Annotated in this window: 51 protein-coding genes and 2 pseudogenes (2 of these 53 running past the window's edge); 40 read left to right on the top strand and 13 right to left on the bottom strand. The window is 56.5% G+C overall.

Features of this window, described 5'->3' with window-relative positions; genetic code table 11:
• The 3 genes from ED661_RS00665 to tuf (ED661_RS00655) form a co-directional block, all read left to right on the top strand.
• Window positions 1–1,678 carry the 3' portion of a DNA topoisomerase IV subunit A gene (locus ED661_RS00665; RefSeq protein WP_122072035.1) on the top strand. It extends 668 nt beyond the left edge of the window, so the window shows 1,678 of its 2,346 coding nt (coding positions 669–2,346); its start codon lies beyond the left edge, outside the window; the stop codon is at window positions 1,676–1,678.
• A 140-nt stretch (window positions 1,679–1,818) separates the two neighbouring features.
• On the top strand, window positions 1,819–2,427 hold the full coding sequence (locus ED661_RS00660) for a hypothetical protein (RefSeq protein WP_254054729.1): 609 nt from the start codon (window positions 1,819–1,821) through the stop codon (window positions 2,425–2,427).
• A gap of 143 nt (window positions 2,428–2,570) precedes the next feature.
• Complete coding sequence (gene tuf, locus ED661_RS00655) at window positions 2,571–3,746, top strand: elongation factor Tu (RefSeq protein WP_122072034.1); 1,176 nt, start codon at window positions 2,571–2,573, stop codon at window positions 3,744–3,746.
• 477 nt (window positions 3,747–4,223) lie between these two features.
• On the opposite strand, the pseudogene ED661_RS00650 reads toward tuf (ED661_RS00655), so the two are convergent.
• Together ED661_RS00650 and ED661_RS00645 are read right to left on the bottom strand one after the other, a co-directional pair.
• A pseudogene (locus ED661_RS00650) lies at window positions 4,224–4,917 on the bottom strand (IS3 family transposase).
• A gap of 315 nt (window positions 4,918–5,232) precedes the next feature.
• Window positions 5,233–6,615: a DUF3179 domain-containing (seleno)protein gene (locus ED661_RS00645; RefSeq protein ID WP_122072033.1), complete on the bottom strand. Its 1,383-nt coding sequence runs from the start codon at window positions 6,613–6,615 to the stop codon at window positions 5,233–5,235.
• A 388-nt stretch (window positions 6,616–7,003) separates the two neighbouring features.
• On the opposite strand from ED661_RS00645, the gene ED661_RS00640 reads away from it, so the two are divergent.
• On the top strand, window positions 7,004–8,161 hold the full coding sequence (locus ED661_RS00640) for a cyclopropane-fatty-acyl-phospholipid synthase family protein (RefSeq protein WP_122072032.1): 1,158 nt from the start codon (window positions 7,004–7,006) through the stop codon (window positions 8,159–8,161).
• A gap of 180 nt (window positions 8,162–8,341) precedes the next feature.
• Here the strand turns inward: ED661_RS00640 and ED661_RS00635 are convergent, their stop codons facing one another.
• Entirely contained in the window at window positions 8,342–9,415 is a 1,074-nt protein-coding gene (locus ED661_RS00635) for an AraC family transcriptional regulator (RefSeq protein ID WP_216822426.1), read from the bottom strand.
• Window positions 9,416–9,484: 69 nt separating this feature from the next.
• Between ED661_RS00635 and ED661_RS00630 the strand changes: the two genes are divergently transcribed.
• The 3 genes from ED661_RS00630 to ED661_RS00620 are packed head-to-tail and all read left to right on the top strand — an operon-like array spanning window position 9,485 to window position 12,276.
• Complete coding sequence (locus ED661_RS00630) at window positions 9,485–9,946, top strand: cupin domain-containing protein (RefSeq protein ID WP_122072030.1); 462 nt, start codon at window positions 9,485–9,487, stop codon at window positions 9,944–9,946.
• Between the two features lie 11 nt (window positions 9,947–9,957).
• Complete coding sequence (locus ED661_RS00625; RefSeq protein ID WP_122072029.1) at window positions 9,958–11,445, top strand: NAD(P)/FAD-dependent oxidoreductase; 1,488 nt, start codon at window positions 9,958–9,960, stop codon at window positions 11,443–11,445.
• A 27-nt stretch (window positions 11,446–11,472) separates the two neighbouring features.
• Window positions 11,473–12,276 (top strand): alpha/beta hydrolase, encoded by an 804-nt coding sequence (locus tag ED661_RS00620; protein ID WP_122072028.1) that lies wholly within the window; start codon window positions 11,473–11,475, stop codon window positions 12,274–12,276.
• Window positions 12,277–12,323: 47 nt separating this feature from the next.
• Here the strand turns inward: ED661_RS00620 and ED661_RS00615 are convergent, their stop codons facing one another.
• From ED661_RS00615 to phnD, 5 genes are all read right to left on the bottom strand, one after another.
• A complete protein-coding gene (locus tag ED661_RS00615) occupies window positions 12,324–13,226 on the bottom strand; it encodes an HAD-IIA family hydrolase (protein ID WP_122072027.1) in 903 nt (300 codons plus the stop codon).
• 58 nt (window positions 13,227–13,284) lie between these two features.
• Window positions 13,285–14,097: a phosphonate ABC transporter, permease protein PhnE gene (gene phnE / locus ED661_RS00610; protein ID WP_122072026.1), complete on the bottom strand. Its 813-nt coding sequence runs from the start codon at window positions 14,095–14,097 to the stop codon at window positions 13,285–13,287.
• Window positions 14,094–14,888, bottom strand: a complete 795-nt coding sequence (gene phnE / locus ED661_RS00605) for a phosphonate ABC transporter, permease protein PhnE (RefSeq protein WP_122072025.1) — start codon at window positions 14,886–14,888, stop codon at window positions 14,094–14,096. The genes phnE (ED661_RS00610) and phnE (ED661_RS00605) overlap by 4 nt, the downstream gene beginning before the upstream one ends.
• Complete coding sequence (gene phnC, locus ED661_RS00600) at window positions 14,885–15,658, bottom strand: phosphonate ABC transporter ATP-binding protein (protein WP_122072024.1); 774 nt, start codon at window positions 15,656–15,658, stop codon at window positions 14,885–14,887. The genes phnE (ED661_RS00605) and phnC overlap by 4 nt, the downstream gene beginning before the upstream one ends.
• Before the next feature lie 133 nt (window positions 15,659–15,791).
• Window positions 15,792–16,772, bottom strand: coding sequence for a phosphate/phosphite/phosphonate ABC transporter substrate-binding protein (gene phnD, locus ED661_RS00595; RefSeq protein WP_122072023.1), 981 nt, complete (start codon window positions 16,770–16,772; stop codon window positions 15,792–15,794).
• A gap of 271 nt (window positions 16,773–17,043) precedes the next feature.
• Here phnD and ED661_RS00590 point away from each other — a divergent pair, with 271 nt between their 5' ends.
• Both ED661_RS00590 and ED661_RS00585 read left to right on the top strand, forming a co-directional pair.
• The gene (locus ED661_RS00590) at window positions 17,044–17,772 is read left to right on the top strand and encodes a response regulator (protein WP_122072022.1); all 729 of its coding nucleotides are present in this window, start codon (window positions 17,044–17,046) and stop codon (window positions 17,770–17,772) included.
• Complete coding sequence (locus ED661_RS00585) at window positions 17,772–20,264, top strand: ATP-binding protein (protein WP_122072021.1); 2,493 nt, start codon at window positions 17,772–17,774, stop codon at window positions 20,262–20,264. The genes ED661_RS00590 and ED661_RS00585 overlap by 1 nt, the downstream gene beginning before the upstream one ends.
• Before the next feature lie 45 nt (window positions 20,265–20,309).
• Here ED661_RS00585 and ED661_RS00580 read toward each other — a convergent pair whose 3' ends face one another.
• Both ED661_RS00580 and ED661_RS00575 read right to left on the bottom strand, forming a co-directional pair.
• Entirely contained in the window at window positions 20,310–21,509 is a 1,200-nt protein-coding gene (locus tag ED661_RS00580; RefSeq protein WP_122072020.1) for a YbfB/YjiJ family MFS transporter, read from the bottom strand.
• A 255-nt stretch (window positions 21,510–21,764) separates the two neighbouring features.
• Window positions 21,765–23,990 (bottom strand): glycosyltransferase family 41 protein, encoded by a 2,226-nt coding sequence (locus tag ED661_RS00575; RefSeq protein ID WP_122072019.1) that lies wholly within the window; start codon window positions 23,988–23,990, stop codon window positions 21,765–21,767.
• A 253-nt stretch (window positions 23,991–24,243) separates the two neighbouring features.
• Between ED661_RS00575 and ED661_RS00570 the strand changes: the two genes are divergently transcribed.
• The 13 genes from ED661_RS00570 (at window position 24,244) to ED661_RS00510 (ending at window position 41,621) form a co-directional block, all read left to right on the top strand.
• Window positions 24,244–25,323: a GSCFA domain-containing protein gene (locus ED661_RS00570; protein ID WP_122072018.1), complete on the top strand. Its 1,080-nt coding sequence runs from the start codon at window positions 24,244–24,246 to the stop codon at window positions 25,321–25,323.
• A complete protein-coding gene (locus ED661_RS00565; protein ID WP_254054728.1) occupies window positions 25,310–26,107 on the top strand; it encodes a hypothetical protein in 798 nt (265 codons plus the stop codon). Before ED661_RS00570 ends, ED661_RS00565 begins: the two co-directional genes overlap by 14 nt.
• Before the next feature lie 66 nt (window positions 26,108–26,173).
• Entirely contained in the window at window positions 26,174–26,368 is a 195-nt protein-coding gene (gene secE, locus ED661_RS00560) for a preprotein translocase subunit SecE (protein WP_122072017.1), read from the top strand.
• A gap of 282 nt (window positions 26,369–26,650) precedes the next feature.
• Complete coding sequence (gene nusG / locus ED661_RS00555; protein ID WP_054463460.1) at window positions 26,651–27,184, top strand: transcription termination/antitermination protein NusG; 534 nt, start codon at window positions 26,651–26,653, stop codon at window positions 27,182–27,184.
• Between the two features lie 350 nt (window positions 27,185–27,534).
• Entirely contained in the window at window positions 27,535–28,347 is an 813-nt protein-coding gene (locus ED661_RS00550; protein WP_122072016.1) for a class I SAM-dependent methyltransferase, read from the top strand.
• 227 nt (window positions 28,348–28,574) lie between these two features.
• Window positions 28,575–29,000 carry a 50S ribosomal protein L11 gene (rplK, locus tag ED661_RS00545; RefSeq protein ID WP_122072015.1) on the top strand — a complete coding sequence of 142 codons (426 nt, stop codon included), beginning with the start codon at window positions 28,575–28,577 and terminating at the stop codon, window positions 28,998–29,000.
• Between the two features lies 1 nt (window position 29,001).
• The gene (rplA, locus tag ED661_RS00540; RefSeq protein ID WP_122072014.1) at window positions 29,002–29,700 is read left to right on the top strand and encodes a 50S ribosomal protein L1; all 699 of its coding nucleotides are present in this window, start codon (window positions 29,002–29,004) and stop codon (window positions 29,698–29,700) included.
• Between the two features lie 415 nt (window positions 29,701–30,115).
• Entirely contained in the window at window positions 30,116–30,634 is a 519-nt protein-coding gene (rplJ, locus tag ED661_RS00535; protein ID WP_122072013.1) for a 50S ribosomal protein L10, read from the top strand.
• Between the two features lie 81 nt (window positions 30,635–30,715).
• The gene (gene rplL / locus ED661_RS00530) at window positions 30,716–31,087 is read left to right on the top strand and encodes a 50S ribosomal protein L7/L12 (protein WP_122072011.1); all 372 of its coding nucleotides are present in this window, start codon (window positions 30,716–30,718) and stop codon (window positions 31,085–31,087) included.
• 266 nt (window positions 31,088–31,353) lie between these two features.
• On the top strand, window positions 31,354–35,490 hold the full coding sequence (gene rpoB / locus ED661_RS00525; protein ID WP_122072010.1) for a DNA-directed RNA polymerase subunit beta: 4,137 nt from the start codon (window positions 31,354–31,356) through the stop codon (window positions 35,488–35,490).
• Window positions 35,491–35,544: 54 nt separating this feature from the next.
• Window positions 35,545–39,786 (top strand): DNA-directed RNA polymerase subunit beta', encoded by a 4,242-nt coding sequence (gene rpoC / locus ED661_RS00520; RefSeq protein WP_122072008.1) that lies wholly within the window; start codon window positions 35,545–35,547, stop codon window positions 39,784–39,786.
• Between the two features lie 156 nt (window positions 39,787–39,942).
• Window positions 39,943–40,749, top strand: coding sequence for a glycosyltransferase (locus ED661_RS00515; RefSeq protein WP_122072007.1), 807 nt, complete (start codon window positions 39,943–39,945; stop codon window positions 40,747–40,749).
• Window positions 40,750–40,754: 5 nt separating this feature from the next.
• The gene (locus ED661_RS00510) at window positions 40,755–41,621 is read left to right on the top strand and encodes a DMT family transporter (protein WP_122072005.1); all 867 of its coding nucleotides are present in this window, start codon (window positions 40,755–40,757) and stop codon (window positions 41,619–41,621) included.
• On the opposite strand, the gene ED661_RS00505 is transcribed toward ED661_RS00510, so the two are convergent.
• The gene (locus ED661_RS00505; RefSeq protein ID WP_122072004.1) at window positions 41,618–42,427 is read right to left on the bottom strand and encodes a putative rhamnosyl transferase; all 810 of its coding nucleotides are present in this window, start codon (window positions 42,425–42,427) and stop codon (window positions 41,618–41,620) included. The two genes, ED661_RS00510 and ED661_RS00505, sit on opposite strands and share 4 nt — an antisense overlap.
• 364 nt (window positions 42,428–42,791) lie before the next feature.
• Here ED661_RS00505 and rpsL point away from each other — a divergent pair, with 364 nt between their 5' ends.
• From rpsL to ED661_RS00465, 8 genes are all read left to right on the top strand, one after another.
• Window positions 42,792–43,163, top strand: coding sequence for a 30S ribosomal protein S12 (gene rpsL / locus ED661_RS00500; protein ID WP_009810698.1), 372 nt, complete (start codon window positions 42,792–42,794; stop codon window positions 43,161–43,163).
• Window positions 43,164–43,178: 15 nt separating this feature from the next.
• Window positions 43,179–43,649, top strand: a complete 471-nt coding sequence (gene rpsG / locus ED661_RS00495; protein ID WP_027257337.1) for a 30S ribosomal protein S7 — start codon at window positions 43,179–43,181, stop codon at window positions 43,647–43,649.
• 21 nt (window positions 43,650–43,670) lie between these two features.
• Window positions 43,671–45,788, top strand: a complete 2,118-nt coding sequence (gene fusA, locus ED661_RS00490; protein WP_122072002.1) for an elongation factor G — start codon at window positions 43,671–43,673, stop codon at window positions 45,786–45,788.
• A 63-nt stretch (window positions 45,789–45,851) separates the two neighbouring features.
• Window positions 45,852–47,027, top strand: a complete 1,176-nt coding sequence (gene tuf, locus ED661_RS00485) for an elongation factor Tu (RefSeq protein WP_122072001.1) — start codon at window positions 45,852–45,854, stop codon at window positions 47,025–47,027.
• Between the two features lie 512 nt (window positions 47,028–47,539).
• Window positions 47,540–47,854 (top strand): 30S ribosomal protein S10, encoded by a 315-nt coding sequence (gene rpsJ / locus ED661_RS00480; protein WP_008207555.1) that lies wholly within the window; start codon window positions 47,540–47,542, stop codon window positions 47,852–47,854.
• Between the two features lie 18 nt (window positions 47,855–47,872).
• Window positions 47,873–48,583, top strand: a complete 711-nt coding sequence (gene rplC, locus ED661_RS00475) for a 50S ribosomal protein L3 (protein WP_122072000.1) — start codon at window positions 47,873–47,875, stop codon at window positions 48,581–48,583.
• The gene (gene rplD, locus ED661_RS00470) at window positions 48,580–49,197 is read left to right on the top strand and encodes a 50S ribosomal protein L4 (protein ID WP_009810815.1); all 618 of its coding nucleotides are present in this window, start codon (window positions 48,580–48,582) and stop codon (window positions 49,195–49,197) included. Before rplC ends, rplD begins: the two co-directional genes overlap by 4 nt.
• The gene (locus tag ED661_RS00465) at window positions 49,194–49,490 is read left to right on the top strand and encodes a 50S ribosomal protein L23 (RefSeq protein ID WP_009810816.1); all 297 of its coding nucleotides are present in this window, start codon (window positions 49,194–49,196) and stop codon (window positions 49,488–49,490) included. The genes rplD and ED661_RS00465 overlap by 4 nt, the downstream gene beginning before the upstream one ends.
• Window positions 49,491–49,686: 196 nt before the next feature.
• On the opposite strand, the gene ED661_RS00460 is transcribed toward ED661_RS00465, so the two are convergent.
• Window positions 49,687–50,373: a hypothetical protein gene (locus ED661_RS00460; RefSeq protein ID WP_122071998.1), complete on the bottom strand. Its 687-nt coding sequence runs from the start codon at window positions 50,371–50,373 to the stop codon at window positions 49,687–49,689.
• 393 nt (window positions 50,374–50,766) lie between these two features.
• On the opposite strand from ED661_RS00460, the gene rplB reads away from it, so the two are divergent.
• From rplB to ED661_RS00420, 8 genes and pseudogenes are all read left to right on the top strand, one after another.
• Complete coding sequence (rplB, locus tag ED661_RS00455) at window positions 50,767–51,609, top strand: 50S ribosomal protein L2 (RefSeq protein ID WP_122071996.1); 843 nt, start codon at window positions 50,767–50,769, stop codon at window positions 51,607–51,609.
• Window positions 51,610–51,612: 3 nt separating this feature from the next.
• On the top strand, window positions 51,613–51,891 hold the full coding sequence (gene rpsS, locus ED661_RS00450; RefSeq protein ID WP_122071995.1) for a 30S ribosomal protein S19: 279 nt from the start codon (window positions 51,613–51,615) through the stop codon (window positions 51,889–51,891).
• Between the two features lie 3 nt (window positions 51,892–51,894).
• A complete protein-coding gene (rplV, locus tag ED661_RS00445) occupies window positions 51,895–52,275 on the top strand; it encodes a 50S ribosomal protein L22 (protein ID WP_122071994.1) in 381 nt (126 codons plus the stop codon).
• Window positions 52,275–52,985 carry a 30S ribosomal protein S3 gene (rpsC, locus tag ED661_RS00440; protein WP_122071992.1) on the top strand — a complete coding sequence of 237 codons (711 nt, stop codon included), beginning with the start codon at window positions 52,275–52,277 and terminating at the stop codon, window positions 52,983–52,985. The genes rplV and rpsC overlap by 1 nt, the downstream gene beginning before the upstream one ends.
• Before the next feature lie 11 nt (window positions 52,986–52,996).
• A complete protein-coding gene (gene rplP / locus ED661_RS00435) occupies window positions 52,997–53,410 on the top strand; it encodes a 50S ribosomal protein L16 (protein ID WP_008207541.1) in 414 nt (137 codons plus the stop codon).
• A gap of 105 nt (window positions 53,411–53,515) precedes the next feature.
• A pseudogene (locus ED661_RS00430) lies at window positions 53,516–54,462 on the top strand (IS1595 family transposase).
• A 131-nt stretch (window positions 54,463–54,593) separates the two neighbouring features.
• Window positions 54,594–55,058 carry a hypothetical protein gene (locus tag ED661_RS00425; RefSeq protein WP_122071991.1) on the top strand — a complete coding sequence of 155 codons (465 nt, stop codon included), beginning with the start codon at window positions 54,594–54,596 and terminating at the stop codon, window positions 55,056–55,058.
• A gap of 135 nt (window positions 55,059–55,193) precedes the next feature.
• Window positions 55,194–55,529 carry a hypothetical protein gene (locus ED661_RS00420; RefSeq protein WP_122071989.1) on the top strand — a complete coding sequence of 112 codons (336 nt, stop codon included), beginning with the start codon at window positions 55,194–55,196 and terminating at the stop codon, window positions 55,527–55,529.
• Here the strand turns inward: ED661_RS00420 and ED661_RS00415 are convergent.
• Window positions 55,526–55,993 (bottom strand): DM13 domain-containing protein, encoded by a 468-nt coding sequence (locus tag ED661_RS00415; RefSeq protein WP_122071988.1) that lies wholly within the window; start codon window positions 55,991–55,993, stop codon window positions 55,526–55,528. The genes ED661_RS00420 and ED661_RS00415 overlap by 4 nt on opposite strands.
• Window positions 55,994–56,102: 109 nt before the next feature.
• On the opposite strand from ED661_RS00415, the gene ED661_RS00410 reads away from it, so the two are divergent.
• Window positions 56,103–56,723 carry a 2OG-Fe(II) oxygenase family protein gene (locus tag ED661_RS00410; RefSeq protein WP_122071986.1) on the top strand — a complete coding sequence of 207 codons (621 nt, stop codon included), beginning with the start codon at window positions 56,103–56,105 and terminating at the stop codon, window positions 56,721–56,723.
• Between the two features lie 56 nt (window positions 56,724–56,779).
• Window positions 56,780–56,963, top strand: the 5' portion of a protein-coding gene (locus tag ED661_RS00405) for a hypothetical protein (RefSeq protein WP_162929988.1). 137 nt of this gene lie beyond the right edge of the window; 184 of the gene's 321 nt are visible here — the first part of the coding sequence; it begins with the start codon at window positions 56,780–56,782; its stop codon lies beyond the right edge, outside the window.

Below are 56,963 nucleotides of genomic sequence, written 5' to 3'. Positions count from 1 at the left end.
ACCTGATTTCCCCACTGGTGGCATCATCGTTGAGCCTCGCGAAAATATCGCCAAGGCCTATCGCACCGGGCGCGGCTCGTTCCGCCTGCGTTGTACTCATGAGATCGAAGACTTGGGGCGGGGCCAGTGGCAGATCGTGGTCACCGAGATCCCCTATCAGGTGCAGAAATCCAAGCTGATTGAGAAAATCGCTGAGGTCATCCAGACCAAGAAAGTGCCGATCCTTGCGGATATCCGCGATGAAAGCGCCGAGGACATCCGTATCGTTCTGGAGCCCAAATCCAAGAATGTCGACCCGGACGTGTTGATGAACATGATGTTCCGCAATTCGGATCTTGAGCTGCGCTTTAGCCTCAATATGAACGTGCTGATTGATGGGGTCACGCCCAAGGTCTGCTCGATGAAGGAAGTGCTGCGTGCCTTCCTGGATCACCGGCGGGATGTTTTGCAGCGCCGGTCTGAATACCGCATGGGCAAGATCGACCACCGGCTGGAAGTGCTGGATGGCTTTATCATTGCCTTCCTCAATCTGGACCGGGTGATTGATATCATCCGTTATGATGAGGACCCCAAAGCCGCCTTGATGCGCGAAGATTGGGATCTGGATCACCCCCGCGCCTATGAGGAAGCGGATTATGTGACCCCGGCACCGGGTGAGGGGGCGCTTAGCGAGGTTCAGGCCGAAGCGATCCTGAATATGCGGCTGCGGTCCCTGCGCCGCCTCGAAGAGGTGGAGCTGACCAAGGAACGTGACGCCCTGCGCGAAGAGCGCGCCGGGCTGGTTGAGCTTTTGGGCTCGGATGATCTGCAATGGAGCAAGATTACCGAACAGCTGCGCGCCACCAAGAAACAGTTTGGCAAGGACTACGTCGGCGGTGCGCGTCGCTCTCGCTTTGCCGAGGCTGGTGAAGTCGAAGAGGTGCCGCTGGAGGCGATGATCGACCGTGAACCGATCACCGTGGTCTGCAGTCAGATGGGCTGGATCCGGGCGATGACCGGCCATATCGACCTCAATCGCGAGCTGAAGTTCAAAGATGGCGATGGTGCGCGGTTTATCTTCCATGCGGAAACCACCGACCGTCTGCTGGCCTTTGGCAGCAATGGCCGTTTCTACACGATTAGCGCTGCCAACCTGCCCGGCGGGCGCGGCATGGGTGAGCCGCTGCGTCTGATGGTGGATCTGCCCAATGAGGTGGAGATCGTCGATATCCTGATCCACAACCCCGAAGGCAGGCTCTTGGTGGCGTCCTCGGCGGGCAATGGGTTTATCTGCGCCGAAAAGGACATCGTGGCCCAGACCCGCAGTGGTAAGCAGGTGCTGAACGTCAAGGATGATGATCGTGCACAGATCTGTATTCCGGTGACCGGAGACCACGTGGCGATTGTCTCGGAAAACGGCAAGTTCCTGGTCTTCTCCGTCGAAGAAATGCCCGAGCTGACCCGCGGCAAGGGCGTGCGGTTGCAAAAATACAATATGGCGCGGGGCAAGCAGGGCTCGTTGGAGCTCGACGGTGGGCTCAGCGATATCACCACCTTCAATTGGGACGAGGGCATCTCCTGGGAGATGGGTGGTGGCAAGACCCGCCATGAAACCGACCTCAGCCAGTGGCTGGGCAAACGTGCCGGCATCGGCAAACGCCCCCCCTATGGTTTCCCACGGAACTACAAATTCAAATAGTGGGACGTTTTTCGCCTATGATCTGTGACCCCTAGGCCACCGAAATTGCCAGAGCCGCCCCTTCCGGTTTACCGATTGGGCGGCTCTGTTCTATCTGAAGCTAGATCAAATCCTATTGCTCTTATCCGATGAGGCCCCTGATGTTCCGAATCCTTGCTCTTCTGGCCTCCTTGGTCCTGCTGGCTGCCTGCGAAGAAACCCAATTGAACGAGGCCAAGGAAGACCTCGGTGATTTCAACATGCGGGTTTCTTTTGTCTATACTGACAAGGCGTTGCAATGGCCGCTGTCGCGGGCTGCTGAACCATCTGAGTGGAACGAGCCTATTGAGCGCGCGCTTGAGGCCCGTTTGGGACGCTACACTGGCGCTGGCAAATATGATGTTGCCATCACGCTTGAGGGCTTTTTGCTGGCAACCGGTGGGATCCCGGTTCTGGTGAACCCCAAAAGCGCTGCTGTGGTGAATGTCTTTGTTTATGACGTGAGTACCAAGACCTACCTGTTGAAAGAGCACCAGATGAAAATCTTTGAGGATACCACGGGGGAAAGTGCCATCATTGGGTCGGGCTACAGCCGCACAAAGGCAGAGCAGATCGACGGGCTGGCGCTCAAGATCGTTGATGGGCTGGAAGAATACATGGCCGAGCAACATGCCGAAAAGGGCTGGTTCAACGGTGGCGAATCGCCTGAGACCTTGGCCGAACCGGAACCGGTCACTGCGCCCGCCAATCCTGAAGCTGTGGCAGAGTAAAAACAGGCAGGCCAAAGTTGGCCAAAAGCAACCCGATCAAACAGGTACGGGTTGATTTTCTTCTCCAAACCAAATATGCGGCGCGCGCAGAGGAAATCTTTGGGTCGGTTGTCGGCCCTCTCTTTCAAAAGGGCGCCTAGAGAATGGCTAAGGAAAAGTTTGAACGTAATAAGCCGCACGTCAACATCGGCACCATCGGCCACGTTGACCACGGTAAAACCACTCTGACCGCAGCGATCACCAAATACTTTGGTGACTTCAAAGCCTACGACCAGATCGACGGCGCACCAGAAGAAAAAGCCCGCGGCATCACCATCTCGACCGCACACGTCGAGTATGAAACCGAAGACCGCCACTACGCGCACGTCGACTGCCCCGGCCACGCTGACTATGTGAAAAACATGATCACCGGTGCGGCACAGATGGATGGCGCCATTCTGGTTGTGAACGCGGCTGACGGCCCAATGCCTCAGACCCGTGAGCACATCCTGCTGGGCCGCCAGGTTGGCATCCCCTACATGGTTGTCTTCATGAACAAAGTTGACCAGGTTGACGACGAAGAGCTGCTTGAGCTGGTTGAAATGGAAATCCGTGAGCTGCTGTCCTCTTATGAGTACCCTGGCGACGATATTCCAATCATCGCAGGTTCCGCTCTGGCGGCGATGGAAGGCACCACACCTGAAATCGGCGAAGAGAAAATCAAAGAGCTGATGGCGGCTGTTGACGAGTATATCCCAACGCCTGCACGTGCGGTTGACCAGCCCTTCCTGATGCCTGTTGAAGACGTGTTCTCGATCTCTGGTCGTGGTACCGTTGTGACCGGCCGTGTTGAGCGTGGCGTGATCAATGTTGGCGATGCGATCGAAATCGTTGGCATCAAAGACACCCAGACCACCACCTGTACTGGTGTTGAAATGTTCCGCAAGCTGCTGGATCGCGGTGAAGCGGGCGACAACATCGGCGCCCTGCTGCGCGGTATCGACCGTGAAGCTGTTGAGCGTGGTCAGGTTCTGTGTGCGCCTAAGTCGGTGAACCCACACACCAAATTCGAAGCAGAAGCCTATATCCTGACCAAGGATGAAGGTGGCCGTCACACGCCTTTCTTCGCCAACTACCGTCCACAGTTCTACTTCCGGACCACAGACGTCACCGGTACTGTCACTCTGCCCGAGGGCACCGAGATGGTTATGCCAGGCGACAACCTGAAGTTCGACGTTGAGCTGATCGCGCCGATCGCGATGGAAGCTGGTCTGCGCTTTGCGATCCGCGAAGGCGGCCGCACCGTTGGCGCTGGCGTCGTTTCCAAAATCACCGAGTAAGGTCGAAGTCCAGCTTGCTGGGGTTCTGGCCAGTGGTGACAGGTGATCTTACCCAGCGGGGAAAATCACCGAGAACCACATAGGTGAAAAGATAGAAAGGGTCTCCCTCGGGAGGCCCTTTTTCTGTGCGGGGTAGGGGTATGCGAGGCTCTGCCTCGCGCTCCGGAATATTTGGAGAAAGATGATGGAAGAGGGGGGCTTCGTGTTTTTGAAACCTGTCCTTTGACCTGGAGCGCAATGCGGCCACAGCCTTTTTTGAGGCTGGCTCATCTTTCAAAAAGTATTGGCCTAAAGGGTAGGGACAATGCTCCATCGCTCCCAGCAGGTGTTGCCGTACTTACTACATTGGGAAGACTGGGTGGCTCACTTGATCGAGGCTGCGGTTCTGACCTGTCGGGCTTTTGTGCTGCCCCAAGTGCGCGTTTGGGCCACTCTCCTTTCGAAAGCGACGGGGCTTTTCCAGCCCAGTGCTGAGTGTCAGCGTTGCGGATTGTAGAAGCCGTTGATGTATTTGAAGATGGGCATCTCGGCCTGCCTACGGGTGTTCCATGTGTCTCGCCAGATCAGTTCAGCTTTGAGCGTCTTGAAGCACGTTTCGACCATTGCCCGGCAGTGCATGTTATCCTGCATGACGGGAGGTGCTTTGAAACCATGCTGGCGCAGGATCTTCTGGTCCTCTTGCGAGCAATATTGCGACCCGCGATCCCTGTGATGAATGCCGCCTTTGGGTGCGGCCCGGAACGCAATCACCATCCTCAAAGCCCTGATCGCAAGGGCGTGTTTCATCCGATTGCTGACAGACCAGCCAATGAGGCCGTGAAAGCAGGTCCAAGATCATGGCCGAATACAGCCAGCCTTCGCGGCTACAGATATAGCTGATGTCACCGGCCCGTTTCTGGTTTGGCTGCTCAGCCGTGAAGTCCCGATCCAGCAGGTTGGGCGCACTGGTGAACTAGTGATTGTGTCCCCCCTCGGCAGATTGCTTTACAATCGCCTGGCGGACAGTGGATGAACCTAAACCTCACGGCTTTTGGCGCGCAAAGAACACCGTGATCCATGTGTTTAGCGTCGACATGCCGGCACCCAGATCGTCAGCCACCTGCTTGGGTGTAAGCCCACTGGTCAGTGCGCTCCTTACCGCGTCGTTTCGGACTTCGCCCGTCCGTTTCAGTCCCTTAGTTTATCTCGATTGCTGCAGTAAATGCTATCAAAGGAGCGGCAGAAAACCGCAACAGATCCAATCTTGGCTGCGATTTTCCGTTTGTTGATCTTCGATAGGAAGGAGATTTGCGATGTCAAAAGGCGCCCCAGAGTTCGGGCCAAGGTCGCGTTAAAGGCGCATCAGACGTCTTGGAGCGCGGCAGCTGGTTGCTGGTGGGGATGTTGCAATGGAGCTCAGATTCACGTTTTTGAGCTCTAGGTTTGCACCTTGATGCTGGGCAATCTGGTGCAATTGATGCCACGAGCGCCCATGAGTTTAGCGAGGCTATTCAGGCCAGAGAGTGGTCTGAGGGTAAAACTGCGACCAAGCGAACCAAAATGCCTGATGGCTGCCGACATCTGCCCCATCGGTATCCACAGCCTCTATGCCGCCTGCGTCAAGTTTCAACCGGATGTCGCCGACCTTAATGGAGGCACCTTGGCGAAGCGCAATCAAAGCAGCACTGCGTTGAAAGGCGACGGGCTGACCACTGGCTGTGATCACTCCGATAATGTCTTCATGAACAGGCAAGCGCGGATCTACACCACCGACCGGAAAAATCGGGCCTTTCGCGTCTCTGCCGTTGCGAAAATCAGGATCACGGCCAAGAGCGAGGGCTTCGGCCAAAACAGTTGTCTCCGGATGTGCGGTTCTCCAAGTCCCCCAGTCAGTTGCTACGACATTGGCTTGCTCGAGTTTAAGTCTTCTTTTGGCAAGTGGACCTGTCAGGGCCTCGCCGCGAAAAGTGTCAAACACCGAATAGGTATTCAGGTCGTACATCACCTTATTTGATCGGCTCAAAAGCCCGGATGTGCGCAAAATGGGACGTTCAATCCCGGCAGGCAGCTGGTCGGTAAAATAGGCCTGGGCTGCACCACAGAGGGTGCAATAGGGAATACCCAGGTCCCGCCCGCCCAGGGTATCATTTACCATTTCACGCACTTCCATGATTTGGCGGGGATAGGCACGGAACGCACCGTTCACCTCAATGCCAAAGACGATATCATCATCGTCGAGCCAGGTGGCTTCCTGAGCGCTGGTGACTGGCGGGTTGTCAGCAGCCGGGATGCAATTGCAGGGCTCATCCGTTGTGTCATAGGGGCGATCATCAATCAGGACACCGCCCCAGGACACCAGCCGCCAATCAACATCACCCTTATCAAATAGCCTTTCCCAGCCCTCAAAAACGCTGACAAATATGGCGCGTTTGGCCTGCAGATAGTTGGGCGGTGCCGGAATGTCCCAGGCGATCAAGTGATCGGTAATGTCACCCCAAGTGTTGATGGTCCTAAAATCCTTACCCAGCAGAGCAGAAGCGGCGCTTGACAGTTCTGCAGAGAGGCGACGGTCAGGAACAAAACGCATCAAGTCACTGATCAGCCAAACAAGACGGGGGTCCTTTGACGCAGAAATCTCTGCCAGCGCATTTGTCTGGTCATCGCTCCACACCCTGTCCGACATGCTCGTAACAAAGGCCGTCTGCACCGATGACTGTAGCGCGGCGGACAAGGCCCCATCAGGCACCGGCGGCGGCGTGCCAAATTCATTGATCACATATTTTGGCAATGCTGCGGTTTGCGACTGCACCGCTGAACCACATAAGACAGCTATTCCAACCAGAACTGCGACGAGGCCGGAGTGTTCATAGGATCCAGATTTTAGTGTCATAGACGTGCCCTCTAAATGCTCAGGTCGGAACCACTGCGTACCCTTTTTCAGTATTGCAGGTCACCACATGGCATCGCGAGTCACGATTGCTTCAGCGCCCTGTGAAGAGATTTTGATAGCTCATTCAGGAATGTGAGATTGAGCTGAGCGGCCAGGTGCCCCGATGAGCTGAGGGCTTACGATGCTACCAAACTAGCTCCACCGACCTACATTGTGACAAAAGCAAATGCCCAGGCACCGCAGCTGCTGTTCAAGCCGGTTCAAAACCAGACTTGGTTCGCGGGGGCCTACAACCGTCATGGGTTTCACACAGACGGCAGTGCCAATGGGATGCGGATGGACTGCCTGAGGAACTCCTACAACTCAGTGATCGCCAAAGGATCCCAGCATGACAGTGACGAACAAAGCGATGAAAACGCAGTTCCTGGAAACCTGCGCGCAACTGCGTGAAGGGCGTTTGACCCTGCGCACGCCAGATGGCGCGCGCTATCAGTTTGGCGATCACGGCCCCGAAGCCGAAATGGAAATTCACGATTGGGCTGCGGTCTCTGCGATGGCGGTCCACGGGCAGGTCGGGTTGGGCGAGGCCTATGTTCAGGGGCTTTGGGATACGCCCTCGATCGAGGGGCTGATGTCGCTGGCCATGGTAAATCGGGAATATCTGGCCAGTTATGATCAGGCCAGCCCGTTTAACCGCGTCAAGTTTCGCATCGTTGACCGCCTGTTGCGCGCCAACTCCAAACGTGGATCACGCAAGAACATCCGCGCCCATTATGACGTCGGAAACGAGTTCTATCAGCTCTGGCTGGATGAGGGCATGACCTATTCCTCGGGGCTTTTTGGCGACACGGGCGATGATCTTGCCCAGGCGCAAACGCGCAAAAACCAACGTGTCCTGTCCCGCCTCAACCAAGGTGAAAGTGTTCTGGAGATCGGTTGCGGCTGGGGTGGCTTTGCCGAACAGGCCAGCGCCGAGGGGCGCGATGTGACGGGTGTCACCATTTCGCGCAATCAACATAGCTATGCCGACTGCCGTCTTGATGGCCGCGCCGATATTCAGCTGCGCGACTACCGCGATGTGCAGGGAACCTTCGACAATATCGTTTCCATTGAGATGATCGAAGCCGTCGGCGAGAAATACTGGCCCAGCTACTTTGATACATTGAAACGCAATCTGTCAGCAGGCGGCCGTGTCATGTTGCAGGCCATCACGGTTCCCGACAGCTTCTTTGAGACCTACCGGACCTCCTCTGATTACATCCGGCAATATGTGTTCCCCGGAGGCATGTTGTTGTCGGATCAAATGATCGCAGCCCAGGCGCGGGCCGCTGGGTTGCAGGTGAAAAACTCGTTTGCCTTTGGTCAGGACTACGGCAAGACTTGCCGGATCTGGGCACAGCGTTTGGTGGCGCAGAAACGTAAGATCAAGGAACAGGGCTACGACGAAGGATTTTTCCGCAACTGGCAATACTATCTGGAGATCTGTGCAGCCTCCTTTGCAATCGGACATACAAACGTCGTCCAGGTCGAGCTCGCACATGCGTAGCCTGTTCCACTCAAAACAAAAGTGATCCAGCTTGCTTCAGGGCCGGATTGTCGCTCGTCCGGCTCTTTGATCTCTTATGTTCGGTGCCAGCAACCCCGCCAAATTCACATTATGTCTCGCCTCAGAAAGCTGGGCGAGCAAAGCCGGTTGAACGGTGTATTGGGCCTGATGGGCTATGTGTTAAGAAAATCGCTTCTGAAGTAAGGTGTCCCTTGGGGAACAGCCGAAGGCCTCACGATAGGCAATGGAAAACCGGCCCAAATGAAAGAAACCGGCTTCATAGGCGATGCTGCTGACCAGAGTTTCCCTGGTCACAGACTGGGCGAGCATATGCGCGTGGTTTAGGCGTTGACGCTGAAGAAAGCCAATTGGCGTACAGCCAAAGCTTTGTTGGAAACTCAGTTGCAGGCTGCGAATGCTGCAGCCTGCCGCAGCCGCGATCTGTGCGACGGTAATTGGATCAGCCAAGTGTTCCAGCATGTAACTCCGGGCCCGGTTGATTTGTGGCGAAGAGACATGAGGTTGAGCCTGCGTCATCATGTGATGGATTGTACTGGGCTGAGCCATCAGGAAGCCTGCGATCAATTCCTCCTCAAAGAGGGCCTGGTGTTTGTGCTGGCGGCCTCCGAATGCCCCGTTTTGATCAGCCACTGCGACCGCGGCACGAAATTTTCTTTCCCAGTTTTGCAGGCGGGGTGCGTTCAGCCGCACTTCAGGGTCAAAAACGATTGGATGAAGGATCGACTGCCCCAAAATGCGCTCTGCTGTCTGGTGCAGGGCGGTGGCATCGATCTGGAGCAACAGTTTTTCGCAACCTTCATACCAGATCATCTGCGTTTCGCGGGTCGGATTTAGAACCGTACCGACTCGCTGTGATGCCTCCACCGTTTTGCGTCCATTGCGTACCCGGGCGCCACCAGACAAGGGGATTTGCACGAGGTAAAAATCTGTCAGCTCACCGGGGTTGATGGTCACGTCACAGCCATATCGAATATAATTCAGCGAGAGGCTCTGGCCTTGGGCATGATTGTGGCAGGCGTTGAAACTGTCATGCGCCGGGCCTGGGATCAGATCATGATCGCAGAACTGCTCGGCCACTGTCGCGCGTACAAGCTCAACGTCTGTTGAGTGTAACAGGCGATGCCCGCCCAGGGGATCAGCCGATATCCTTAGGAATGCGCGTTCCATCCCAGGTAGCCTAAGAAGTTTTAATCTTAAAGCAAGCACTATCGCGAGCCAAACTTTGTTGCGCAATTTGGACAGCCCAAACCGCGAGGGCGCAGTAGGCTGTGTGTGACAGAGTGTCATTTCAGGGAGGAAGACATGAAAGAAACAGCAGGAGTTACCGAATCCGCCGCAGGGCTTGAGGGCGTCGCGTGGAACGTCGTGGGCCATATCTACACACCAAAATTGCACTCGGACAATGCCATGATCTGGCACGCCGTTGTGCCCGCCGACACCTTTGTGCCGCCGCATGTGCATCCGACGCAGGATGAATGGATCCTGGTCGTCGAAGGCAATCTGGAGGTGGATTTCGGCTATGAAGAGGGGAAGGTAGCACCCAACAAAGCCGGGCCAGGTGACCTGATCCGGATGCCAATGGGCGTGGCACATGGGGTCTTCAACCGGTCCGGTGCCGAGGCAAAATGCGTCTTTGGCGTGGCGCCGTCACGCAAGCTCTACGATCTGTTCTGCGCCTTGGATGGTGTCACCGACCCCGAAGAACTGGTGCGGCTGTCAGCCCTGCACGAGGTCGATTTCCTGCCGCCCCCACCAGACGCGTAAGGAGAGGCCACATGGTTAGCAGAAAAACAGTTGCCGTCATTGGCGGCGGCGTCGCTGGCTTGGCCGCTGCCAAGGCCTTCGACAAAAAGGGCCACCGTGTCATCGGGTTTGAGCGCAGTCATGACTTTGGCGGCGTTTGGGAGCTGTCGCGCTCCTATCCCGGGGTGCAAACGCAAAGCCCCAAAGATCTGTATCGCTTTACCGATCTGGCTATGCCCGAGGACTATCCGCAATGGCCCAAAGGCCCACAGGTACATGCCTATATCCATTCCTATGCCGACAAGCACAAGCTTGGCCGCCTGTATCAGCTCAACACCGGAGTGGTGGGTATGGAGCGGCGCGCCGATGGCAAACCGGGATGGACGCTCACACTGGAGAGTGCAGGCAGAACCAGACAGGAAGACTTTGACTTTGTTGCCATCTGTACCGGGCAGTTTTCCTACAAAAACATCATCACCCATCCTGGGCAGGACGCGTTCGTCGCGCAGGGGGGGCAGGTCATGCATTCCTCAGAATATACCGATTCAGAGATTGCACGGGGCAAACATGTGGTTGTTCTTGGAGGGTCCAAATCCTCTACCGATATTGCGGTGAATGCCGCAGATCATGGCGCCCGTCAGGTGACCATGGTCTATCGCAAGAACGTCTGGCGCATTCCCTATTTCATTGGCGGCATCAACTTCAAACGGCTGCTCTACATGCGCGCCCAGGAGATGCAGTTTAACAGCTGGGGCCGCAGCCCGCTGAAAAAGCTGTTTGCCGCACTCACGAAACCGCTTGTCTGGGCCAATTTCCGCGGGCTGGAAACCATGCTGAAGCTTCAGCTGGGGCTGAAGAAATGGGATATGGTGCCGGATACGCCGATTGAGAAAGAGGCCTCCTGTTCGCTGCCGCTGGTCACGCCGGGCTTTTTTGAAACGCTCAAATCCGGCAAGCTGAAACTAGTTCAAGGCTCCTTTGATCACTATGATGGGGACAGCGTTGTTCTGACCAATGGCGAGCGGGTGAAGTGTGATGTTTCGGTTCTGGCCGTCGGCTGGAAACTGGGCGTGCCTGTCCTGCCCGATGCCTACCGCGAGAAGCTGATCGAAAGCGATGGACAATACAGGGTCTATCGGTTGTCGGTGAACCCGGACTTGCCCGAAGTGGGGTTTGTTGGTTTCAATTCCAGCTTCTGCACCATCTTGTCGGCGGAAATGATCGCCAACTGGCTGGTGCGCTATGCGGATGGGCAACTTGCTCAGCAGCCCAGCGAGGCTGATATGAACAGCAATATCGAGATGATGCTGAACTGGCGACGCAAGGAACGCCCTGCGGCGCAGGTCTATGGCGGGCTGTGTTCGGCCCCGTTCCATTTCAAGCATTTTGATGAATTGCTGGCGGATATGGGGGCGACCAAGACCAAACGTTCAAACCCTCTGGCCGAACAGTTCTCCTACCCGGACGCCGATGCCTACGGCGAGTTTCTCGCCTCGGCACCAGACTATCAGGCCGGGTAACGGATGAAAAAAGCGGAGTAAATTGACATGCGCGATTGGGATGATGCCTTTAACAATATGGGGCATGTCAAAGGCTCTGATGCGTTGCCCGGTTTCTGGGCAGCGCGCGCCGCCGAGTATCGCAGGGGTCCGGTGCGGATCGATGCCGATATTTCATATGGCGACAGTGAACGGGAAACCTTTGATCTGATCTGGCCAGACAGCCCGCCCCGAGGGGTTCTGGTCTTTGTGCACGGCGGTTTCTGGATGCGGTTGGACAAATCCTATTGGACGGATCTGGCCGAAGGTGTGCGGGCCCATGGCTGGGCTGTCTGCATTCCCAGCTATACTCTGGCTCCGGTGGCGCGTATTGGCGAGATCACCAAGCAGATTGCAAAGGCGCTGGAGGCGGTCAGCAGCTACGTTGAGGGGCCTATTCGACTGGCAGGGCATTCGGCAGGCGGTCATCTTGTGACGCGTATGGTCTGTTTGAACAGCCCGCTGTCACCGCGAACCCGCGCGCGTATTGAAAAGACGGTCTCGATCAGCGGGCTGCATGATCTGCGACCTCTGCTCCATACCGAGATGAACGCGACTCTTAAGCTGACGCAGAAAGAAGCCAGCGCTGAAAGTGCAGCCTTGCTGAGACCCGTGGAGGAGGCACGCGTCACAGCCTGGGTTGGAGGAGCGGAACGCCCAGAATTCATCAGGCAGTCACAGGCCTTGGCCCTGATGTGGGAAGGATTGGACGCGGATATGAAATTGGTTGTTGAACAAGGGCATAACCATTTCACCATTCTTGAGGGGATGAAGTCGTCAATCTCACCTCTGTGTCTAGAATTGGTCGAGTAGCGTGAAGAGCTGACCAAATGAGGTTGCAGCAAATCTATGCCAAACGCTCAGGTCGTTGCGACAAGCCAGTCAGGGCGGATCCCGGATGCGTCCATAAAGGGTGCAACATCCAGGCCGCGAAAGAGACCGTGATCCGTTACGAGGATGGTGGGTATACCTGCGGCCGCGCCGCCCAGGACATCGGTATGCAGCGTGTCGCCCACCATGACGATGCGGTGGCGGGGGATATCTGACAGCCGGTTTAGGGCGACCTCAAAGGCATTGCCAAATGGCTTGCCATAAAACGCTGCCTTCAGTCCTGTTTGCGCGATGATATCATGCGCAATTAGGCCCGGTTCCAGCGACAGACCATCCTCGCGCGGGGCGACCAGATCCGGGTTGGCAACGACCAATGGGCGCGGGCGGTCTTTCAGGGCCTGAACCACAGCATCCGTGTCAGTGTCGCGCCAGCGGACAGAGGACAGCAGCAGCACACCGCCGGCAGTGCCTAGCAGATCTGGGTCTTCGGCCAGATGGGCGATCCGCGCCGAAGGTGGCGCATCGCCAAAGTCATCCCCCTGGGCTGCAGCTGCGGCCCAGACCATGTTGGTAGGCAATTCAGGAAGATTGGCAAAAGCCACATCGCGGCTGGAAACTACTTCACTGGCGTCAAAGTCAAAGCCAAGCCGGTGGTATTTTTCCAGAATTTCGGTGCGGGTATAGCTTGCGGCATTGGTGAGAACGATCAGCTGTTTGCCCAAGGCGCGCAGCGCGGCCATGCGCTCCACCGCGCCCTCAATGGCGGTTTCACCTCGGTTCAATACGCCAAAGGCATCCAGAATATAGGCGTCAAAATCGGCGGCAGTATCGCTGAGGTCCTGTCCCAGGTGGGAGGCCTGGGGAAACACTGCGGTGGGCAGGCTTGCCCGGACGCTCTCATAGCGTTGAAAGGCCCATTTGCTGTCGATCATCGGGATTGGCCTTGTTGAGGAAAAATGCGGCGGCCAGACAGGCTGGCCGCCCAAAGACTTAGAGGATTTTTTTGCGCATGTAAGAGGAAACCACCTCTCCGAACACCACAAGCGCCAGGATGGTAAGCAGCACCATGGAGACCTCGGGCCAGTTGAAGGTGTCGATGGCACCCTGCAGGATCATTCCGATGCCACCCGCGCCGACAAGACCCAGCACTGTGGATTCACGCAGGTTGATGTCCCAGCGCAGGATCGCAATGGCAAAAAAGGCAGGCATCACCTGGGGCACAATGGCATAGAGCACAATCTTGAAACGCGAGGCACCGCAGGCCTCCAGAGCCTCGACCGGCTTGGGGTCAATCTCTTCGATGGCCTCGCCCAACAGTTTGCCCAGAAAGCCGATAGAGCGAAACATGATGGCGACAATGCCCGCGACGATGCCGGGACCAAAGATCGCCACAAAGAGCAGCGCCCAGATAATGGTATTGACCGAGCGGGAGGACACCAGGATGAACCGGCCAATCCACAGGGTCACGCGGTTGGGGGTGGTGTTCTGCGCCGAGATATAGGCGACCGGCAGGGAGACCACGACAGCAAACATCGTGGCCAGTGTGGCGATGTTCACGGTCTGCCAGATGGCCTCGAGGATGGAGGGCAGATTGCTGGGATCCGGTGGCATCATGCGACCAAAGAGATCCCCCATCTGTGTCGGGGCGTCCCAGACCCATTCCCAGATCACATTGATGCTGCTGAGGGCCCAGGCCACGATCAATAGGGTGAACATCAGCCCAGCATAGCGCATCAATCGCTGGCGCAGAGTGAAACGAGACCAGTGATCAAGTGTTTGATGCAAAGAGTGTGTGCCCATCATGCGATCCGCTTTCTGATAAATCCGCTGACCGCCTCGGAGATGAGGATGACGCCGACAATGACCATGGTGATGGCCAGGGCAAAGTCATAGTCGTAGCGACCAAAGGCATTGGCCAAGGTGGCGCCGATGCCCCCTGCGCCGACGATGCCCACCACGGCAGAGGCCCGCAGGTTACTGTCCAGCTGGTAGATGCCCAGACCCACAAGCCGTGGCATGATCTGCGGCACAACGGCATAGATCAGCGTGGAGAGAAATCCGGCCCCCACGGAGCGCATTGCCTCAACCTGGCCAAAATCGATCTCTTCGATCCGCTCGGCCAACAGTTTTGCCACAAAACCGATGGAATAGACCACCAGTGTCAGGGCGCCGGCAAAGGGGCCAAAGCCAACCGCTTTTACAAAAATGATGGCGACGATTACCGGGTGAAAACTGCGCGCCACAATGATGATGCCGCGCCCCAGAAAGTAGATAGGTTTTATGGAGATGTTACGCGCCGCCATGAAGGCCAGGGGCACCGACAGGGCAATGCCGCCCACAGTTGCCAGGATGGCAATCTTCAGGCTTTCCAGAAAGCCATCAATCAACAGGCCGGAACGTTCAAAATTTGGCGGAAAGGCGCCGTTGAAAATGCGCTGTGCCCGCTGCATCCCGTCAGAGACACGCGCCCAGTCAATGGGCAATGTGGCCAGGGTGATAACAACGTAGAGGGTGAGGGCGGCATATATCCCGTAGCGCAGTACCGGGTTTTTGATAAAGGAGGGCTTGCGCCAGGTAGATCTCTGCGTGTTCATGCAACGGCCCCAACTTCGGCGCGGTCCATGGCAGGAACTCCGGCATAGATTTCGTCCATTTCCGGCTTGTCCAGCTTGCCAGGCAGATCATCAAAAATGATGCGCCCATAGCGCATGCCAACAATGCGGTCGCTGTATTCCTTGGCCTCGGTGACGTTGTGGATATTGATGATCACCGGCAGTTTCAGCTCTGAGGCCAGATCGCGCAGCAGCGACATGATCTGCTCCGATGTCTTGGGGTCGAGCGAGGCAGTGGGTTCATCGGCCAATAGGATTTCGGGGCGCTGCATCAAGGCCCGCACCACGCCAACCCGCTGGCGTTCGCCCCCCGACAGCTCATCCGCGCGGCGGTCCGCATAATGGGCGATACCAACCCGTTCCATCAGCTCATAGGCATGGCGGATATCCTCGCGCGGGTAGCGCCGGGTCAGTGCCGCCCAGGTGGAGATATAGCCCAGTCGGCCAGACTGCACGTTTTCCATCACCGTCAGGCGATCAATCAGGTTGAAGCTTTGAAAGACCATGCCGATGCGACGACGGGCAATGCGCAATTCGCCCCGACTCAAAGTGGTGAATTCGGTGCCGTTCAGATTGATGGAGCCCGAAGTGGGTTCAACCAATCGGTTGATGCAGCGCAGAAGGGTGCTTTTGCCGGCCCCGGAAGAGCCGATTACGGAGGTCAACTGATCGCCTTCGACAGTGAGATCCAGCTCTTTGAGCACCGGATCGCCGGATCCGTATCGTTTGGTCAGTTTGGAAATTTTTAGCATTGGGGGTCCTCGGGCATGGCTGCGCCATGCCTATGACATGCGCTCCGCAGGGTGGTGCGCAGGGCTGGAAAGAAGTGCCCGGACAACGACAACTGCCAGGATGGCAGGCGCTGTCCGGTTAGTTTTGAGGGGATTACTTCCCGGCAAGCCCTTGGGGGGTATATTCCACACCATTGGATTTCTGGATCTGACGGATGACCGCCCATTGATCCTGGTAGGTGATTGGAATGAACTTGCTGACGCCAGAGAATTCGTCACCCAGTTTGGTGCCGGCAAAATCGAAGGTAAAGAAGGCTTCTTTGATCTTCTCGGTCAGCGCCGGGTCCAGGTTATGCGCGACGTTGAAGGAGGTGGTTGGGAAGGGATCACTCTCCCAGATCATGCGCACCTCTTCGGCGTCATAGAGGCCACGCTCGGCCATGCGTTCAACCACCTCGGAGGCCACGGGGGCGGCGTCGTAATCGCCGGCCACAACGCCCAACATGGATTGGTCATGGGAACCGGAATAGGTGACTTCGTAGTCTTTATCGGGCTCAACCCCCAGGGTCGGGAACAGGGCGCGTGGCGCCTGGTTGCCAGAATTGGAGGTCGGCGAAGTATGTGCGACGCGGCGGCCAGCCAGATCTTTCACTTCTTTGATGTCGCTGTCTGCCTGGGTGAAGACCTGCAGCTTATAGCCAAACTGGCCGTCCTCTGCGCCCATGATGGCAAAGGGTACCGCTCCGGCTAGGTTCACCGCAAAGGGTGTTGGCCCGGTGGAAAAGCCTGCAACATGCAAACGGCCAGAACGCATGGCCTCGACTTCGGCAGAGTTGGATTGCACCGCAAAGAACTGAACATCCTTGCCGGTGACCTCTTCCATGTGGGAAATGAACGGGGCCCAGATATCTGCATAGACTGCCGGGTCCTCAACCGGGGTATAGGCAAAAACCAGGGTATCCGGGTTGCGAAGCTGAGCCGGATCGGTTGGGGTATCCGCAACCAGATCGCCATTGGCGTCACAATAAAGCTCGTCCAGCGCGCCACGATCGGCGCAGCCTTCGGCGGCGGCAGCAAAGGCGCTCGCCGACAGGATGCCCAGTGCCGCAGCGGTGCGGGTAATGAATGGTGTCATGGTGTCCTCCCTTTTCACGCTTGCCTTTTGACGTTCACCAAAAAAAGTTCACCCAAAGGCGATGCGCTGACCAACCCAGGGTAGGAGAGCGCGGCGCGCGGAGGCGAGTCCGCGACTGTTAACGGAACAGACGAAAAGCCAGTTTAATGTTAACAATATTACAAACTTGGTTGCGCTGGCCAAAAATCTGGCATGATCTGCGGCACTGGATCGAACACGTTTGGAACCTGGCGGTTTTCTCTTACCGCAGGAAGACACAGGAAGAAGGTGCATGCTTATGGGCAAAGCCGAGCCGCTCATTGCCATTGTGGACGATGATGAAAGCGTGCGTGTCACCCTGTCTGCCTTGATGCGTGAAAGCGGGTTTGAGGCCATCTGTTGTGCCGATATCCCCTCCTTCATGGCCCTGGGCGACCCGCCGCCGGTGGATTTGGCGCTGATTGATCTGCGTCTGCGGGGGGAGTCGGGCCTGACCCTGGCGATCCATATACGCGAGCGCTATGAAATCCCGATTGTGATGCTGACCGGTGTTGGGGATGAGATCGACAAGATCATCGGATTGGAAACTGGGGCGGATGACTATCTGATCAAACCCTTTAACCCGCGTGAACTGGTCGCGCGCATTCGGGCGGTGTTGCGGCGCTATGGGCATGGCAATTCAAAACCCGGCGCCACCTCGGGGCAGGGTATTGGTTTTGGGTCCAAGCGCATCGATATCCAAACCCGTCGCGTGCTGGATGCCGAGGGCGAAGAAATCCCGCTGACCAATGCGGAATACCGCCTGTTGGAGTATTTTGCGCGCAATCCCAATCGGGTTATTCCGCGGCCGGAACTGTTGCAGGAGTTGGGCTCCGATATGCAGCGCTATGTGGACCGTACCATTGATGTGTTGATCCTGCGTCTGCGCCGCAAGATTGAGCCGGTTGCCTCCAAGCCGGTGCATCTGCAAACCCGCCGCGCGCAGGGCTATATTTTCCACCTCTCGCCAGAAGGCCAGTGATGCCATTTCTTGCAAACCTGAGCGTCCGGTTTCGCCTCTCGGCGGCGATTGCGGTGTTGTTTGGTCTGATGTTGCTGGTCAGCTCGATTGGCCTGCTGGTGTTGAACCGCACCGAACTGTGGATGAATGTGTTGCACAAAGAGACATTGGCGGAAGTCTCCGATGCCTTGGATCTTTCACGGGAATCAGCCGATCTGGCGACCTCGGCACCCTTTTTGCATGCGCTGTTTCCGCCCTTCCAGCTGGAGCAGGAAGAGGCCAAGGTCCTGACCAACCTGCAGCGGATCGAAGTGCTTTCGGCGGATGATCCGGAACTGGATTTGCCGGTGGCCCGTCTGCGCTATGCCATTGATGATTTGACAGCGGCCCTGGCACCGCAGACCGCACGACAGGCCGCGCTGGATGCGATTGACCGCGACATGGTGCGGCTGAACCGGCGGGTGCGACGCTTTGCCGGGGACAGGGCCTTGCCGCTGACAGAGCGCGAGGTCTGGTCTGGTTTGCAACAGCTTACGGCAAGTGCAATCGGCGCAGGCCGGGCCAATGCGCTGATCGAGCTGGGGGAGTTCAATCGCCGCTACAGCAGGCAACGTGAGGCGGCGTTGGGGCAGCTCTTGCCGGTTCATGCCACGACACTGGAGGAGATAGAGCAGGCGGCCCAACGCGGAGAAAACCTGTTCGTGCTGAAGCATCGTGACCTGGCGGCCCGGCTTGATGCGGAAAACGCCCTGTTCCGCATCCGCCAGGAGGCCCGCCGCGTCAGTACCTTTGCTGCGGTCAAGGTCGCGCTGGCAGAAGACCGGCTTTCGCAGGCGCGGGCAGAGACATCGGACAATCTGAAAATCGCCAAAAACGCCTTTCTCGCCCTGACCGTGGTGAGCCTGTTGGTGGCCATTACCTCGTCGCTCTATGTGTCGCGCTATGTGGCGGGCAACCTGCAACGTATCGCCAAAGCCATGCGCAGGCTTGCGGCCGGCAACCATCGTACAGGTCTGCCGCAGGGGCCAAATTCACAGGACGAAATTGGCCAGCTTTATGCGGCCTTTCATGTCTTCCGCGAAAGTGCCCGCAAACTGGAGCGCAGAACCCGGCAGATTGGCCACCAGAACGCGCTGTTTTCGCGGGTGTTTCGCGACATCAAGGACGGCGTGGTAATTGCCTCCGCTGAAGGGGTGATCAAGGCTGAGAATGACAATCTGCGGCAGCTTTTGAGACTGCCGCCCGCCGAGAAGGGGGCTGCCGCGCGGGTTGCCGATTTGATTACCCAATCCAGTTTTTCGCGCCGGACCTCCGCCAGTGAACATGGCGGGTTTGAAGAATATGCCGACCCGGCGGGCAACGTGCTGGAGCTGCGCCGTTCTCCCCTGCCCAATGGCGAAGAGGTCTGGCTGGTGTCCGAAACCACCGAACGCAAACGGGTGGAGCAACGGCTGGAGGAAATTCGACGGGTCGAGGCGCTGGGCAAGGTCTCTGGGGAGGTCGCCCATGATTTTGGCAATATCCTGTCGAGTATTTCGGGAAACCTGCATCTGCTGGAGGCTGTACAGGCAGAGGAGGCTCAGCATCTTCATACCCGTTTGCGATCAGCCCTGGATCTGGGCGTGTCGCTGACAGAGCGATTGCTGGCCTTTGCCCGCAAACAGCATCTGGAGCCACAGGTGACAGATATCGGGTTACTGGTAGAGGGCATGTCAGATCTGTTGGAGATTGCGGTGCCAAGCTCGGTGACGATGGGTTTTGAAACTCCGTCTGAACCGGTTCTGGCCAGAGTGGATCCTGGCCAATTGGAGAGCGCCGTGTTGAACCTCTGCGTCAATGCAGGGCAGGCAATCGGTGAGACCGGGCATATCCAGGTCTGCGTGACGGCTGAGGACGGGGCGACGCTGTCGATCCGTGACAATGGCTCCGGGATGTCACCTGAGGTGCTGCGTCACGCAACAGAGCCGTTTTATTCCAACCGTGAGGATGGCACTGGCACCGGGCTGGGGCTGTCCATGGTCGATGGGTTCGTGCATCAATCCGGTGGGCATCTGAGCCTCACCTCACAGACGGAGGGACCCAATCAAGGCACCACTGTGACCCTCAGGTTTCCAGCGCTGACAGATGAGCCTGACCAGGTCGGCGAAGACCAGGCGCCGGGGGTGGCATTGGTGGTTGATGACGCTCCAGCCTATCTGGACTCAACCTCAGAAATGTTGGAGCGCTTGGGCTATGTGGTTATTCGGGCTGTAAGTTTCAGTGAGGGCAGTGCTCTGTTGCGCCGACAGTCCAGGCTGGATCTAGTGGTGAGTGACTTGAATCTGGACGGGGGGGCTTCCGGCTGGGATATTCTGCACCTCGGACTTCGCCTGTTTCCGACCTGTCGTTTGGTTCTCATGTCGACCCGCGAAACCTATCGCATTCCAAAGGCGTTTGATACGATGGCGGGGCCTGCCAAACTGACAAAACCCTTCACGGAGACGATGATGCGGCAGTTGCTTGTCACCTCCTGACAGAAGGGCTTCCTGTCAGCATTCTGCACGGCAGCAGCGGGGCCTTCACAGTGGTTTTTGCAACAGGGCCAGGATCGCGCCTGCCAACAACAGACCAGCCGCAGCCAAGAGGCTGATGCCGATGTTGTTAAACAGATCCCCAACCAATCCGGCTCCATAGGGGCCGAGGGTCTGTGCGACTGCAAAGACAACAGTAAACAGGCTGATCGCGCTGGCCCAGCTTTCAGGGGGCAAGTTCTGGCGGGTAAAGTTGGTGACTGCGCCGGGTGCCATGAAGACCGAGAGGCCAAAGACCACCGCCGAAATCAGCAGCGCGGAGCCACTGGGCAGCACCACTGGCAGGGCTGAGCCGATGGCAATGCCAGAGAGGATCAATGCCAGTGGCAGCCCCGAGTTGAAGCGCATCAGAACCGGGCGCCAAACCAACGGCGAGACACAGATCGAGAGGCCAAGAATGACCCAGACCAGCGCGATGAACCCGGCGCCGGCGGCCTGCTCGGTCATCCAGGCAGACAGGAAGGTGAGATAGACGATATAACCCAGCCCAAAGCCCGCATAGCCCGCCATCTCTGGCAATATCCGACGCAGGGGCAGCGGTGTGGCCTTGGTCTGTGATTGCGCAGGTGGACGCTTTTGCAGCGCGGCCCATAGGCCGAGGGGGAGAAACGACAGGCTGGCGATGCCGATCAGGATCCACCCCATGGGCCAGGAGGCAGGGCCAAACCTGTCGAGCATCAAAGGCAGCGTGGCGCCGGTCAGTACGATGCCAAGGCCCCCACCGGAGCCAAACAGGATCGCAATGGCCAGCGCGTTGCGGCGGGGGTCACCCTGAAACAGACCTGCGGCCAGGGCGCCGGCGGTAGAAAAGGACATCGCGCCAAAGATACCTGCCAGAATACGCCAGAGCGTCTGCCACCAGAGTGCCGCGTTCAGCCCGGTGGCGAGAAGGGCGATTGTTGTGGTGATCAGACCAAAGGCAAACAGGCGCGCGGGTGAAATATGCCGGATCAACAGCATGGTCAGGATGGCTCCGGCAATATAGCCGATTGCATTGGCGGTGTTCAGCCAGCCAGCCTGGGCATAGTTCCAGCCCATTTCGGATTTCATCGCCGGTAGCATCAGCCCATAGGCAAAACGGGCAAAACCGTTTGTCACGGTTACCCCCAATGCCAGGCCTGCCAACACGATCCATTGGCGTGTCGGGGTTGCGTGCATGGAGAGATCATCCGGTGACGCTGGGGGCATGGATATGGGCAGCCTTGCTTTGTGCGACTTTCCATCAGCGGAAGGCCATCCGTCGCAAGCTGTCAATGATGCGCCGCGCGATCAAGGCAATTTGTGCCCGGTGATGCGGATTGTCGCTGCTGGCGCGGCAGGTGCTGGTTTCCAGCTTTTGGGGCGGTGGCCCAAGCTGCACCAGAGCGCATCTTGCGTGGCGTCTTGCAGATTCAGGCCCAGGCGCAAAAGCGGGGTTTTGCGCCTGGGCCGGGTTTGGTGTCCTCAGGGGGCTGGATTTATTGCCTCCGCAGGGGACGGAGACAAAGCAGCCAGCGGGAATTCTGCCTCCAAGGCGGGCGGATCCCTGACCTCCAGATGGGCAGGTGGCAGCCCTTGCAGATAGCGCGCATGGGCCATGTCGAACCCTTGCTCCAGCTCGCGGGTAAAGCCCTTGGTGTCAAAAAGCGGAGCCGAGAGACGGTTGCGTTGCAATGTGCTGCGCAGGCTCGCCAGCGCGTCGAGATCGCTTGCCAGCTCCAGGGCGCGGGCTTCGTAATCGGCGGCGGATTTGGCGATCAACTCCGGCAAACCAAGCGCGCTGAGCTGGCTGGCGCCAACACGAGAGGCAAACTGGCGCCCCGGCAGGGTAAGGACCGGCAATCCGGCCCAAAGCGCATCACTGGCGGCCGTCTGGGCGTTGACGGTAAAGGTGTCCAGGAACAGATCGGCGACCGGGTGCCGGGCAAGATGCTCTTCCTGGGCGATACGCGGCGCAAAAATCAGACGCTCAGGGTCCTGACCCCGGCGAGTGGCCTCTTGGCGCAAATGCGCCTTGGCGGTCTCGCTGCACTCCAGCAGCCACAAAACGCTGTTTTCTACCTGGTCAAGCAGGCGCATCCAGATGTCAAATTCAGCCGGAGTGATCTTGTAGCTGCTGTTGAAAGAGCAGAACACAAACCCCGTCTCTGGCAAACCACAGTCCTTGCGGGTGAATTGCTGCCCCGACAGGGTGCGCTTGTCATCATTGACCTGAAAACTATGCGGCAGGCGGATCAGATGTTCCTCAAAGTAGCGCTCACTGCCAGCAGGGCAGGTGACATGATCGCCAACAAAATAGTCCATGGCCGTTGTGCCCAGGGTGCCTGGAAAGCCAAGGTAGGACATGTGCAAAGGGGCCAGCCGATGGGCAAACAGCGTGGTTCTTGAGGTGCCGGTAAACCCTTTCAGGTCGATGGCGATGTCCAACCCGTCTTTGACCACCAGTTTTGCCGCTTCGCCGTCAGAGAGCTGGCTGATGTCCACAAAGCTGCTGACAGCCTTGCCGATGCGGCTGCGCATGGCATCTTCGGGGGTGCTATCATAGGAATAGGCGATGATGTCAAAGCGGCTTTGGTCATGGGCTTCAAACAGTCCGGCCATCTGACGCATCGTGGCGTGGTCGTGGAAATCGGAAGAGAAATAACCGATGCGAAGCCGCTCTGGGCGATCACTTCCCATCAGGTCTGCAGGCAGGGGCTTGGCGGGCTCCACTTTGGGCAATGCGGTGTTTGCGTGGGCCTGAATTCGTAGGCGCAGCAGGTCCGGATTGTCCTCAAAGGTGAGCGCGGCAAAGGGCGCGCAGGCCTTGCCGGTGAGACCAAGCTGGCGGCGCGCCTGCTGATAGTCTTCAATCCAGCTCCAGTCATTCAGCTGCGCTTGGGCGTGAAATTTGTCAGCGCGGGTGCGATCATCACTGGGGTTGTCTTCCAGCATGGTCTCAAACCGCTGGATCGCGGCCTCGGTGTCGCCATCTCGGGACTGCAGCTGTGCCAGGTTGTACTGGGCGCCCGTCAGATGAGGGGCCAGTTCTGTCGCCTGCTCCAACAGGGCTTTTGCCTCCAGGGTCTTGCCCGTTTTCAACAGCACATTGCTATAGTTGAACAGCACCACCGGATTTTCCGGCGCCAGTTTCGCGGCCTTGTTCAACAGGGGAGCAGCCTCATTCAGGCGGCCCAGATCAATCAGGGTGTTTGCCTTGTTGTTGAGGGCGTTCAAATGGCTGTCATCCAGCGACAGGGCCTTGTCAAATAGCGCCAGAGCATTGTCGATATGGCCCTGTGCACGGTGAACATCTGCCATGCTGGAAAATGTCGATGGATCTTTGGGATTTAGCTCACAGGCCTTGTTCAGACAGGTTGCCGCCTCATCCAGGTTGCCTTCCTCAAGGTGGCATTTGCCAAGCATGTTCCACAGGAAATGGGATTTTCTGTGGTTGTTGAGAAGCGCCGCGCAGGCGCTCGCTGCCTTGGCGTAGTCATTGGCCTCAAAGGCGACAGTCAGCTTTTGCTGCGCTTCCAAACTGGGATTGAGATCCCGCTGCGAACTCTCTCGAAGCCTGTTCAGCGCGGCTTGGGCGCGGGTGTTTTTTGGAAACTTGGCAAGGATGTCACCATAAACCTTGGCGGCTTCCTCGTGCTTGTTTTTTTGTTCCAGTTGGTTTGCTTTGGTCATGGATACAGCGATATTCATGGAATCCTATCTCATAGTCACGCACAGGCGGCTGGCCTTCATTCTGAGACTTGGGAGCCGCGTCTTTATGGTTAGGCGAATGGAATTAAGATTGAGTTTCGACAAATTGAAACCATCTTGCGGCTGCGCAAAGATGGTACTGTGTCGGTCTTAGCGCGGGCTTCAGCAGCAGAGGCGCTTTCAGGGCGCAAGGCAATTGTGTTCCCGCCTCAGCCCGCCTAGGCTGTATAAAAACCAAAACAGGCATGACACGATGAGCGAGCAACATCCAAACCCCTATATCGGGTTACCGGAAACGGCTTTTTGGAAGCGGGCCGTGGCGGCGCGAAACCCGCTTGAGATCTCGCATCTCTGGCAGCCCAAATTTCCGGTGCCACGCAAGCATAAGGTGATCACGGCGGGCTCCTGTTTTGCCCAGCATTTTAGCCGGGCACTGGTCGCGCGTGGCTATGGCTGGCTGGATGCGGAACCGGCGCCGGCTTTGCTCAGCGATGAACAGGCGCGGGATTTCAATTACGGGATTTTTTCGTTTCGCACGGGCAACATCTATACCGCCCGCATGCTGCGCCAGTGGTTGAGCTACGCCTTTGAAGGCGAGGAGCCGCCGCTTGAGCACTGGGAGAAGGAGGGGCGGTTTTATGATCCGCTGCGTCCAGGGATCGAGCCAGAGGGCTTTGCTGATCTGGCAGAGTTGCAGGCCTCGCGCTCTGCGGTCCTGGCGGCGATTCGCAATGCTGTCATGGGCGCGGATGTCTTTGTCTTTACCATGGGGCTGACGGAATGCTGGCGGCATCGAACCAGCGAGTTTGAATATGCCATGTGTCCGGGCACGCTGGCGGGCCGTTTTGACCCGGAGCAGCATGAGTTTGTGAACCAGAGCTTTGTTGGCATTCGGCGCGACATGCTGGCGGCTTTGAAAATTCTGCGCCAGGCCAATCCCAAATTGAAGGTGCTGCTGACGGTCTCGCCGGTGCCGCTGACGGCAACCGCCTCTGGCGAGCACGTATTGACAGCCACATCGCATTCCAAATCGGTTTTGCGGGCGGTGGCTGGTGAAGTGGCGGCTGAGTTCAAACATGTCGACTATTTCCCCTCTTATGAAATCATAACGCATCCGGCCTACCGGGGTATGTTCTATGCCCCCAACCAGCGCAGCGTGGTGCCGCAGGGGGTCAACCATGTGATGGAGAGCTTTTTTGCCTGCCAGAATGAGGCTTTCCCCTGGCTGGCACGCAAGTCCAAGCGCGGTGGGGCAAAGCAGGGGGGCGGCACGGCTGCTGCCAATGCCCGGGCGGTCAAATGTGACGAGGAGTTCCTGGATGCCTTCGGCTAAATCACCCGCGCGCAAAAAAGCCGGCAAAAGCAGCAAAGCGCCCCCGGCGCGCGCCCTGAAGTTCTGTGTCTTTGGGGATAGCCATATTGCCTGTGTCAAACATGCCCTGGATGAGAATCTGCTTGATCTGACAGGTATTGAACTGGCGTTCTGGGGCGCGCCGGGACCACAGTTTCGCGATCTGCACCTGGAAGAGGGGCGCCTGGTTGCACGTGGCGAGGCGGTGCGCGACAGTCTGGCAAAGATCAACCCAACCCACAGTGAGGCCTTGGAGCCGCAGGGCTATGACGGTTTTTTGTTCATCGGCTGTCGGTTGCGGGTTTCCGAGTTTGTGCTGCCCCTTCTGGCCAGCCAGCCGGGCTCTTCTGACTATCTGAGCGCCGCGGTGCGCGACTTGATGCTGACACGTTGGCTGGATGGCTGCCGCTGGTACCGGGCGGCGCGCGAATTTGCCAAACAGCGCCCAGTCTTCTTTTCTCCGGCAGGGTTTCTCAATGACGGAATTCTGAGCGAGGATGAGGTGGCCCGGAGCGTCAACACCGAAGCCACAAGGGCGCAGCGTCAGGTGATCTGGGATCGCATCGACCTGGCGATGCAGCTGGACAACATCCGGCTGATCCAACAACCTGAAGACACAGTGACCCGCGGCGGGCTGACCCGCGCCGAATTTGCGACCCAGCTTGGGGATCAGGGGGACGACAGCGTGCATAAGAATGGCGCCTATGGGGCGATGATCCTGAATCAGGCGCTGCGCGAAATGCATGCGGCACCGAAAAAACCCTAGGGCTTGAAATCGAGGGCTGTTGGCGTTAAATGCCGCAGACCCTGCTAGCAGAGAGACACAAGGCACATGGCCACACTCAATCCCGTTCAGTTCATCCAGCAAGTTCGTGCCGAGGTGAGCAAGGTCGTTTGGCCTACTCGTCGCGAAGTTCTGCTGACCACTGTCATGGTCTTTATCATGGCCGCTTTGACAGCCGTGTTTTTTGCCTTGGTTGATCTGGTGATCCGCTTTGGTCTGCAAGGCCTGCTGGGCATGTTTTAAGCACTCAGCCCCAGATCAATTGGAGTGCGCTGTTGCTTGCCCCAATTTGCTGGACTGATCAGCGGGCCATCCGGCCCGTACAAAACCGGACCCGGCTCTTGATCTTGCCCCCGTGGGCGGGTAGTTGAGCCAGAACCTCTGACGTGGGCGTGCGGCGATTCGTGTTGCGCGCCGATTTTTGTTAAGGCGCTGTAAGTGTCTGGGCAGGATCACGGCAGATATCAATTTTACTGACGGCGTCGAAATCCTTTTCGCGCGGCAAAACTAAGGACGGTCAAGTTCATGGCGAAACGGTGGTATTCGGTCAGCGTTCTTTCGAACTTCGAAAAGAAAATCGCAGAGCAGATTCGCACATCCGTTGCTGAGCAAGGGCTTGAGGACGAAATCGATGAGGTCCTGGTCCCCACCGAAGAGGTGATCGAGATCCGCCGCGGCAAAAAGGTCTCGACCGAGCGCCGCTTTATGCCCGGCTACGTGCTGGTCCATATGGAAATGTCCGACCGTGGCTATCACCTGATTTCCTCGATCAACCGGGTTACCGGCTTCCTCGGCCCACAGGGCCGTCCGATGCCGATGCGTGACGCCGAAGTTCAGGGCATCCTGGGCCGTGTTGAGGAGGGCGTCGAGGCACCACGCACCCTGATCTCCTTTGAGATCGGTGATAAGGTCAAGGTCAACGACGGCCCATTCGAGGACTTCGACGGTATGGTCGAGGGTGTCGATGATGAGGCGCAGAAGCTCAAGGTTTCGGTCTCCATCTTTGGCCGCGAAACCCCGGTCGAGCTGGACTACACCCAGGTCACCAAGCAGAGCTGATTGCTTAGAAAATTCAGAATTAGAAACGCCGCGATGCCCTTGGGATCGCGGCGTTTTGTGTTCTGTGCGGAGCTGTAGCTGTGAAACTGACGCCTTTGAGCACGGGTTAATCTGGGTCGCTAGGTTGGGCCTGCATGCATTCCGGCAATATCGGGGGCGAATTGCTTTAAACCCCTGCCCAATGCCTGGTTCTGTCGCGAATTGAGAACAGTCGTCTGTTAGAGCCTGTAAGGCCTATGGCCCTGCCACAGCTGCAAAACTTGTTTGTATGCACCTTGTGTCATTGCGTGTTATGGAAGCCTATGCCGAACTAGGGGCATTTTATTCTACAATTAGCGGAGGTCCTAAGCATGTCGTTGCGGGGTCGATTGTTCTACAAATCACGTAAATTCTATGATGATGATTTTGACTGGAATACCTACACAGCTGATTCCTACGAACGTAGGTTGGTTGGGGTTGTGGAACGCGATAGCCAGGCGGTCGCTAAATCTGGTGAGTTGAGCTTTGATGAAGCCACCGGCCATATTGTTGCATCGGGGCGGCCAATTCACCCCAATCAACAGGCAATTCTTGAGGCGATAGGGCGACTGCAACCTGGGTCGGTCCACGAGGTAGGCTGCGGCGCCGGAGATCATTTGGCCAATGGTAAGGCCCTGTTCCCCACGATTGCCTTTTCTGGTGCTGATCGGGGGCAAACGCAGTTGGATCTTGCTGCAGGGCGGCACCCCGAACTGGCTGCAGATCTTTCTCTGCAGGATCTTACGATGCCTTTCTCAAATCATTGGCCGCGTGCGGATTTCGTTTACAGCCAAACCGTATTGATGCACATCCACACGGCGGTTAGTCATTTTGTCGCTTTGGCAAATATGGTCAATTCGGCAAATCAGTTTGTTCTGCTGATGGAGAACCAGCAATGTCATAACTTTGTCGCCGATATTTCGAACCTGTGGAAGGGCGGCCACTTCAATTGGCAGACAATGCACATGTACCGGTTTGATGGCTCAACAGGTGCGCGGACAATCCTGTTGTCCAAGGAAGAGCAGGATCTTCCCGTTCTCACCAGCGATGAGCAGTTACGTGAAGGGCTTAAGCCATCGAAGCGGAGGCTTAAACGGGCCGACGAAGACAGCGCGCGCGGATCGTTCGGCGTCCCTCTTGGCTGATGGCTGCATAACGCATCAAGCGCCATGAAACACTAAAGGCGGAGTGGGTGGATATTGGCTTTTGTCACGCTGCCCGCTTGCCAGCCACACCATTCCCCTGTAAGTGCCCCCAATCGTCTTTGGGCGAGATTCTCTCGTGGGAGATTCGGAGGTCGCGATCTTCGGTCGGACCACGCAACACCAAATCGGATGGGACGCGTCTCATCCTCCGTTGAAAGGACAACCAAATGGCTAAGAAGCTTGTTGGTTCGATGAAACTGCAGGTTGCTGCAGGTCAGGCAAACCCATCCCCGCCAGTTGGCCCCGCTCTGGGTCAGCGCGGCATCAACATCATGGAATTCTGCAAGGCGTTCAACGCCAAGACCGCAGACATGGAGCCAGGTGCGCCTTGCCCAACCGTGATCACCTACTATCAGGACAAGTCCTTCACCATGGACATCAAGACGCCGCCTGCGTCTTATTACCTGAAGAAGGCTGCCAAAGTTAAATCCGGCGCCAAGACACCTTCGCGTGAAACCGTTGGCACCGTTACGGCTGCTCAGGTGAAAGAAATCGCCGAAGCAAAAATGAAAGATCTGAACGCCAACGATATCGAAGCGGCGATGAAGATCATTCTGGGCTCTGCCCGCTCCATGGGCATCGAGGTGAAGTAAGATGGCAAAGCTCGGAAAACGTACACGCGCCGCGCGCGAAGCAGTCGCTGGCAAAGCCAACCTCACCGTTGCTGAAGCCGTTGCTCTGGTCAAAGCCAATGCAACCTCGAAGTTCGACGAGACCATCGAGATTGCTCTGAACCTCGGCGTTGACACCCGTCACGCGGACCAGATGGTTCGTGGCGTTGTTGGCCTGCCAAACGGCACCGGCAAAGCCATGCGCGTTGCGGTATTCGCTCGTGGCCCCAAGGCTGACGAAGCAACAGCTGCTGGTGCAGACATTGTTGGCGCAGAAGACCTGATGGAAAGCATCCAGGCCGGTAACCTCGATTTTGATCGTTGTATTGCCACCCCTGACATGATGCCAATCGTTGGTCGTCTGGGTAAGGTCCTCGGCCCACGTAACCTGATGCCAAACCCAAAAGTTGGCACCGTGACCATGGACGTCAAGGCAGCTGTCGAAGCGGCCAAAGGCGGCGAAGTTCAGTTCAAAGCTGAAAAAGGTGGCGTTGTGCACGCAGGCGTTGGCAAAGCGTCCTTCGACGAAGCCAAGCTGGCCGAAAACGTCTCTGCCTTTATCGCCGCCGTTGCCAAGGCGCGCCCATCGGGTGCCAAAGGTGCCTACATGAAGAAGATCGTTCTGACTTCGACAATGGGCCCTGGTGTGACCCTGGACGTGGACGCTGCTGTCTCTGAGTGAGATCGCAACTTGTCGATGTGAATTGAGAATGGGCGGCGCCGAAGGGCCCGCCCTTTTTCTATTGTCACTGGAGCGCGGCGTTTCGCGGGAAACGGTGCTGGTTTTTTAGGCTGTCCGGCCCTTGTTCCGGATTGGATGATTTACCACTTGGAAATCCCTCGAATTGGCAGTAATACGACCAAGAGGTAAAGCGTGCGATTCGTCGTGCGCTTTATTTCATTTCGTCCAAGATGGTGGGTGACCTGTCGATCGGGTCTTAATTTCCCTCCTGAGACGGGAAAGACAAATAAGATCGAGGGTTCTTTATACCTTCGGGCGAGGTTGGCTATCCCGGTAAAACGGACTTGAACGTCAGGCATTTATGTCTGGCACATCAATGAGCCGGGGTGTTTACACCCCAAATTTGGAGAGAACTGTGGATAGAGCCCAGAAAGAGAAATTGGTCGAGGAACTCGGCCAGATCTTCGAAAGCTCTGGCGTCGTGGTGGTTTCCCACTACGTCGGTCTGACAGTTGCTGAGATGCAGGACCTACGAGCGCGCGCAAGCGAAGCTGGTAGTGCCGTGCGTGTTGCCAAAAACAGGCTCGCCAAAATCGCCCTCGAGGGTAAGCCGTGTGAAAGCATGTCTAACCTGCTGACGGGGATGACCGTTCTGACCTACTCCGAGGATCCTGTGGCTGCGGCCAAGGTTGCCGAGGAATTCGCCAAAGAGAACAAGAAATTCGAAATTCTTGGCGGCGCAATGGGTGAGAACGCTCTGGACCGGGCTGGTGTTACAGCTGTGTCGAAAATGCCTTCGCGCGACGAGCTTATTGCTCAGATCGCAAGCTGCATCGGCGCACCTGCAAGCAACATCGCTGGGGCCATTGGCGCACCTGCAAGCAATATCGCAAGCATTCTTTCGACCATCGAAGAGAAGGCGGAAGCTGCGTAAGCGGTTAGCACTGAATGACTGGCGTGGGGAAATATCCCATGCGTTAGAACACATACACTGAACACGGAAAGAGCTGATACAATGGCTGATCTGAAAGCACTCGCAGAAAGCATCGTGGGTCTGACCCTGCTGGAAGCACAAGAACTGAAAACCATCCTCAAAGACGAGTATGGCATCGAGCCCGCCGCTGGCGGCGCAGTGATGATGGCAGGCCCCGCCGATGGCGGCGCTGCTGAAGAAGAAAAAACCGAATTCGACGTCGTTCTGAAGAACGCCGGCGCGTCCAAGATCAACGTGATCAAAGAAGTTCGCGCGATCACCGGTCTTGGCCTGAAAGAAGCCAAAGAGCTGGTCGAAGCTGGCGGCAAGATCAAAGAAGGCGTGTCGAAAGACGAAGCCGAAGAAGTCAAAGGCAAGCTGGAAGCAGCTGGCGCCGAAGTCGAAGTGGCCTAAGCCATTTTGTCTGGGGAGTTGGTCGGGATTTCCTGACCTTATCCTTGCAAAATTCAGGCTGGATCCGAAGAAATTCGGGTCCAGCCGAATCTGTCTCAGTAAGGGCCATAGTTAACGGCCTTTTCTCAGGCGAGGTTCAACGGATCGGGAGGCCGCCATTCGGGACGGTGGCCATGAATAGATCCAACCACGCTGTCTCGTATGGGCAAGATGCTGTGGCCCGGCAGCAGTCTTGACCGGTGAGAACTCGAAAGGTGACATCTGACATGGCTCAAACGTTCCTTGGCCAGAAACGTCTACGTAAATACTATGGCAAAATCCGCGAAGTGCTGGATATGCCGAACCTCATTGAGGTTCAGAAATCGTCATACGACCTGTTTCTCCGTTCCGGAGATTCCCCAGAGCCGCTCGACGGTGAGGGTATCAAGGGCGTATTCCAGTCGGTTTTCCCGATCAAGGATTTCAACGAAACCTCCGTTCTGGAGTTCGTGAAATACGCGTTCGAGAAGCCCAAATACGACGTCGAAGAGTGCATGCAGCGCGACATGACCTATTCAGCGCCGCTGAAGGTTACTCTGCGTCTGATCGTGTTTGATATCGACGAAGATACCGGCGCCAAGTCGGTCAAGGACATCAAAGAGCAAGACGTCTTCATGGGCGATATGCCTCTGATGACCCCCAATGGCACCTTTGTCGTCAATGGCACCGAGCGTGTTATCGTCTCCCAGATGCACCGCTCGCCTGGCGTGTTCTTTGATCACGACAAGGGTAAGACGCATTCCTCTGGTAAGCTGCTGTTTGCCTGCCGCATTATCCCGTATCGCGGCTCCTGGCTGGACTTCGAATTCGACGCCAAAGACATCGTTTTTGCCCGGATCGACCGTCGCCGCAAACTGCCTGTGACTACCCTGCTTTATGCGCTGGGGCTGGACCAGGAAACCATCATGGATTCCTACTACGACACGGTGAACTACTCGCTCGATAAGAGCCGTGGTTGGGTGACCCCCTTCTTCCCCGATCGTGTGCGTGGCACCCGCCCGACCTTTGATCTGGTCGATGCGGCCTCCGGTGAGATCTTTGCCGAAGCTGGCAAAAAGGTAACCCCCCGTGCCGTGAAGAAGATGATCGACGAGGGCGCGATCAGCAATCTTCTGGTCCCGTTTGATAACATTCTTGGCAAGTTCGTCGCCAAGGATATCATCAACGAAGAAAACGGTGCGATCTACGTTGAGGCCGGCGATGAGCTGACCCTGGAACACGACAAGGGTGGCGAGATCATTGGCGGTACCGTCAAAGAGCTGATGGATGCCGGGATCACCGATATTCCTGTTCTGGACATCGACAACGTCAATGTTGGCCCCTACATGCGCAACACCATGGCGGCGGATAAAAACATGGGTCGCGATACCGCGCTTATGGATATCTACCGTGTGATGCGCCCAGGCGAGCCACCCACCGTCGAAGCTGCTTCTGCGCTGTTTGACACATTGTTCTTTGATAGTGAACGCTATGATCTCTCGGCCGTTGGTCGGGTGAAAATGAACATGCGTCTGGCACTGGACGCCGAAGACACCCAGCGGACCCTGCGCAAGGAAGACATCGTCTCCTGCATCAAGGCCCTGGTTGATCTGCGTGATGGCCGTGGCGGCATCGATGACATCGACCACCTGGGCAACCGTCGTGTACGGTCCGTTGGCGAATTGATGGAAAACCAGTACCGCGTTGGTCTGCTGCGCATGGAGCGCGCGATCAAAGAGCGGATGTCTTCTGTCGAGATCGACACTGTGATGCCACAGGATCTGATCAACGCCAAACCCGCCGCGGCTGCGGTGCGTGAATTCTTCGGCTCTTCGCAGCTGTCGCAGTTCATGGACCAAACCAACCCGCTGTCGGAAGTCACCCACAAACGCCGTCTCTCGGCGCTTGGGCCTGGCGGTCTGACCCGTGAGCGTGCCGGTTTTGAAGTGCGAGATGTTCACCCGACCCACTATGGCCGGATGTGTCCCATTGAAACGCCGGAAGGCCCGAACATTGGTCTGATCAACTCGCTGGCGACCTTTGCCCGCGTCAACAAGTATGGCTTCATCGAGACGCCTTATCGTGTTGTGAACGAAGGCAAAGTGACTGACGAAGTTCACTACATGTCGGCGACCGAAGAAATGCGCCACACTGTGGCTCAGGCCAACGCCTCGCTGGATGAGAACGGCAAGTTCAAGAACGATCTTGTCTCGACCCGTCAATCCGGTGACTACACCCTGGCGCCTAGCGAAAGCGTTGATCTGATCGACGTTTCGCCGAAGCAGCTGGTCTCGGTTGCGGCGTCGCTTATCCCGTTCCTTGAAAATGACGATGCGAACCGGGCCCTGATGGGTTCGAACATGCAACGTCAGGCGGTTCCACTTTTGCGCGCCGAGGCCCCATTGGTCGGCACCGGCATCGAAGAAGTTGTGGCCCGCGATTCTGGTGCGGCGATCATGGCGAAACGCGGCGGTATCATCGATCAGGTTGATGCTCAGCGTATCGTTATTCGCGCCACATCCGATCTCGAACTGGGTGACGCAGGCGTAGACATCTACCGCATGCGCAAATTCCAGCGTTCGAACCAGAACACCTGCATCAACCAGCGTCCGCTGGTGAAAGTAGGCCAGGAAGTCCGCAAGGGCGAAGTGATTGCCGATGGCCCCTCCACCGATATTGGTGAACTGGCTCTGGGTAAAAACGTCGTCGTAGCCTTCATGCCCTGGAATGGCTACAACTACGAAGACTCCATTCTGATCTCCGAGCGTATCGCCCGTGACGACGTCTTTACTTCGATCCACATCGAAGAATTTGAAGTCGCCGCCCGTGATACCAAGCTGGGCCCAGAAGAAATCACCCGTGACATCCCCAACGTTGGTGAAGAAGCACTGCGCAACCTCGACGAGGCTGGCATCGTGTACATCGGCGCTGATGTTGAACCGGGCGATATTCTGGTCGGCAAGATCACACCAAAGGGCGAAAGCCCAATGACGCCAGAAGAGAAACTGCTGCGCGCCATCTTTGGTGAGAAAGCCTCGGACGTGCGTGACACCTCCCTGCGGGTGAAGCCTGGTGACTACGGCACAATCGTCGAAGTCCGCGTCTTCAACCGTCATGGTGTGGAAAAAGACGAGCGTGCGCTGCAGATCGAGCGTGAAGAAGTCGAACGTCTGGCCCGTGACCGCGACGATGAGCTCGCGATCCTGGACCGCAACATCTACGCCCGTCTGCGCAGCATGCTGCTGGGTAAAGTGGCTGTCAAAGGCCCCAAAGGTATCCGTACCGGTGCCGCCGTTGACGAAGATGCCCTGTCGCAACTGAGCCGTGGCCAGTGGTGGATGATCGCTCTGGAAGAAGAGCAGGACGCCAAGGTTGTTGAGGCCCTGAACGAGCAGTACGAGGCACAGAAACGTGCTCTGGACGCCCGTTTTGAAGACAAGGTTGAAAAAGTCCGCCGTGGTGACGATCTGCCGCCCGGTGTGATGAAGATGGTCAAAGTCTTTATCGCCGTGAAGCGTAAGCTTCAGCCAGGTGATAAAATGGCTGGTCGTCACGGCAACAAAGGTGTGATCTCGAAAGTGGTTCCCATGGAGGACATGCCGTTCCTTCAGGATGGTACCCCTGTCGATTTCTGTCTGAACCCGCTCGGTGTTCCCTCGCGGATGAACGTTGGTCAGATTCTTGAAACGCATATGGGCTGGGCCGCACGCGGTCTGGGCATCCAGGTGGATGATGCGCTGCAGGAATTCCGTCGCTCCGGCGATCTGACCCCTGTTCGGGACGCGATGAAACATGCCTATGGCGAAAACGTCTATGAAGAAGGTCTGGCGGACATGTCCGAAGACGATCTTCTTGAGGCGGCAGGCAATGTGACCCGCGGTGTGCCAATTGCGACACCTGTCTTTGACGGTGCCAAAGAGGCTGACGTAAACGACGCGCTGGTGCGCGCCGGGTTCGACTCCTCTGGTCAGTCGGTTCTGTATGATGGTCGTACCGGTGAGCAGTTTGCCCGCCCTGTGACCGTCGGTATCAAGTACCTGCTGAAACTGCATCACCTGGTTGACGACAAAATCCACGCCCGTTCCACTGGCCCATACTCGCTGGTTACCCAGCAGCCATTGGGTGGTAAGGCGCAGTTTGGTGGTCAGCGTTTCGGGGAAATGGAAGTCTGGGCTCTCGAAGCCTATGGCGCCGCCTACACCCTGCAGGAAATGCTCACCGTTAAATCGGATGACGTTGCCGGTCGGACCAAGGTCTATGAATCGATCGTCAAGGGCGAGGACAACTTTGAAGCGGGCGTACCCGAAAGCTTCAACGTTCTGGTCAAAGAAGTCCGTGGCCTCGGCCTGAACATGGAACTCCTGGATGCGGAGGAAGAGGAGTAAGGGCGCCCGCCCTTACTTCCCTCCACCCTTCCGCACAAATTTGAGGAAACACAAATGAACCAGGAAATCACCAACAACCCGTTCAACCCGTTGACGCCCACAAAGGTCTTTGATGAAATCAAAGTATCCTTGGCGTCACCGGAACGGATCCTGTCTTGGTCCTATGGCGAAATCAAAAAGCCAGAAACCATCAACTACCGGACCTTCAAGCCCGAGCGCGATGGTCTGTTCTGTGCCCGTATCTTTGGCCCGATCAAAGACTACGAATGCCTTTGCGGTAAATATAAGCGCATGAAGTATCGCGGCGTTGTCTGCGAGAAATGTGGTGTTGAAGTTACCCTGCAGAAGGTGCGCCGTGAGCGCATGGGCCATATCGAACTGGCCTCCCCAGTGGCGCATATCTGGTTCCTGAAATCGCTCCCCAGCCGGATCGGTCTCATGCTGGACATGACACTGCGCGATCTGGAGCGGGTTCTGTACTTTGAAAACTACGTTGTTATCGAGCCAGGTCTGACCGATCTGACCTATGGCCAGATGATGAGCGAAGAAGAGTATATGGACGCTCAGGATGCCTATGGCATGGATGCTTTCACCGCCAATATCGGCGCAGAAGCGATCCGCGAAATGCTGGCGGCCATTGATCTGGACTCTGAGGCAGAGCACCTGCGCGCCGAGCTGGCTGAGGCCACCGGTGAGCTGAAGCCCAAGAAGATCATCAAACGTCTGAAAGTTGTCGAATCCTTCCTGGAATCCGGCAACCGCCCAGAGTGGATGATCATGACCGTGATCCCGGTCATCCCACCAGAACTGCGCCCGCTGGTGCCGCTGGATGGTGGCCGTTTTGCGACGTCCGATCTCAACGATCTCTATCGTCGGGTGATCAACCGGAACAACCGTCTGAAGCGTCTGATTGAGCTGCGCGCGCCTGACATCATCGTCCGCAACGAAAAGCGGATGCTGCAGGAATCTGTCGATGCGCTGTTCGACAACGGCCGTCGTGGTCGCGTCATCACTGGTGCCAACAAGCGTCCGCTGAAATCGCTCAGCGACATGCTGAAGGGTAAGCAGGGCCGCTTCCGTCAGAACCTTTTGGGTAAGCGCGTCGACTTCTCCGGTCGTTCGGTCATTGTGACCGGCCCGGAACTCAAGCTGCATCAATGTGGCTTGCCGAAAAAGATGGCCTTGGAACTCTTCAAGCCCTTCATCTACTCGCGTCTGGAGGCCAAAGGTCTGTCCTCCACCGTGAAGCAGGCGAAGAAGCTGGTGGAAAAAGAGCGTCCCGAAGTCTGGGATATCCTGGATGAGGTCATCCGCGAACACCCTGTCATGCTGAACCGTGCGCCAACGCTGCACCGTCTTGGTATCCAAGCGTTTGAACCCACGCTGATCGAAGGCAAGGCTATCCAGCTGCACCCGCTGGTCTGCTCGGCCTTTAACGCTGACTTTGACGGTGACCAGATGGCTGTTCACGTTCCACTGAGCCTTGAGGCCCAGCTGGAAGCGCGTGTTCTGATGATGTCGACCAACAACGTTCTGTCGCCTGCAAACGGCGCACCAATCATCGTTCCTTCGCAGGATATGATCTTGGGTCTCTACTATGTGACCCTGGACCGCGAAGGCATGATCGGTGAAGGCAAGGTCTTTGGCACCATCGAAGAAGTACAGCACGCGCTGGACGCCGGTGAAGTTCACCTGCACTCCCGTGTGACTGCGCGGATTACCCAGATCGACGACGAAGGCAACGAGGTGCTTCAGCGCTTTGAAACCACGCCGGGTCGCGTCATGCTGGGCGCATTGCTGCCAAAGAACGCCAAGGCTCCGTTTGAGCTGGTGAACCGTCTTCTGCGGAAGAAGGAAGTTCAGCAGGTCATCGATACGGTCTATCGTTACTGCGGTCAGAAAGAGTCGGTTATCTTCTGTGATCAGATCATGACCATGGGTTTCCGCGAAGCCTTTAAAGCGGGTATCTCGTTTGGCAAGGACGACATGGTTGTTCCTGAAACCAAATGGCCCATTGTCAATGAGACCCGTGACCTGGTGAAAGACTTTGAACAGCAGTACATGGACGGCCTGATCACTCAGGGCGAAAAGTACAACAAAGTTGTTGATGCCTGGTCCAAGTGTAACGACCGCGTCACCGACGCCATGATGACCACGATTTCGACTTCCAAGCGTCATGACAATGGCTCTGAAGCGGAACCAAACTCGGTCTACATGATGGCGCACTCTGGTGCCCGTGGTTCGGTTACGCAGATGAAACAGCTGGGCGGTATGCGGGGCCTGATGGCCAAGCCGAACGGCGACATCATCGAGACACCGATCATCTCGAACTTTAAGGAAGGCCTGTCGGTTCTGGAGTACTTCAACTCCACCCACGGTGCCCGTAAAGGTCTGTCGGATACGGCTCTGAAAACAGCGAACTCGGGTTATCTGACCCGTCGTCTGGTTGACGTGGCACAGGATTGCATCGTTCGCGATCGTGACTGTGGCACCGAAAACTCGATCACGGCCTCTGCTGCGGTCAACGATGGTGAAGTGGTTGCCAGCCTTGGTGAGCGCATCCTGGGTCGTGTCACTGCCGAAGACGTAAAACGTCCCGGTACCGACGAGATCCTGGCTGTTGCCGGTCAGCTGATCGACGAACGCCTGTCCGACACCATCGAAGAAGCCGGTGTTCAGACCATGCGTATTCGTTCGCCTCTGACCTGTGAGGCCGAAGAAGGCGTCTGCGCCATGTGCTATGGTCGTGACCTTGCACGCGGCACCATGGTCAACACCGGTGAAGCTGTTGGTATTATCGCCGCGCAGTCGATTGGTGAACCTGGTACACAGCTGACGATGCGGACATTCCACATCGGCGGCGTTGCTCAGGGTGGTCAGCAGTCCTTCCAGGAAGCCAGCCATGAAGGCAAGATCGTCTTTGAAAACGAAAACACTCTGAAAAACTCCGATGGAGATGTTCTGATTGTTGGTCGTAACATGAAGATGATCATCCAGGATGAGCACGGTGAAGAACGCGCCAGCCACAAGCTGAGCTATGGTTCCAAACTCTTCGTCAAGGCGGGCCAGCAAATTGCCCGTGGCGACAAGCTGTTTGAATGGGATCCCTATACTCTGCCAATCATCGCCGAAAAATCCGGTACGACAAAATATGTCGACCTGGTTTCGGGTATCGCGGTGCGCGATGAAACCGATGAAGCAACAGGTATGACCCAGAAGATCGTGATTGACTGGCGCGCCGCCCCCAAAGGCAGCGAACTCAAGCCTGAGATCATTCTGGTGGATGCCAATGGCGAGCCCATGCGTCTCGACAATGGCAACCCTGTGACCTACCCGATGTCCGTGGATGCGGTTCTCTCTGTTGAGGACAACGAAGCGGTTCAGGCTGGTGACGTTGTTGCGCGTATTCCGCGTGAAGGCGCCAAGACCAAGGACATTACCGGTGGTCTGCCACGGGTTGCGGAATTGTTTGAGGCCCGTCGTCCCAAGGATCACGCGATCATCGCCGAGCAAGATGGTTACGTGCGCTTTGGCCGCGACTACAAGAACAAGCGTCGCATCGCCATTGATCCTGCGGATGAGTCACAGGATGCCGTCGAATACATGGTGCCCAAGGGCAAGCACATTCCTGTTGCGGAAGGTGACTTTGTCCAGAAGGGTGACTACATCATGGACGGTAACCCAGCGCCGCATGACATTCTGGGCATCATGGGTGTCGAAGCCCTGGCGAACTACATGATTGACGAAGTGCAGGACGTTTATCGCCTGCAGGGTGTGAAGATCAACGATAAGCACATCGAAGTCATCGTGCGCCAGATGCTGCAGAAGTGGGAGATCTCGGACTCGGGTGAAACCACGCTGCTCAAGGGCGAACATGTCGACAAGGCAGAGTTCATCGCAGCCAATGAGAAGGCGATGTCGCGCAACAAACGTCCTGCCAAGGGCGCGCCGATCCTGCTCGGGATCACCAAGGCATCGTTGCAGACACGTTCCTTCATCTCGGCGGCCTCCTTCCAGGAGACCACCCGGGTTCTGACCGAAGCTTCGGTTCAGGGGAAGAAGGACAAACTGGTTGGCCTGAAAGAGAACGTCATTGTTGGTCGCCTGATCCCAGCCGGGACCGGTGGTGCAACCCAGCGCGTTCGTACGATCGCACAGGGTCGCGACAATGTGGTTCTTGAAGCCCGTCGTGAAGAAGCCGAAGCCGCCGCCGCACTGGCAGCGCCTGTGGTCGAAAGCGATCTGGCAGCTGAGACCTTCGACAATCTGGTGGATACACCAGAAAGCCGCGATTGATTTCAGCCGCCCAAGGGCTCTGATTGAAAAGATTGAAACCTCCGCGGTCCGCTGCGGGGGTTTCTTTTTGTGCCAACTGCACCCATAGGCTATCTAACCTCAACGGCGGTGCCCAATGGCAATTTTGCCTAGATGGGCCAAGGGGCAGGGGAACGAATGACGCAGAGCATGAACATGGTGGGGCTGGTGCGCTTTTCGGTGCTGACGCCAACCTATTACTCTGAACGGTTTTCCAGTCTGAAACAAACAGCCCGGCATCTGTTTGATGCGGACCGGATGGAGCTGCGGTTCAGTATCTTTGAAAAGCTCTGCCTGCCGTCATTGGCTCAGCAAACGGATGACAACTTTGACCTGGTTGTGCTGACCGCCAAGGCCATGCCCGAGATCTATCTAAACCGTTTGGGAGATCTTCTGGCGCCCTACGACAATATGCACCTGCGCCCTGTTGGCACCCGCAACCATTATCGCCTGCTGAAGCAGGGCTATGACTCGGTGCCGTCAAATGATGCCAGCCACCGTATCCTTTTCCGGCTGGATGATGACGACGCGGTGGATCTCGATTTTGTCCGCCGTACCCGCCGCTTGGCCACAGGGCTTTTGCCGCTGCAACCTGCTGATAGCTCTTTTGTGATTGCCCATAACCGTGGCTTCTATCTGCGGGCCACGCCAGAAGGGGCAGAGGTGTTTGACGCCATTGAACAGGCGCCATTGTCTGCGGGCACCGCGCTGGTGACACCGGTGGGGAGCGGGGCGAACCCCTATAAGTTCAACCACCGCAAACTGGCGCGCCATTTTAATCTCTACTCGGATATGCAGGTGCCGGCCTATATCCGCACAATCCATGGCGACAACAAATCGGAACCGGCACAGACCGGGCTCACCCGGCAGATGGAACCCGCTGAGATTGACGCAGGTCTGAAGGCCCATTTTGGCCAGAGCTTAGATGCGTTGAAGGCGCTTTAGAACTGATGACAGAAAATCAACGTGGCGCGTTTTTGATGATGGGGGCAATGGCTGCCTTTACCTTCAACGATACCTTGGTCAAGGCTGTGGGCGAAGCCTTGCCCCTATCCCAGATCCTGGTGCTGCGCGGCGCCATGGCCGGACTGTTGATCTATGGGCTTGCCCGCTACCAAGGTAGCCTGCGCTTTCGTCTTGAGCGGCGCGATTGGGGGCTGGTGGCCCTGCGCTGTGTGTCGGAGGCCGGCGCGACCTTTCTGTTTCTCACCGCGTTGATGCGGATGCCGATTGCCAATATCACGGCGGTCTTGCAGATGCTTCCACTCACCGTGACACTGGGGGCGGCACTGCTGTTTCAAGAGGTGGTGGGCTGGCGCCGTATGTTGGCGATCCTGGTTGGGTTTTGTGGCATGTTGCTGATTGTGCGACCAGGGCCGGACGGGTTTGACGTGGCCTCATTTTACGCGCTGGGAGCGGTTGCCTGCGTCACTCTGCGGGATCTTTCAACACGTCGAATGTCAGCGCATGTTCCCTCCATGACTGTGACCCTGATGGCCTCCCTTTCGGTTCTCGTTTTTGGTCTCGCTTACGCGCTGTTTCAGGATTGGGCCCCCGTCTCACCGGGCCAATTTGGTATGCTGGCAGGGGCGGCCTGTTTCATATTGTTTGGCTATCTGTGTTCGGTCATGACCATGCGGGTTGGCGATGTCGCTGTGGTTTCGCCTTTTCGCTACACCGGCTTGCTCTGGGCGCTCGTCCTGGGCTGGCTGGTCTTTGGCGATTGGCCAGACAGCCTCACGCTGATGGGCGGAGCCCTGGTAGTGGCAGCTGGTGTCTTCACCCTGTACCGCGAGCGCCAGCAGGTACGGCGCTAGGTCTTGCGCGCAAAGATCCGGCGCACTTCGTCTTGCCGCAGGGCAAACCGCGCCTCAAAATCGGCAGCGAGCGCGGCATCGATTGGGGTGACCGGGACGGGTTTCACCTTTTTCTGCCGCGAGTCATTGTAGCCATTGTGGCTCCGCACAAACATCGGTGCATCGCTAATGGTAACGGTCGGCATAAAGCGCAGGATCTTTTCGTGGGCAAAGTTCATGATCGTCAGCGGGCAGTTGCCCTGCACAAACATCCCCAACGAGGCGACGTAATAGGGGCGATGAATTTCAGTCGCGGCGATACCATCAGCCCCTAACTCTGCGACATAGCCGCGGTTGAAATCCACGGCCAGAGTTTTGCTTTTCGCCACCAGGCCAGAGCAGTCGTCAAGGGTCTGACGCAGCCGCTCGATGAAATCTACCGAGATGGCATCATCGTCATCATGGCGAAACTGCAGGCAAGGGGTCGTTGGATCGCGCCGCGCCGTATTCAGAATTGCCTTCATCACCTCGCGTTGTTTGCGTGGAGGTTCGGCATGGATAGTGATCTGGGGAATGTCGGCGCAGAGATCGCGCAGCCGCGAGACATGATGGGCTGGCAGGCTGTCACCGATAACCACGATCAGCTCAAAATCCTGATCGGTTTGTTCGCGCAGACAGGGCAGGGCGATGGCCTCCATCAGCTGAAACCGTTCTTCCAAGCGCTCTTCAGCAAAGAGAAAGGCGATGCGCTCTTCTATCGAGCTGTGTTCCACCTGAAAGCCGCCGATGGCGGGGTAGGAAAACCGGCAAAGACCAATAACCTGCATGTGCTACGTCCTGAAAAGCTGTAGGGGATGGATGTCTGCACAACTATGCATGGCAAAGACGGGCACGCAAGCTGCTCTGCCTTGGTGGACTTGATGCGTTGCAGTTGACAAGCCCTGCGACTCCCCATATACGCGCGCCTATCCGGCAGCTCGGGGTCTCCCCTAAAGCCGATATCTATACTGTTGTGGACCAAGGTTTGGGAACTTTTTTCACCTGAACCCTCTGTAAAACCGCCGCGTCGCTTACCTCGGAATGGAAGCGAATGCGGTTTTTACGCTTGCGGTTGCACATGTGTATGAAGACCTAGCCGTATGCTTTTCGAAGCATGCATGACCAAAGTTGCGAAACGGGGAAAGAACCGGAATGCCAACGATCCAACAGCTGATCCGCAAGCCGCGCCAGCCTAAAATCAAACGCTCCAAGTCGATGCACCTGGAGCAGTGCCCGCAGAAACGCGGCGTATGTACTCGTGTTTACACCACCACACCTAAGAAACCGAACTCCGCTATGCGGAAAGTTGCCAAGGTTCGCCTGACCAACGGTTTCGAAGTGATCTCCTACATCCCAGGTGAAAGCCATAACCTTCAGGAGCACTCTGTGGTTCTGATCCGTGGCGGCCGTGTAAAAGATCTTCCCGGTGTCCGTTACCACATCCTGCGCGGTGTTCTGGATACCCAGGGCGTCAAAGACCGTAAACAACGTCGTTCGAAGTACGGCGCCAAGCGTCCTAAGTAAGAAGGAGAGGCTGATATGTCACGTCGTCACGCCGCTGAAAAACGCGAAGTACTGCCAGACGCTAAGTTTGGTGACCGCGTTCTGACCAAATTCATGAACAATCTGATGATCGACGGTAAGAAGTCGGTTGCAGAACGTATCGTCTACAACGCCTTTGATCGCGTTGAAGGCAAAATCAAGCGTGCTCCGGTGGAAGTGTTCCACGAAGCTCTTGATAACATCAAACCTTCGGTCGAAGTTCGCTCCCGCCGTGTGGGTGGTGCGACTTACCAGGTTCCCGTCGAAGTTCGTCCTGAGCGTCGCGAAGCCCTGGCCATCCGCTGGTTGATCACTGCAGCGCGCAAGCGCAATGAGAACACCATGGAAGAGCGCCTTGCAGGCGAGCTGATGGATGCTGTTCAGTCGCGCGGTACTGCTGTCAAGAAACGCGAAGACACCCACAAGATGGCCGAAGCCAACAAAGCCTTCAGCCACTATCGTTGGTAATTTCCAAAGGACATTAGACCAATGGCACGCGAATATACGCTCGAACATTACCGTAACTTCGGTATCATGGCGCACATCGATGCGGGTAAGACCACCTGCTCGGAACGCATCCTGTACTACACCGGCAAATCCCACAACATTGGTGAGGTGCACGACGGTGCAGCCACCATGGACTGGATGGAGCAGGAGCAGGAACGCGGCATCACCATTACTTCGGCTGCGACCACCACTTTCTGGGAACGCACCGAAGATGGCGCCACGGCTGACACGCCCAAGCACCGTCTGAACATCATCGACACCCCCGGCCACGTTGACTTCACCATTGAAGTTGAACGTTCGCTGGCGGTTCTCGATGGTGCTGTCTGTGTTCTGGACGCCAACGCTGGTGTTGAACCCCAGACCGAAACCGTGTGGCGTCAGGCTGACCGCTACAAGGTTCCACGTATGGTTTTTGTCAACAAGATGGACAAAATCGGCGCGGACTTCTTCAACTGCGTTCACATGATCGAAGACCGTACAGGTGCAAATGCTGTTCCTGTTGCCTTCCCAATCGGTGCCGAAACCGAGCTGGAAGGTCAGGTTGATCTGGTCACCATGGAAGAATGGCTGTGGCAGGGTGAAGACCTTGGTGCCTCCTGGATCAAAGCGCCCATCCGTGACAGCTTGAAAGAGCTGGCCGACGAATGGCGTTCCAAAATGGTCGAGGCTGCCGTCGAAATGGACGACGACGCCATGGAAGCCTACCTGGAAGGCGAAGAGCCCGACGTAGAAACCCTGCGCAAACTGCTGCGCAAAGGTACTCTCGAGATGGCCTTTGTTCCTGTTCTTGGTGGTTCTGCCTTCAAAAACAAAGGTGTTCAGCCGCTGCTCAACGCTGTAATCGACTATCTGCCCAGCCCGCTGGACGTTGTCGACTACATGGGCTTCAAACCCGGTGATGAAGACGAAGTTCGTGATATCGCACGCCGTGCGGATGACGACATGGCCTTCTCTGGCCTGGCGTTCAAAATCATGAACGACCCCTTTGTTGGTTCGCTGACCTTCACCCGTATCTACTCCGGTGTCCTGAACAAGGGCGACACACTGCTGAACTCGACCAAAGGTCGTAAAGAGCGTGTTGGCCGGATGATGATGATGCACTCGAATGACCGTGAAGAGATCACGGAAGCATTCGCGGGCGACATTATCGCGCTGGCGGGTCTGAAAGACACCACCACAGGTGATACGCTCTGCGCCACCAGTGAACCGGTTGTTCTGGAAACCATGACCTTCCCCGATCCGGTTATCGAGATCGCGGTTGAGCCCAAGACCAAAGCGGACCAAGAGAAAATGTCTCAGGGTCTGGGTCGTCTGGCAGCTGAAGATCCATCCTTCCGTGTGGAGACCGACATCGAGTCCGGTCAGACCATCATGAAGGGCATGGGCGAACTTCACCTGGACATCCTGGTTGACCGTCTCAAGCGGGAATTCAAGGTTGAAGCCAACATTGGTGCGCCTCAGGTTGCCTACCGTGAGACCATCGGTCACGAAGTTGAACATACCTACACCCACAAGAAACAGTCGGGTGGTTCTGGTCAGTTCGGCGAAGTGAAGATGATCATCTCCCCAACCGAAGCAGGCGAAGGTTACTCCTTCGAATCCCGCATCGTTGGTGGCGCGGTTCCAAAAGAATACATCCCAGGTGTCGAAAAAGGCATCAACTCGGTGATGGATTCTGGCCCGCTTGCTGGCTTCCCAGTGATCGACTTCAAGGTTGCTCTGATCGACGGTAAGTTCCACGATGTGGACTCCAGCGTTCTGGCCTTTGAAATCGCAGCGCGTATGTGTATGCGCGAAGGCATGCGCAAAGCTGGCGCTAAGCTGCTTGAGCCAATCATGAAAGTGGAAGTGATCACGCCGGAAGAATATACCGGTGGTATCATTGGTGATCTGACCTCCCGCCGTGGTCAGGTGTCCGGCCAAGAGCCACGTGGCAACGCGATTGCGATCGACGCAAACGTGCCGCTGGCCAACATGTTTGGTTACATCAACACCCTGCGTTCGATGAGCTCGGGCCGCGCCCAGTTCACCATGCAGTTCTCGCATTACGATCCCGTACCGCAGAACATCTCGGACGAAATCCAGGCAAAATTCGCGTAAGCGACAAGACATTGGAAGGTTCGCAATTGACGCGAGCCTTCCTCAATCACAAAGGAGGCCATCATGGCTAAGGAAAAGTTTGAACGTAATAAGCCGCACGTCAACATCGGCACCATCGGCCACGTTGACCACGGTAAAACCACTCTGACCGCAGCGATCACCAAATACTTTGGTGACTTCAAAGCCTACGACCAGATCGACGGCGCACCAGAAGAAAAAGCCCGCGGCATCACCATCTCGACTGCTCACGTTGAGTATGAAACCGAGACCCGCCACTACGCGCACGTCGACTGCCCCGGCCACGCTGACTATGTGAAAAACATGATCACCGGTGCGGCACAGATGGATGGCGCCATCCTGGTTGTGAACGCAGCTGACGGCCCTATGCCTCAGACCCGTGAGCACATCCTGCTGGGCCGCCAGGTTGGCATCCCCTACATGGTTGTCTTCATGAACAAAGTTGACCAGGTAGACGACGAAGAGCTGCTTGAGCTGGTTGAAATGGAAATCCGTGAGCTGCTGTCCTCTTATGAGTACCCTGGCGACGATATTCCAATCATCGCAGGTTCCGCTCTGGCGGCGATGGAAGGCAACAACCCTGAAATCGGCGAAGAGAAAATCAAAGAGCTGATGAAAGCCGTTGACGAGTATATCCCTACTCCTGCACGTGCCGTTGACCAGCCCTTCCTGATGCCTGTTGAAGACGTGTTCTCGATCTCAGGTCGTGGTACCGTTGTGACCGGCCGTGTTGAGCGTGGCGTGATCAATGTTGGCGACAGCATCGAGATCGTTGGTATCAAAGACACTCAGACCACCACCTGTACTGGTGTTGAAATGTTCCGCAAGCTGCTGGATCGCGGTGAAGCGGGCGACAACATCGGCGCCCTGCTGCGCGGTATCGACCGTGAAGCTGTTGAGCGTGGTCAGGTTCTGTGTGCGCCTAAGTCGGTGAACCCACACACCAAGTTCGAAGCAGAAGCCTATATCCTGACCAAGGATGAAGGTGGCCGTCACACGCCTTTCTTCGCCAACTACCGTCCACAGTTCTACTTCCGGACCACAGACGTCACCGGTACTGTCACTCTGCCCGAGGGCACCGAGATGGTTATGCCAGGCGACAACCTGAAGTTCGACGTTGAGCTGATCGCGCCGATCGCGATGGAAGCTGGTCTGCGCTTTGCGATCCGCGAAGGCGGCCGCACCGTTGGCGCTGGCGTAGTTTCCAAAATCACCGAGTGATTTTGAAACAGTGGTGACAGGGGATCTTCCCCAGTGGGGAAAATCACCGAGAACCACATAGGTGAAAAGATAGAAAGGGCCTCCCTCGGGAGGCCCTTTTTCTGTGCGGGGTAGGGATTTGCGAGGCTCTGCCTCGCGCTCCGGAATATTTGAAGAAAGATGATGGAAGAGGGGGCGGGTTGTCAAAGGCGGCATACCAAGGAGTGACTAGTCTTTCAGTCTCTTCATTTCTGTAGCGGAAGGGCAGCCTTTTCATTTGGCCTAAAATATCCCGGGGGAGCGCTCCTTTCTGGAGCGCGGGGGCAGAGCCCCGGAGGGTTTTAAACTTATCCTGTGGATCATATATGTTTCGCGCGCGAAACGTCTTGCCAGGTCCGCGTATCAAGCGTATAGGGCGCTAGTTCGCTTCGTGCGAATGAAGGCGGGGTGATTCCCGCCTTTTGGGTTCGACGAGGGTAAGCGGTGGTCGCTGCCCCTCCTCTCAACCTTCACGCCTAGATAAAGGCTGACTAATGCAAAGCCAAAATATCCGTATTCGGCTCAAGGCATTTGACTATCGTGTACTGGACGCCAGCACACAAGAGATCGTCAACACTGCCAAGCGGACCGGCGCGACTGTTCGCGGCCCGATCCCACTGCCAAACAAGATCGAGAAATTCACCGTTCTGCGTGGTCCCCACGTTGACAAGAAATCTCGTGACCAGTTCGAGATCCGTACGCACAAGCGTATGCTCGACATCGTTGATCCGACCCCCCAGACCGTGGACGCGCTGATGAAGCTCGACCTGGCCGCTGGTGTGGACGTCGAGATCAAGCTGCAATCTTAAGAACGGAGGGTATAAATAATGCGCTCTGGTATTATTGCAAAAAAAGTCGGCATGACACGTTTGTTCATGGAAGATGGTCAGCAGATCCCTGTGACCGTTCTTCACCTGGACGGGCTGCAGGTCGTGTCTCAGCGTACCGATGACAAGGACGGCTACACAGCTGTTCAGCTCGGTGCGGGTTCCGCAAAGGTTAAGCGCGTCTCCAAGGCGATGCGTGGTCACTTCGCGGCCTCCAAGGTAGAGCCCAAGCGTAAGCTCGTGGAATTCCGCGTGCCTGCTGATGCGCTCATCGAAGTTGGCGCCGAAATCTCGGCCGAGCACTTCCTGGAAGGTCAGAAAGTTGACGTGACCGGCACATCGATCGGTAAAGGTTTTGCCGGTGCGATGAAGCGCTGGAACTTTGGTGGTCTGCGCGCGACACACGGTGTTTCGATTTCGCACCGTTCGCACGGTTCCACCGGCCAGTGTCAGGATCCCGGTAAGGTTTTCAAAGGCAAGAAGATGGCTGGTCACATGGGCGCCGCCCGCGTAACCACTCAGAACCTGGAAGTCGTCAAAACTGACGCCGACCGTGGTCTGGTCTTCATCAAAGGCGCCGTACCTGGTCCAAAATCTGGCTGGGTCACCGTCAAGGATGCCGTGAAGAAGAAAGCTCCTGAAGGTCTTCCCTTCCCAGCCGGTATCAAAGCCGCTGCGAGCGAAGCCCCTGCGGAAGGTGGTGAAGCATGAAACTTGATGTGATGAATCTCGACGGCAGCAAAGCTGGCGACATCGAGCTGAACGCTGACCTCTTTGGTCTGGAGCCACGTGCGGACATTCTGCACCGTGTGGTCCGCTGGCAGCGTAACAACGCACAGGCCGGTACCCACAAGGTAAAGACCCGTTCGGAAGTCAAATACTCGACCAAGAAGATCTATCGTCAGAAAGGCACCGGCGGCGCACGCCACGGCGCACGTTCTGCTCCGATCTTCCGCGGTGGTGGTATCTACAAAGGCCCCGTTGTGCGTTCGCACGGCCACGAGCTGACCAAAAAGTTCCGCAAGCTGGGTCTGCGTCACGCACTCTCCGCGAAGGCAAAAGCCGGCGAACTGGTGGTGATCTCTGACGCTGCTGCCGAAGGCAAAACCGGTGCTCTGGCCAAACAGGTTGCAAACCTGGGCTGGAAACGCGCGCTGGTCATCGACGGTGCCGAAGTAAACGAAGGCTTCCTGAAAGCCTCGCGCAACATTGAAGGTCTGGATATCCTGCCAACAATGGGTGCGAACGTTTACGACATCCTGAAGCGTGACACCCTGGTTATCACCAAGGCTGGTCTCGAAGCACTGGAGGCTCGTTTGAAATGAACGCTAAAGCAGAACACTACGACGTGATCCGCAAGCCGATCATCACCGAGAAAACCACCATGGCATCCGAAAACGGTGCGGTTGTTTTTGAAGTTGCGATCGACAGCAACAAACCCCAGATCAAAGAAGCTGTTGAAAGCCTCTTTGGTGTAAAAGTGAAGGCGGTCAACACCACCATCACCAAGGGTAAGCAAAAGCGGTTCCGCGGCCAGATCGGCCGTCGCAAGGACGTGAAAAAAGCCTATGTGACGCTCGAAGAGGGCAACACAATCGACGTGTCCACCGGACTCTGAGATTAGGCTCTTTTGCACTGATAGAGAGGCCCTCGCGAAAGCGAGGGCTTTTTTTGTTGGGGGGCTAACGAGAGGGTGGCGCCTGACCCTGGGTGGGTGCGAAGCGCCCTCCCGTGGGGAGGGTCGGGCGCTGCCCGGCCTAAGGCCGGTTGGGTTGTTTTGCCTTTAGAAACCTCTGAGATAAGGTTTCTGATGCTTAGATCCCTGGTGCGTTCCTGGCTTTTATCAGAAGAGGGCCAATCAGCTCGCGCGCTCTGGAGGCGCTCGCAATAAAGCTCTCCTCCGCCGAGCCGAGATCCCATAGCATGTACTGCCCATCAAGGCTGACTCTAAGCCGTTGTTGGATTTCCGAGTTTCCAAGCCCCCTTCCTAAGGGGTGGGTTGCTATGGGCACGACACAGCTTTCGTAGATCTCTTCAAGCTGAGGCTCCGTCAAGTGAAGGAGGCCAACGTTGGCAAAGAAGATGGCCTCGTCCAAAATGAAGTCAGCTAAGAAACTCGAAAGCGAGGTCAGAAGGTCTATCCAGTCGTTTTTACTGTCTACTGATGGAACTCTCTGAAGGACCGTTGGGTCCAACACGGGTGTTGCAGTATCATATGCCCATTCCCAAACTTGTTGGTTTTCTACCGCGAATATCGATGCCCCGTTTTTTGAAATAACATTTTGGGGAGGCAAAAGGCGGTTCTGGGTCGCCAATGGGCCGTGATGCCAGGGCGGGGTCCCTTCATGTGCCAGAAACAGCAAACCGAACTCCGTCCAAGCCTGCTTTAGCGGTGGAGGTGCATCAGGTAATTGGGACACGAGGTTGCCGCAATCAAACCATTCCTCCAAGAAGGCTCTGGTTTTGGGAATAGTCGACAGATCAATGGGATCGTGTTGCATGGAATGGCTCTAATCGGTTTGTAAGAGTTTCTGCCAGTTTGGAGTAACCAATCATGCGGGACAACAGGCGCGCTAGACGCGGAAGCAAAATTCTAATCGCCAGGTTTTCAGCAGGACACTTCATATCGGAACATCCACTTGCAGTGAATTCGAACAGGACTGTATTGCCACCTCCTTCCAACCCTGCTACATCCGCCCAATCCTACTGGCCTCAGATTCGTTCTGGGGCCCTACTCTTTGTGGGATACAGATGAGCTGGGGACCTTCGGGGCCCTAAAGACTGGCCACCTTAGTAGTCATTGTCCCATGAGGGCAGGCGGACGGGGGGCTTACACATAGCGGGTCCAAAGACAACAACCTAAGGGTCCGCACGCTAAACGGAAGACAGAAAGCATGGCACTTAAGTCGTATAAGCCGACGACGCCGGGCCAGCGTGGGCTGGTTCTGATCGACCGTTCGGAGCTTTGGAAAGGGCGTCCGGTTAAATCTCTTACAGAGGGTTTGACCAAAAAGGGCGGCCGGAACAACACCGGACGGATTACGATGCGCCGCAAAGGTGGCGGGGCAAAACGCCTCTATCGTATCGTCGATTTCAAACGTAACAAATTCGATATTGCGGCAACCGTTGAACGGATCGAGTATGACCCGAACCGGACCGCGTTTATCGCGCTGATCAAATACGAAGATGGTGAGCAGGCCTATATCCTGGCGCCTCAGCGTCTTGGTGTTGGTGATAAAGTCATTGCTTCGGCAAAGGCAGACATCAAGCCTGGCAACACAATGCCTTTCTCTGGCATGCCGATCGGTACCATCATTCACAACATCGAAATGAAGCCCGGCAAAGGCGGCCAGATCGCCCGTGCAGCCGGTACTTACGCTCAGTTCGTTGGTCGTGACGGTGGCTACGCTCAGATCCGCCTGTCCTCGGGCGAGCTGCGTCTGGTGCGTCAGGAATGCCTGGCAACCGTTGGTGCTGTGTCGAACCCAGACAACTCGAACCAGAACTTTGGTAAAGCGGGCCGCATGCGTCACAAGGGCATCCGCCCTTCGGTACGTGGTGTTGTCATGAACCCGATCGACCACCCACACGGTGGTGGTGAAGGTCGTACCTCTGGTGGTCGTCACCCGGTAACCCCATGGGGTAAGCCGACCAAAGGTAAGCGCACCCGTAACAAAAACAAAGCGTCGCAAAAGCTGATCGTCCGCTCGCGTCACGCCAAGAAGAAGGGGCGTTAATTTATGTCTCGCTCTGTATGGAAAGGTCCCTTTGTCGACAGCTACGTGCTTAAAAAAGCCGAAGCTGCGCGCGAGTCGGGCCGCAATGATGTCATCAAGATTTGGTCTCGTCGTTCCACCATTCTGCCCCAGTTCGTGGGTCTGACTTTTGGTGTGTACAACGGTCACAAACATATTCCCGTAAACGTCTCGGAAGACATGATTGGTCAGAAGTTTGGTGAATATTCGCCAACTCGTACCTATTATGGCCACGCCGCTGACAAAAAAGCGAAGCGGAAGTAAGTCATGGGTAAGGTACAAAATCCCCGCCGCGTGGCAGACAACGAAGCAATGGCGAAAACTCGCATGCTGCGTACCTCCCCGCAAAAGCTGAACCTGGTTGCGCAAATGATCCGCGGCAAGAAAGTCGACAAGGCTCTGGTCGACCTGACTTTCTCGAACAAGCGTGTCGCGCAGGACGTGAAGAAATGCCTTCAGTCCGCGATTGCCAATGCTGAAAACAACCACAATCTGGACGTTGACGAGCTGATCGTTGCGGAAGCTTGGGTTGGCAAGAACATGACCCTCAAGCGTGGTCGTCCACGGGCGCGTGGTCGTTTCGGCAAGATCTTGAAACCGTTCGCTGAGATCACCATCAAGGTGCGTCAAGTTGAGGAGCAAGCCTAATGGGACATAAAGTCAATCCGGTTGGCATGCGCCTGCAGATCAACCGCACCTGGGACAGCCGCTGGTACGCCGACACCAAAGATTTTGGTGATCTGCTGCTGGAAGACATCAAGCTGCGCGATTTCATCAAGGAAGAGTGCAAGCAGGCTGGCATCGCCCGTGTGATCATTGAACGCCCTCACAAGAAATGCCGTGTGACAATCCACACTGCACGTCCTGGCGTGATCATCGGCAAAAAAGGCGCTGACATCGAAGTGCTTCGCAAGAAGCTTGCTGCGATCACCGAGTCGGAACTGCACCTCAACATCGTTGAAGTTCGCAAGCCCGAGCTGGACGCGCAGCTGGTTGGTGAGTCCATTGCTCAGCAGCTGGAACGTCGTGTTTCCTTCCGTCGCGCGATGAAGCGTGCCGTACAGTCTGCCATGCGCATGGGCGCCCTGGGTATCCGGGTGAACGTTGCTGGCCGTCTGGGTGGTGCTGAAATCGCCCGTACCGAATGGTACCGCGAAGGTCGTGTGCCTCTGCACACTCTGCGCGCCGACATCGATTACGCTCACAATGAGGCCATGACACCTTACGGTATCATCGGGATCAAAACCTGGATCTTCAAAGGCGAGATCATGGAACACGATCCTCAGGCACGTGACCGTAAAGCACAGGAACTCCAGGACGGCCCTGCACCTCGTGGTGCTGGTGGCGGTCGTCGCTAAGGAGAGAATAGATGCTTCAACCAAAGCGTACAAAATTCCGCAAGATGCACAAAGGCCGGATCAAGGGCGAAGCCAAAGGCGGCTCTGATCTGAACTTTGGCACCTACGGCCTCAAGGCAACCACACCTGAGCGCGTAACCGCGCGTCAGATCGAAGCTGCCCGTCGTGCCATGACCCGTCACATGAAACGTCAGGGTCGTGTCTGGATCCGTATCTTCCCAGATACCCCAGTGACCTCCAAGCCCGTCGAAGTTCGTATGGGTAAGGGTAAAGGTTCCGTGGATTATTGGGCATGCAAGGTCAAACCTGGCCGCGTGATGTTCGAAATCGACGGCGTCAACGACGACATCGCCCGTGAGGCCCTGCGCCTTGCTGCGATGAAGCTGCCGGTGAAAACCCGCGTAGTGGTTCGCGAAGACTGGTAAGCCCGGTTCTCGCAAACAGTTTGAAGCCCCCGCTGAGCAATCGGCGGGGGTTTTCTTTTTGGGGCAGGTCCTCTTGCTACGAAATAGGCGTGCGGCTGGCGAAGGGTGCACTATCAGGCAGGGCTCCTGTCTCGCATCTTCCTCGAAGCGATGATCTGGCCGTCTGGTCGCCATTGCCCACATTGTGGGAGCCTTAGCTCAACACCAATTCGACGCCGGTCTGCGCGCCCTGGTCTCTATCAGTGCTCGGAGCGGGAATGTCGCCTTCAATTCACTGTCACAACAAGTCTCCTTTGCATGCTACAAAACTGGATCTCCGCGTCTGGATTGCAGCATTCTTTCTGGTTCTGAAGTCCAGCAAAGGAATTTCCTTTGTCGTTATGGCGCGGATCTTGGGAGTGAACCAAAAGACAGCGTGGAAAATGGGCCATGCGATCCGGGAATTGATGGATGACCGCGAGGCTGTTTCCGCAAGGTTGAACGGCGTTGTCGAGGTGGACGAGGCATATGTCGGTGGTGCCCCCAAGTTCAAGAAGGGTGTGCAGAACAAACGAGGCCGGGGCACAGGTAAACCAATGGTGCTGGTTGCAGCGGATCGCAATGGGCAGGCAAAGGCGGCGCTGATCCCGAATGCGCGAGCTGCAACCCTGACGCCAATCATGAAAAACTGGATTGATCCCTCATCGGCCCTCAGGTCCGACAGCAATTTGGCTTACAGGAAGATCGGTCAAAGTTTCGCAGCTCACTACACTGCCAACCATGGCAAACGACAATATTCGTGGTCTTCCAAGGGAGCGCATATCAACACCGTGGAAGCTGTGAACTCTCAAGTGCAGCGCGCATTGATCGGTGTATTTCACCGCCTCGGCCGACAGCATCTTCAAAGATACCTGATCGAAATACTGTGGCGCTGGAACCATTGCCAGCAGGAAGTGAAGATCAGGAACCGGAAAACATCATCTGGCACCAAGGCGACCACATCAACAATCTGGAAACCGAACCCTGTCGTTGAGCAGATGCGGGGATTGCTATGTTGCGCTGTCGGTCGCTAAGTTCGAAGAACACCAGAGTGGGGTTGAGCTGGCCTTAGGATGCCGCCGCAGCCTCTCTATGCTTTAACGACATCTTGTTTTGCGCTGTTCGCTCGCGTTAATAGCATGGTTGTATTTTATGAGGGCTTTTTATGATGCGCGCGGTCATTTTCTCATGCGTCGTGCTGCTCGCCAGTTGTTCCTCAGAAAGCCATCTCAAATTTGTTCTCAAATCCTACCTACCTGACGGGCTTGTCCCGACACTTAGTGAAACCTGCATCAAGTTCATGGGCCCTGCTGTAGGGCTGTTTTCATTGCCTGAAGGCAGTGAGGAAATCATGACACAAGAACTTCTGAAGGGAACCGTTAATGGTAGCTGGTCCCGTGCTCCATCACTTGCTGAATTTGCTCGACGCGACGAAGACCACTTGGGGCCGGGGGTCGGCGCGACAATTCTTGACGGGAAAAAGTGCTTTCTAAAAATCGAAAGCGATGCCCAGGAAATTTTGTTCGGCGATCGAGAGGGCTTCTACTTCCGATCCGACAACAGGGAGGTCGTCATTGTGATCTTTGATCATCCGAGTGGGAATGGGGTTATCTTCGTCCAGGCTCCCTGAATAAACCTCCCAGTTGGAACTGCTTTGTTTGGTGGATAATTGGTTACAATTTTACTAAACCACAGATTGTTTACTGGATCTGCACGCATTGTCTCCAGATTGGCAACAATTTTTGTTTCTATGGAGAAAAGAGTGATGAGGGTACTGCTGCCTGTAACTGTCCTGTCCCTGTTGACAGTGACCGCCTGTGGTGAGGCCGTCTATGACGGCAATGATTTATCGTCGATGTATGGACCGGCGACGAACTACAAAAATCCGGTGGTTCAGCGCCAACGGGTCGATGGGCAACTGCCACAACAGAATGTCTCGGTCAGTGGCAATGCTGCCCATTGGACTGCTGCCAATGGTTGTTCCTATTCGCGTACCCACGATGCTGTGGGCAGGGTGGTCTGGTATCTGGTGCAAAACCCACATCACATCGGTCAGCCCAATGCCCACTCGGGCTGTGCTATCTCTGTGGTTGGGGGTTAGCGGTACTGCGCGGCGGTGATGAATTCACCAAAGGCTTCGCACCAGATGACGACGCTGGTGTAGCGCGTGATATCAACGTCTTTGGGGACGTCCAGAATAAACCCATTGAACATCTGGACGTCGCCGACACGAAGGGCTTCGGATTTGACTGCAAGAAACTGTGCTTCGTCCTCGATGAATTTGGGGGTGAGATACAGTTTGTAGTCGGGGCCCGGGGCTAATTCGCCAATATGGGTGATCCGGTCGGATGACAGGCTGATACTGCCCTCGCCCCAATGCAGGAAATCACTGCCTTTTAGTTCGCGTGAGAATGCGCCTGTGAACTGCGCCTCGCTGGCGGCGTTTTGCAGGCTGGCCGGAGAGGGGCCTTCGGGTGCGGTCAGGATCGGCAGGATGTAGATGCCTAAGCCGACACCAATCGCTAAGGCCAGGCCATGGGTTGCCAGTCGGAAAATCCATTTCATTGATCTGCTCCCGGTTTTCTAACCCGACCCTAGAGTGATGGGGGCAAAGAGGGAATGGCGACAATCAAGCCTCTCGCGCTTTTGTTGGGCTTGGGCTAAACCGCCTGTCATGGCCCAGATAGAATCCCTCTTTGTGACCCGCTTGTACCGCGCTGCCCTGTCCGAATGCGGACCGGTTATTGATGCGCAGGAAATGGAAACCTCTTGCATTGTCATCGCCGAAGATGACGAAGCCGGACAGGATTGGTGCGAGGAGAACGGCTATCCTGGCTATACCTCCTATGCCTCCCTGACGGATCTGCCCTGGCGCTTTCCGGTCTTTGCCGATCTGGTGAAATCGCTGGACGAACATGTGGCCAATTTTGCCAAGGATCTGGAGTTTGATCTCGATGGCCGCAAGCTGGTTCTGGAAGACCTCTGGATCAATATCCTGCCCGAAGGCGGCATGCATTCTTCGCATCTGCATCCCCACTCAGTCATCTCTGGCACCACCTATGTGGCGATGCCCGAAGGCGCCTCGGCGCTGAAACTGGAAGATCCGCGTTCTGGCCGGATGATGGCCGCCCCCACCCGTACTAAGGGCGCGCGCCGCGAGCTGCAGCCCTTTATCTACATGAAGCCTGCTGTGGGGGATGTTCTGCTCTGGGAGAGCTGGCTGCGCCACGAAGTGCCGATGAACATGGCCGAGGATGAGCGTATTTCCGTCAGTTTCAATTATCGCTGGGAGTAGGTTGTCAGCGTCTGGTCTGATTGTGAATGCCCCTTCACCTAGAGGAGCTGCCGGGTATGGAACATCTTCTTCTCGTGCCCCTTCTCTTGGGGTGCCTCGGGGTCTTGGTGCTCCTTTCTTACGCTATCACGAACTACTTCAGACTTGTGGTGTGGCTCCTTAAGTGGAGTCTAATTGTTCAATTGAGCGCACTCGTCGTGTGCCTCCCTGTCTTTGCGATTTTGGCTGTTCTGGAGCTTG

It is taken from the genome of Pseudophaeobacter sp. EL27, from assembly GCF_900313025.1.
Lineage (GTDB): Bacteria > Pseudomonadota > Alphaproteobacteria > Rhodobacterales > Rhodobacteraceae > Pseudophaeobacter.
The sequence above is the reverse complement of the archived record's forward strand: the minus strand, read 5'-3'. Positions and strand labels throughout refer to the sequence as shown.

What these genes read in the sequence shown, in the direction of transcription:
- ED661_RS00660 (WP_254054729.1), top strand. Translation starts at nt 1,819, where the DNA reads ATGTTCCGAATCCTTGCTCTTCTGGCCTCCTTGGTCCTGCTGGCTGCC.
- tuf (WP_122072034.1), top strand. Translation starts at nt 2,571, where the DNA reads ATGGCTAAGGAAAAGTTTGAACGTAATAAGCCGCACGTCAACATCGGC.
- ED661_RS00645 (WP_122072033.1), bottom strand. Translation starts at nt 6,615, where the DNA reads ATGACACTAAAATCTGGATCCTATGAACACTCCGGCCTCGTCGCAGTT.
- ED661_RS00640 (WP_122072032.1), top strand. Translation starts at nt 7,004, where the DNA reads ATGACAGTGACGAACAAAGCGATGAAAACGCAGTTCCTGGAAACCTGC.
- ED661_RS00630 (WP_122072030.1), top strand. Translation starts at nt 9,485, where the DNA reads ATGAAAGAAACAGCAGGAGTTACCGAATCCGCCGCAGGGCTTGAGGGC.
- ED661_RS00625 (WP_122072029.1), top strand. Translation starts at nt 9,958, where the DNA reads ATGGTTAGCAGAAAAACAGTTGCCGTCATTGGCGGCGGCGTCGCTGGC.
- ED661_RS00620 (WP_122072028.1), top strand. Translation starts at nt 11,473, where the DNA reads ATGCGCGATTGGGATGATGCCTTTAACAATATGGGGCATGTCAAAGGC.
- ED661_RS00615 (WP_122072027.1), bottom strand. Translation starts at nt 13,226, where the DNA reads ATGATCGACAGCAAATGGGCCTTTCAACGCTATGAGAGCGTCCGGGCA.
- phnE (WP_122072026.1), bottom strand. Translation starts at nt 14,097, where the DNA reads ATGATGGGCACACACTCTTTGCATCAAACACTTGATCACTGGTCTCGT.
- phnE (WP_122072025.1), bottom strand. Translation starts at nt 14,888, where the DNA reads ATGAACACGCAGAGATCTACCTGGCGCAAGCCCTCCTTTATCAAAAAC.
- phnC (WP_122072024.1), bottom strand. Translation starts at nt 15,658, where the DNA reads ATGCTAAAAATTTCCAAACTGACCAAACGATACGGATCCGGCGATCCG.
- phnD (WP_122072023.1), bottom strand. Translation starts at nt 16,772, where the DNA reads ATGACACCATTCATTACCCGCACCGCTGCGGCACTGGGCATCCTGTCG.
- ED661_RS00590 (WP_122072022.1), top strand. Translation starts at nt 17,044, where the DNA reads ATGCTTATGGGCAAAGCCGAGCCGCTCATTGCCATTGTGGACGATGAT.
- ED661_RS00585 (WP_122072021.1), top strand. Translation starts at nt 17,772, where the DNA reads ATGCCATTTCTTGCAAACCTGAGCGTCCGGTTTCGCCTCTCGGCGGCG.
- ED661_RS00580 (WP_122072020.1), bottom strand. Translation starts at nt 21,509, where the DNA reads ATGCCCCCAGCGTCACCGGATGATCTCTCCATGCACGCAACCCCGACA.
- ED661_RS00575 (WP_122072019.1), bottom strand. Translation starts at nt 23,990, where the DNA reads ATGAATATCGCTGTATCCATGACCAAAGCAAACCAACTGGAACAAAAA.
- ED661_RS00570 (WP_122072018.1), top strand. Translation starts at nt 24,244, where the DNA reads ATGAGCGAGCAACATCCAAACCCCTATATCGGGTTACCGGAAACGGCT.
- ED661_RS00565 (WP_254054728.1), top strand. Translation starts at nt 25,310, where the DNA reads ATGCCTTCGGCTAAATCACCCGCGCGCAAAAAAGCCGGCAAAAGCAGC.
- secE (WP_122072017.1), top strand. Translation starts at nt 26,174, where the DNA reads ATGGCCACACTCAATCCCGTTCAGTTCATCCAGCAAGTTCGTGCCGAG.
- nusG (WP_054463460.1), top strand. Translation starts at nt 26,651, where the DNA reads ATGGCGAAACGGTGGTATTCGGTCAGCGTTCTTTCGAACTTCGAAAAG.
- ED661_RS00550 (WP_122072016.1), top strand. Translation starts at nt 27,535, where the DNA reads ATGTCGTTGCGGGGTCGATTGTTCTACAAATCACGTAAATTCTATGAT.
- rplK (WP_122072015.1), top strand. Translation starts at nt 28,575, where the DNA reads ATGGCTAAGAAGCTTGTTGGTTCGATGAAACTGCAGGTTGCTGCAGGT.
- rplA (WP_122072014.1), top strand. Translation starts at nt 29,002, where the DNA reads ATGGCAAAGCTCGGAAAACGTACACGCGCCGCGCGCGAAGCAGTCGCT.
- rplL (WP_122072011.1), top strand. Translation starts at nt 30,716, where the DNA reads ATGGCTGATCTGAAAGCACTCGCAGAAAGCATCGTGGGTCTGACCCTG.
- rpoB (WP_122072010.1), top strand. Translation starts at nt 31,354, where the DNA reads ATGGCTCAAACGTTCCTTGGCCAGAAACGTCTACGTAAATACTATGGC.
- rpoC (WP_122072008.1), top strand. Translation starts at nt 35,545, where the DNA reads ATGAACCAGGAAATCACCAACAACCCGTTCAACCCGTTGACGCCCACA.
- ED661_RS00515 (WP_122072007.1), top strand. Translation starts at nt 39,943, where the DNA reads ATGACGCAGAGCATGAACATGGTGGGGCTGGTGCGCTTTTCGGTGCTG.
- ED661_RS00510 (WP_122072005.1), top strand. Translation starts at nt 40,755, where the DNA reads ATGACAGAAAATCAACGTGGCGCGTTTTTGATGATGGGGGCAATGGCT.
- ED661_RS00505 (WP_122072004.1), bottom strand. Translation starts at nt 42,427, where the DNA reads ATGCAGGTTATTGGTCTTTGCCGGTTTTCCTACCCCGCCATCGGCGGC.
- rpsL (WP_009810698.1), top strand. Translation starts at nt 42,792, where the DNA reads ATGCCAACGATCCAACAGCTGATCCGCAAGCCGCGCCAGCCTAAAATC.
- rpsG (WP_027257337.1), top strand. Translation starts at nt 43,179, where the DNA reads ATGTCACGTCGTCACGCCGCTGAAAAACGCGAAGTACTGCCAGACGCT.
- fusA (WP_122072002.1), top strand. Translation starts at nt 43,671, where the DNA reads ATGGCACGCGAATATACGCTCGAACATTACCGTAACTTCGGTATCATG.
- tuf (WP_122072001.1), top strand. Translation starts at nt 45,852, where the DNA reads ATGGCTAAGGAAAAGTTTGAACGTAATAAGCCGCACGTCAACATCGGC.
- rpsJ (WP_008207555.1), top strand. Translation starts at nt 47,540, where the DNA reads ATGCAAAGCCAAAATATCCGTATTCGGCTCAAGGCATTTGACTATCGT.
- rplC (WP_122072000.1), top strand. Translation starts at nt 47,873, where the DNA reads ATGCGCTCTGGTATTATTGCAAAAAAAGTCGGCATGACACGTTTGTTC.
- rplD (WP_009810815.1), top strand. Translation starts at nt 48,580, where the DNA reads ATGAAACTTGATGTGATGAATCTCGACGGCAGCAAAGCTGGCGACATC.
- ED661_RS00465 (WP_009810816.1), top strand. Translation starts at nt 49,194, where the DNA reads ATGAACGCTAAAGCAGAACACTACGACGTGATCCGCAAGCCGATCATC.
- ED661_RS00460 (WP_122071998.1), bottom strand. Translation starts at nt 50,373, where the DNA reads ATGCAACACGATCCCATTGATCTGTCGACTATTCCCAAAACCAGAGCC.
- rplB (WP_122071996.1), top strand. Translation starts at nt 50,767, where the DNA reads ATGGCACTTAAGTCGTATAAGCCGACGACGCCGGGCCAGCGTGGGCTG.
- rpsS (WP_122071995.1), top strand. Translation starts at nt 51,613, where the DNA reads ATGTCTCGCTCTGTATGGAAAGGTCCCTTTGTCGACAGCTACGTGCTT.
- rplV (WP_122071994.1), top strand. Translation starts at nt 51,895, where the DNA reads ATGGGTAAGGTACAAAATCCCCGCCGCGTGGCAGACAACGAAGCAATG.
- rpsC (WP_122071992.1), top strand. Translation starts at nt 52,275, where the DNA reads ATGGGACATAAAGTCAATCCGGTTGGCATGCGCCTGCAGATCAACCGC.
- rplP (WP_008207541.1), top strand. Translation starts at nt 52,997, where the DNA reads ATGCTTCAACCAAAGCGTACAAAATTCCGCAAGATGCACAAAGGCCGG.
- ED661_RS00425 (WP_122071991.1), top strand. Translation starts at nt 54,594, where the DNA reads ATGATGCGCGCGGTCATTTTCTCATGCGTCGTGCTGCTCGCCAGTTGT.
- ED661_RS00420 (WP_122071989.1), top strand. Translation starts at nt 55,194, where the DNA reads ATGAGGGTACTGCTGCCTGTAACTGTCCTGTCCCTGTTGACAGTGACC.
- ED661_RS00415 (WP_122071988.1), bottom strand. Translation starts at nt 55,993, where the DNA reads ATGAAATGGATTTTCCGACTGGCAACCCATGGCCTGGCCTTAGCGATT.
- ED661_RS00410 (WP_122071986.1), top strand. Translation starts at nt 56,103, where the DNA reads ATGGCCCAGATAGAATCCCTCTTTGTGACCCGCTTGTACCGCGCTGCC.